This window comes from Paenibacillus allorhizosphaerae (assembly GCF_042659105.1).
In the GTDB taxonomy this organism is placed as follows: Bacteria; Bacillota; Bacilli; order Paenibacillales; family NBRC-103111; genus Paenibacillus_G; species Paenibacillus_G allorhizosphaerae.
The window spans coordinates 115,343-173,013 of the sequence record NZ_JBHSRV010000009.1 but is presented as its reverse complement, the minus strand read 5'-3'; the positions used below and the strand labels follow the sequence as shown (position 1 = coordinate 173,013).

Annotated in this window: 57 protein-coding genes and 1 pseudogene (1 of these 58 cut by a window edge); 44 read left to right on the top strand and 14 right to left on the bottom strand. The window is 49.7% G+C overall.

The annotated features are described in order from the left end of the window. The first annotated feature begins 110 nt into the window (after positions 1 to 110). From ACFQI7_RS27100 to ACFQI7_RS27085, 4 genes are read left to right on the top strand one after another with little or no spacing between them, the layout of a single operon-like run. A complete protein-coding gene (locus ACFQI7_RS27100) occupies positions 111 to 1,226 on the top strand; it encodes a LacI family DNA-binding transcriptional regulator (RefSeq protein ID WP_218100677.1) in 1,116 nt (371 codons plus the stop codon). Between the two features lie 48 nt (positions 1,227 to 1,274). Further along, on the top strand, positions 1,275 to 2,435 hold the full coding sequence (locus ACFQI7_RS27095; protein WP_218100678.1) for a Gfo/Idh/MocA family protein: 1,161 nt from the start codon (positions 1,275 to 1,277) through the stop codon (positions 2,433 to 2,435). Between the two features lie 23 nt (positions 2,436 to 2,458). Beyond that, positions 2,459 to 3,187: a ThuA domain-containing protein gene (locus ACFQI7_RS27090; protein WP_218100679.1), complete on the top strand. Its 729-nt coding sequence runs from the start codon at positions 2,459 to 2,461 to the stop codon at positions 3,185 to 3,187. A 26-nt stretch (positions 3,188 to 3,213) separates the two neighbouring features. Continuing rightward, positions 3,214 to 4,317 carry a Gfo/Idh/MocA family protein gene (locus ACFQI7_RS27085; RefSeq protein WP_218100680.1) on the top strand — a complete coding sequence of 368 codons (1,104 nt, stop codon included), beginning with the start codon at positions 3,214 to 3,216 and terminating at the stop codon, positions 4,315 to 4,317. Positions 4,318 to 4,389: 72 nt separating this feature from the next. Here ACFQI7_RS27085 and sspI read toward each other — a convergent pair whose 3' ends face one another. Next, the gene (sspI, locus tag ACFQI7_RS27080) at positions 4,390 to 4,593 is read right to left on the bottom strand and encodes a small acid-soluble spore protein SspI (protein WP_218100681.1); all 204 of its coding nucleotides are present in this window, start codon (positions 4,591 to 4,593) and stop codon (positions 4,390 to 4,392) included. 187 nt (positions 4,594 to 4,780) lie between these two features. Here sspI and ACFQI7_RS27075 point away from each other — a divergent pair, with 187 nt between their 5' ends. The 3 genes from ACFQI7_RS27075 (at position 4,781) to ACFQI7_RS27065 (ending at position 7,476) form a co-directional block, all read left to right on the top strand. After that, positions 4,781 to 5,440, top strand: a complete 660-nt coding sequence (locus ACFQI7_RS27075) for a potassium channel family protein (RefSeq protein ID WP_218100682.1) — start codon at positions 4,781 to 4,783, stop codon at positions 5,438 to 5,440. 29 nt (positions 5,441 to 5,469) lie between these two features. Further along, positions 5,470 to 6,288, top strand: coding sequence for a TrmH family RNA methyltransferase (locus ACFQI7_RS27070; protein ID WP_218100683.1), 819 nt, complete (start codon positions 5,470 to 5,472; stop codon positions 6,286 to 6,288). Between the two features lie 930 nt (positions 6,289 to 7,218). Then, positions 7,219 to 7,476, top strand: coding sequence for a transposase (locus ACFQI7_RS27065; protein WP_377517913.1), 258 nt, complete (start codon positions 7,219 to 7,221; stop codon positions 7,474 to 7,476). A 207-nt stretch (positions 7,477 to 7,683) separates the two neighbouring features. Here the strand turns inward: ACFQI7_RS27065 and ACFQI7_RS27060 are convergent, their stop codons facing one another. The 6 genes from ACFQI7_RS27060 to ACFQI7_RS27035 form a co-directional block, all read right to left on the bottom strand. Continuing rightward, entirely contained in the window at positions 7,684 to 7,881 is a 198-nt protein-coding gene (locus ACFQI7_RS27060; protein WP_268966841.1) for a multicopper oxidase domain-containing protein, read from the bottom strand. Between the two features lie 659 nt (positions 7,882 to 8,540). Further along, the gene (locus ACFQI7_RS27055; RefSeq protein ID WP_218100684.1) at positions 8,541 to 9,638 is read right to left on the bottom strand and encodes a glycosyltransferase family 4 protein; all 1,098 of its coding nucleotides are present in this window, start codon (positions 9,636 to 9,638) and stop codon (positions 8,541 to 8,543) included. 47 nt (positions 9,639 to 9,685) lie between these two features. Further along, positions 9,686 to 10,783 (bottom strand): glycosyltransferase family 4 protein, encoded by a 1,098-nt coding sequence (locus tag ACFQI7_RS27050; RefSeq protein ID WP_230415239.1) that lies wholly within the window; start codon positions 10,781 to 10,783, stop codon positions 9,686 to 9,688. 41 nt (positions 10,784 to 10,824) lie between these two features. Next, positions 10,825 to 11,940 (bottom strand): glycosyltransferase family 4 protein, encoded by a 1,116-nt coding sequence (locus ACFQI7_RS27045; RefSeq protein WP_218100685.1) that lies wholly within the window; start codon positions 11,938 to 11,940, stop codon positions 10,825 to 10,827. Positions 11,941 to 11,964: 24 nt separating this feature from the next. Further along, complete coding sequence (locus tag ACFQI7_RS27040; protein WP_218100686.1) at positions 11,965 to 13,062, bottom strand: glycosyltransferase family 4 protein; 1,098 nt, start codon at positions 13,060 to 13,062, stop codon at positions 11,965 to 11,967. Between the two features lie 169 nt (positions 13,063 to 13,231). Then, a complete protein-coding gene (locus ACFQI7_RS27035; protein WP_218100687.1) occupies positions 13,232 to 13,531 on the bottom strand; it encodes a hypothetical protein in 300 nt (99 codons plus the stop codon). A gap of 297 nt (positions 13,532 to 13,828) precedes the next feature. Here ACFQI7_RS27035 and ACFQI7_RS27030 point away from each other — a divergent pair, with 297 nt between their 5' ends. Next, on the top strand, positions 13,829 to 14,527 hold the full coding sequence (locus ACFQI7_RS27030; protein ID WP_218100688.1) for a DapH/DapD/GlmU-related protein: 699 nt from the start codon (positions 13,829 to 13,831) through the stop codon (positions 14,525 to 14,527). 22 nt (positions 14,528 to 14,549) lie between these two features. Continuing rightward, positions 14,550 to 15,656, top strand: coding sequence for a DegT/DnrJ/EryC1/StrS family aminotransferase (locus ACFQI7_RS27025; RefSeq protein WP_218100689.1), 1,107 nt, complete (start codon positions 14,550 to 14,552; stop codon positions 15,654 to 15,656). A 73-nt stretch (positions 15,657 to 15,729) separates the two neighbouring features. Here the strand turns inward: ACFQI7_RS27025 and ACFQI7_RS27020 are convergent, their stop codons facing one another. The 3 genes from ACFQI7_RS27020 to ACFQI7_RS27010 are packed head-to-tail and all read right to left on the bottom strand — an operon-like array spanning position 15,730 to position 18,765. Next, positions 15,730 to 16,752, bottom strand: coding sequence for a glycosyltransferase family 4 protein (locus ACFQI7_RS27020; protein ID WP_218100690.1), 1,023 nt, complete (start codon positions 16,750 to 16,752; stop codon positions 15,730 to 15,732). Between the two features lie 41 nt (positions 16,753 to 16,793). Next, entirely contained in the window at positions 16,794 to 17,807 is a 1,014-nt protein-coding gene (locus ACFQI7_RS27015; RefSeq protein WP_377517909.1) for a glycosyltransferase family 4 protein, read from the bottom strand. Between the two features lie 4 nt (positions 17,808 to 17,811). Further along, positions 17,812 to 18,765: an NAD-dependent epimerase/dehydratase family protein gene (locus tag ACFQI7_RS27010; protein ID WP_218100692.1), complete on the bottom strand. Its 954-nt coding sequence runs from the start codon at positions 18,763 to 18,765 to the stop codon at positions 17,812 to 17,814. A 251-nt stretch (positions 18,766 to 19,016) separates the two neighbouring features. On the opposite strand from ACFQI7_RS27010, the gene ACFQI7_RS27005 reads away from it, so the two are divergent. The 13 genes and pseudogenes from ACFQI7_RS27005 (at position 19,017) to ACFQI7_RS26945 (ending at position 30,379) form a co-directional block, all read left to right on the top strand. Continuing rightward, positions 19,017 to 20,018, top strand: coding sequence for an NAD(P)-binding domain-containing protein (locus ACFQI7_RS27005; protein WP_218100693.1), 1,002 nt, complete (start codon positions 19,017 to 19,019; stop codon positions 20,016 to 20,018). 24 nt (positions 20,019 to 20,042) lie between these two features. After that, positions 20,043 to 21,014, top strand: a complete 972-nt coding sequence (locus ACFQI7_RS27000) for an NAD-dependent epimerase/dehydratase family protein (protein ID WP_230415241.1) — start codon at positions 20,043 to 20,045, stop codon at positions 21,012 to 21,014. Positions 21,015 to 21,057: 43 nt separating this feature from the next. Continuing rightward, on the top strand, positions 21,058 to 22,056 hold the full coding sequence (locus ACFQI7_RS26995; RefSeq protein WP_230415266.1) for a glycosyltransferase family 4 protein: 999 nt from the start codon (positions 21,058 to 21,060) through the stop codon (positions 22,054 to 22,056). A 41-nt stretch (positions 22,057 to 22,097) separates the two neighbouring features. After that, a complete protein-coding gene (locus ACFQI7_RS26990) occupies positions 22,098 to 23,192 on the top strand; it encodes a glycosyltransferase family 4 protein (RefSeq protein WP_218100695.1) in 1,095 nt (364 codons plus the stop codon). A gap of 15 nt (positions 23,193 to 23,207) precedes the next feature. Next, positions 23,208 to 24,212, top strand: coding sequence for a glycosyltransferase family 4 protein (locus ACFQI7_RS26985; RefSeq protein ID WP_218100696.1), 1,005 nt, complete (start codon positions 23,208 to 23,210; stop codon positions 24,210 to 24,212). Between the two features lie 30 nt (positions 24,213 to 24,242). Beyond that, positions 24,243 to 25,157: a Gfo/Idh/MocA family protein gene (locus tag ACFQI7_RS26980; RefSeq protein WP_218100697.1), complete on the top strand. Its 915-nt coding sequence runs from the start codon at positions 24,243 to 24,245 to the stop codon at positions 25,155 to 25,157. A gap of 25 nt (positions 25,158 to 25,182) precedes the next feature. Continuing rightward, the gene (locus tag ACFQI7_RS26975; RefSeq protein WP_218100698.1) at positions 25,183 to 26,451 is read left to right on the top strand and encodes a nucleotide sugar dehydrogenase; all 1,269 of its coding nucleotides are present in this window, start codon (positions 25,183 to 25,185) and stop codon (positions 26,449 to 26,451) included. A gap of 92 nt (positions 26,452 to 26,543) precedes the next feature. Then, positions 26,544 to 26,660 (top strand): annotated as a pseudogene (locus ACFQI7_RS26970) (cupin domain-containing protein); the annotation flags it as partial. A 151-nt stretch (positions 26,661 to 26,811) separates the two neighbouring features. Then, positions 26,812 to 27,123 (top strand): PadR family transcriptional regulator, encoded by a 312-nt coding sequence (locus ACFQI7_RS26965; RefSeq protein WP_218100699.1) that lies wholly within the window; start codon positions 26,812 to 26,814, stop codon positions 27,121 to 27,123. 16 nt (positions 27,124 to 27,139) lie between these two features. Beyond that, positions 27,140 to 27,772: a DUF2812 domain-containing protein gene (locus tag ACFQI7_RS26960; RefSeq protein WP_218100700.1), complete on the top strand. Its 633-nt coding sequence runs from the start codon at positions 27,140 to 27,142 to the stop codon at positions 27,770 to 27,772. 137 nt (positions 27,773 to 27,909) lie between these two features. Then, entirely contained in the window at positions 27,910 to 28,713 is an 804-nt protein-coding gene (locus ACFQI7_RS26955) for a MerR family transcriptional regulator (protein ID WP_218100701.1), read from the top strand. Further along, positions 28,710 to 29,717 carry a hypothetical protein gene (locus ACFQI7_RS26950; RefSeq protein WP_218100702.1) on the top strand — a complete coding sequence of 336 codons (1,008 nt, stop codon included), beginning with the start codon at positions 28,710 to 28,712 and terminating at the stop codon, positions 29,715 to 29,717. Before ACFQI7_RS26955 ends, ACFQI7_RS26950 begins: the two co-directional genes overlap by 4 nt. 44 nt (positions 29,718 to 29,761) lie before the next feature. Beyond that, positions 29,762 to 30,379 (top strand): VC0807 family protein, encoded by a 618-nt coding sequence (locus ACFQI7_RS26945; RefSeq protein WP_218100703.1) that lies wholly within the window; start codon positions 29,762 to 29,764, stop codon positions 30,377 to 30,379. A 27-nt stretch (positions 30,380 to 30,406) separates the two neighbouring features. Here the strand turns inward: ACFQI7_RS26945 and ACFQI7_RS26940 are convergent, their stop codons facing one another. Then, complete coding sequence (locus ACFQI7_RS26940; RefSeq protein ID WP_218100704.1) at positions 30,407 to 30,865, bottom strand: hypothetical protein; 459 nt, start codon at positions 30,863 to 30,865, stop codon at positions 30,407 to 30,409. Then, positions 30,865 to 31,653, bottom strand: coding sequence for a hypothetical protein (locus ACFQI7_RS26935; protein ID WP_218100705.1), 789 nt, complete (start codon positions 31,651 to 31,653; stop codon positions 30,865 to 30,867). Before ACFQI7_RS26935 ends, ACFQI7_RS26940 begins: the two co-directional genes overlap by 1 nt. A 154-nt stretch (positions 31,654 to 31,807) precedes the next feature. On the opposite strand from ACFQI7_RS26935, the gene ACFQI7_RS26930 reads away from it, so the two are divergent. The 14 genes from ACFQI7_RS26930 to ACFQI7_RS26865 all read left to right on the top strand — a co-directional run bounded on the left by ACFQI7_RS26930 (position 31,808) and on the right by ACFQI7_RS26865 (position 46,117). After that, positions 31,808 to 33,355 (top strand): FAD-dependent oxidoreductase, encoded by a 1,548-nt coding sequence (locus ACFQI7_RS26930; protein ID WP_218100706.1) that lies wholly within the window; start codon positions 31,808 to 31,810, stop codon positions 33,353 to 33,355. Positions 33,356 to 33,528: 173 nt separating this feature from the next. Next, the gene (locus ACFQI7_RS26925) at positions 33,529 to 34,680 is read left to right on the top strand and encodes a type III polyketide synthase (protein WP_218100707.1); all 1,152 of its coding nucleotides are present in this window, start codon (positions 33,529 to 33,531) and stop codon (positions 34,678 to 34,680) included. Continuing rightward, positions 34,673 to 35,404: a methyltransferase domain-containing protein gene (locus ACFQI7_RS26920; RefSeq protein ID WP_218100708.1), complete on the top strand. Its 732-nt coding sequence runs from the start codon at positions 34,673 to 34,675 to the stop codon at positions 35,402 to 35,404. Before ACFQI7_RS26925 ends, ACFQI7_RS26920 begins: the two co-directional genes overlap by 8 nt. 5 nt (positions 35,405 to 35,409) lie before the next feature. Beyond that, complete coding sequence (locus ACFQI7_RS26915) at positions 35,410 to 36,564, top strand: NAD(P)/FAD-dependent oxidoreductase (protein WP_218100709.1); 1,155 nt, start codon at positions 35,410 to 35,412, stop codon at positions 36,562 to 36,564. Between the two features lie 31 nt (positions 36,565 to 36,595). Continuing rightward, a complete protein-coding gene (locus ACFQI7_RS26910; protein WP_218100710.1) occupies positions 36,596 to 38,731 on the top strand; it encodes an MMPL family transporter in 2,136 nt (711 codons plus the stop codon). A 108-nt stretch (positions 38,732 to 38,839) separates the two neighbouring features. After that, positions 38,840 to 39,037, top strand: coding sequence for a hypothetical protein (locus ACFQI7_RS26905; protein WP_230415245.1), 198 nt, complete (start codon positions 38,840 to 38,842; stop codon positions 39,035 to 39,037). After that, a complete protein-coding gene (locus ACFQI7_RS26900) occupies positions 39,007 to 39,300 on the top strand; it encodes a GNAT family N-acetyltransferase (protein WP_230415247.1) in 294 nt (97 codons plus the stop codon). Before ACFQI7_RS26905 ends, ACFQI7_RS26900 begins: the two co-directional genes overlap by 31 nt. A gap of 12 nt (positions 39,301 to 39,312) precedes the next feature. Continuing rightward, the gene (locus tag ACFQI7_RS26895; RefSeq protein WP_218100711.1) at positions 39,313 to 40,098 is read left to right on the top strand and encodes a class I SAM-dependent methyltransferase; all 786 of its coding nucleotides are present in this window, start codon (positions 39,313 to 39,315) and stop codon (positions 40,096 to 40,098) included. A gap of 200 nt (positions 40,099 to 40,298) precedes the next feature. Continuing rightward, positions 40,299 to 41,933: a nickel ABC transporter substrate-binding protein gene (gene nikA / locus ACFQI7_RS26890; RefSeq protein ID WP_230415249.1), complete on the top strand. Its 1,635-nt coding sequence runs from the start codon at positions 40,299 to 40,301 to the stop codon at positions 41,931 to 41,933. Positions 41,934 to 41,949: 16 nt separating this feature from the next. Continuing rightward, complete coding sequence (gene nikB, locus ACFQI7_RS26885) at positions 41,950 to 42,888, top strand: nickel ABC transporter permease (RefSeq protein ID WP_218100817.1); 939 nt, start codon at positions 41,950 to 41,952, stop codon at positions 42,886 to 42,888. Between the two features lies 1 nt (position 42,889). Next, positions 42,890 to 43,735 carry a nickel ABC transporter permease subunit NikC gene (gene nikC, locus ACFQI7_RS26880; protein ID WP_218100712.1) on the top strand — a complete coding sequence of 282 codons (846 nt, stop codon included), beginning with the start codon at positions 42,890 to 42,892 and terminating at the stop codon, positions 43,733 to 43,735. After that, the gene (locus ACFQI7_RS26875) at positions 43,736 to 44,533 is read left to right on the top strand and encodes an ABC transporter ATP-binding protein (RefSeq protein ID WP_218100713.1); all 798 of its coding nucleotides are present in this window, start codon (positions 43,736 to 43,738) and stop codon (positions 44,531 to 44,533) included. 29 nt (positions 44,534 to 44,562) lie between these two features. Then, positions 44,563 to 45,384 carry an ATP-binding cassette domain-containing protein gene (locus tag ACFQI7_RS26870; RefSeq protein WP_218100714.1) on the top strand — a complete coding sequence of 274 codons (822 nt, stop codon included), beginning with the start codon at positions 44,563 to 44,565 and terminating at the stop codon, positions 45,382 to 45,384. Positions 45,385 to 45,433: 49 nt separating this feature from the next. Continuing rightward, the gene (locus ACFQI7_RS26865) at positions 45,434 to 46,117 is read left to right on the top strand and encodes a class I SAM-dependent methyltransferase (protein WP_218100715.1); all 684 of its coding nucleotides are present in this window, start codon (positions 45,434 to 45,436) and stop codon (positions 46,115 to 46,117) included. 161 nt (positions 46,118 to 46,278) lie between these two features. On the opposite strand, the gene ACFQI7_RS26860 is transcribed toward ACFQI7_RS26865, so the two are convergent. Together ACFQI7_RS26860 and ACFQI7_RS26855 are read right to left on the bottom strand one after the other, a co-directional pair. Continuing rightward, entirely contained in the window at positions 46,279 to 47,061 is a 783-nt protein-coding gene (locus ACFQI7_RS26860; protein ID WP_218100716.1) for an SDR family NAD(P)-dependent oxidoreductase, read from the bottom strand. A 128-nt stretch (positions 47,062 to 47,189) separates the two neighbouring features. Continuing rightward, positions 47,190 to 48,176 (bottom strand): SPL family radical SAM protein, encoded by a 987-nt coding sequence (locus tag ACFQI7_RS26855; RefSeq protein ID WP_218100717.1) that lies wholly within the window; start codon positions 48,174 to 48,176, stop codon positions 47,190 to 47,192. Positions 48,177 to 49,062: 886 nt separating this feature from the next. Between ACFQI7_RS26855 and ACFQI7_RS26850 the strand changes: the two genes are divergently transcribed. The 8 genes from ACFQI7_RS26850 to ACFQI7_RS26815 form a co-directional block, all read left to right on the top strand. Further along, on the top strand, positions 49,063 to 49,764 hold the full coding sequence (locus ACFQI7_RS26850) for an MgtC/SapB family protein (protein ID WP_218100818.1): 702 nt from the start codon (positions 49,063 to 49,065) through the stop codon (positions 49,762 to 49,764). Positions 49,765 to 49,888: 124 nt separating this feature from the next. Continuing rightward, complete coding sequence (locus ACFQI7_RS26845) at positions 49,889 to 50,650, top strand: DeoR/GlpR family DNA-binding transcription regulator (protein ID WP_218100718.1); 762 nt, start codon at positions 49,889 to 49,891, stop codon at positions 50,648 to 50,650. Between the two features lie 80 nt (positions 50,651 to 50,730). After that, positions 50,731 to 51,825 (top strand): zinc-binding dehydrogenase, encoded by a 1,095-nt coding sequence (locus ACFQI7_RS26840; RefSeq protein ID WP_218100719.1) that lies wholly within the window; start codon positions 50,731 to 50,733, stop codon positions 51,823 to 51,825. 338 nt (positions 51,826 to 52,163) lie between these two features. Further along, complete coding sequence (locus tag ACFQI7_RS26835) at positions 52,164 to 53,042, top strand: carbohydrate ABC transporter permease (protein ID WP_218100720.1); 879 nt, start codon at positions 52,164 to 52,166, stop codon at positions 53,040 to 53,042. 173 nt (positions 53,043 to 53,215) lie between these two features. After that, a complete protein-coding gene (locus tag ACFQI7_RS26830; RefSeq protein ID WP_377517930.1) occupies positions 53,216 to 53,956 on the top strand; it encodes a carbohydrate ABC transporter permease in 741 nt (246 codons plus the stop codon). 29 nt (positions 53,957 to 53,985) lie between these two features. After that, positions 53,986 to 55,269: an ABC transporter substrate-binding protein gene (locus tag ACFQI7_RS26825; protein ID WP_218100721.1), complete on the top strand. Its 1,284-nt coding sequence runs from the start codon at positions 53,986 to 53,988 to the stop codon at positions 55,267 to 55,269. Positions 55,270 to 55,634: 365 nt separating this feature from the next. Continuing rightward, positions 55,635 to 56,402 (top strand): glycerophosphodiester phosphodiesterase family protein, encoded by a 768-nt coding sequence (locus tag ACFQI7_RS26820; RefSeq protein ID WP_218100722.1) that lies wholly within the window; start codon positions 55,635 to 55,637, stop codon positions 56,400 to 56,402. Between the two features lie 471 nt (positions 56,403 to 56,873). Further along, positions 56,874 to 57,671, top strand: the 5' portion of a protein-coding gene (locus tag ACFQI7_RS26815) for an ABC transporter substrate-binding protein (RefSeq protein ID WP_218100723.1). 507 nt of this gene lie beyond the right edge of the window; the window shows 798 of its 1,305 coding nt (coding positions 1-798); it begins with the start codon at positions 56,874 to 56,876; its stop codon lies off the right edge, out of view.

Below are 57,671 nucleotides of genomic sequence, written 5' to 3'. Positions count from 1 at the left end.
TGGCAAGACGAAAACAATTGGAGCATCATGGCGAATGCGCCAGACCCGAAATGATGACACGGGCAATTGACACATGTTGTGGCTCATGAGATAATGAACGCGCGTACATAATGGACACAGCAGCAAAATATAATCATGTAGACGAGGAGGCGGAAAGCATCGTAACCCGAAAGGAAGTCGCTGAGTTAGCGGGGGTATCCGAGGCGACCGTTTCTCGTGTCATGAGCGGCGTAGGTCCGATCAAAGCGGAAACGAAGCAGCGGGTACTCGAGGCAGCACAGAGCTTGAATTATCATCCGAACGCGATCGCTCAGAGCTTCGCCCGCCGCCGCAGCGGCAATTTGGGCGTAGTGCTTCCTTACGTGCCGAAAGTACATATTTTTTCGACTTATTATTTCTCGGAAGTGTTAAGCGGGATCGGCGAGCAGGTGAAGGAGATGGGGTATGACATGCTCCTTATGTTTCGGACTCCCGGCGTAGAAAGCGATTACATGCGTATTTTCCGCTCGCAAAAAGTAGATGCTTGCATCATTCTCGGGGCAACGGATACGCCGGGGGAGCGCGCGGAGCTGAGAACGATGGCGGAAGCGGGACTGCCGTTTGGCCTGGTCAATCAGCATTTCAGCGGCGAGCGGTTCCTTGAGATCGATGCCGACCATACGGAGGGCAGTTACAGCGCAGTAAAGCATTTGATCGCCAGAGGATACCGGCGCATTGCGTTTTTGAACGGCTCACCGCAGTATTCGAACAGCGGCGACCGTCTTCGCGGCTATGTGCAAGCGATGCGGGAAGCCGGGTTATTGCCGGGAGTGGAGGCACACCCCGCCGATGCAGAAGCCATCCCGCCGCATTGGTACTACGAAGGCAACTACAGCCGTACAAGCGGATACAAGGCGGCTGCCGAAATGGTCAGGAACCGGGATCGGATCGATGCCGTGTTCGCCTCGAACGACCGGATGGCGATCGGCCTGATGCAAGGACTCCGGGAGCACGGAATCGTACCGGGACGGGATATCGCTATCGTCGGCTACGATGACTCGGACGCCGCCCGCGTGACGGATCCGCCGCTTACAAGCGTCGCGGTTCCATTCTACGAGATGGGAAGGTTGGCGGCGGAGAAAGTGCTTACCCGGGCAGCCGGCGGCAGCGGTGCCGACGAACAGGAGCCGCCCGTATCCATGAAGCTTGATACGAAGCTGGTCATAAGACAATCGTGTGAACGGTAACGCCGGGCCCGCTGCGGCTCAGGTTAATCCACGAGGAGGCGAGAGCAGTTGGAACAAGTTCGTTTGGGCATGATCGGCTATAAATTTATGGGCAAGGCGCACAGCCATGCGTACCGCGATTTGCCGATGTTTTTTCCAAAGACGGCCAAACCGGTCATGAAGGCGATTTGCGGGCGTGACGCGCAAGGGGTACAACAGGCGGCGAAGCAGTTCGGATGGGAAAGCTGGAATACGGACTGGCGGGAGCTTGTGCAGCGCGACGATATCGATCTGATCGATATCAATGCGCCGAGCGACGCGCACAAGGAAATCGCGCTTGCGGCTGCGGCGGCGGGCAAGCATGTCTTCTGCGAGAAGCCGCTCGCGCTGACGCTGGCCGATTCTCGCGAAATGCTGCAGGCGGTCGAAGTCGCGGGCGTCAAGCATATGGTCGGCTTCAATTATCGGTTTGCACCGGCGGTTCAGCTGGCGAAGAAGCTGATCACGGAAGGCCGCCTAGGCCAAATCTATCATTTCCGCGCCTGGTTTTTGCAGGATTGGATCGTCGATCCGGCGTTCCCGCTTGTTTGGCGGCTGCAGAAAGAAATTGCCGGCTCCGGTTCTCACGGCGATTTGGGGGCGCATCTGATCGACTTGGCGCATTTCCTCGTCGGCGGCATGACCGAGGTGATCGGGATGAACGAAACGTTCATCAAGGAACGTCCGCTGCCTTCTTCGATGACCGGGCTGAGTGCCAAAGGCAGCAACGATGCGCCCAAAGGTCCCGTTACAGTCGACGACGCTACGCTGTTCATGGCCCGCTTCGAGAGCGGGGCGCTCGGCAGCTTCGAAGCGACGCGTTTCGCGCCTGGACATCGCTGCACGAACGCATTCGAGATTAACGGCAGTAAGGGCAGCGTGAAATTCGACTTTGAACGGATGAACGAGCTGCAGGTTTATTTTACGGACGACGCGGACGATGTGCAGGGCTTTCGGCGCGTGCTGGCGACGGACCCGTCTCATGCGTATGCCGACGCCTGGTGGCCGCCGGGCCATACGATCGGCTACGAGCACACATTCATCCACGAGACGGTCGAGCTGATGCAAGCGATTGCGGAAGGTCGCCAGCCGGTGCCGAATTTCGCGGACGGCGTCAAATGCCAGCAGGTGCTGGAAGCGGTCGATTGGTCGATTGAACAGCGCCGCTGGGTACGGATCGAAGAACTATAAGCGAAGCGAGGAGCGTGAGCCGGATGAAGCAAGCGTTGATTGTATGGGGAGGATGGCTCGGCCATGAGCCGAAGGAAGTGGCCGACATTTTCAATGAAGTGCTCGGGGAGCAAGGCTTCGAGGTCGAAGTGTCCGATACGCTGGATGTGTTCAACGATAAGGAGAAGCTGCTGGCGCTCGATCTGATCGTGCCCGTATGGACGATGGGTAAAATTTCCAAAGAGCAGGCAGGCAACGTTTCGGTTGCCGTCCAGAGCGGGGTAGGCATCGCCGGTTGTCACGGGGGCATGTGTGACGCGTTCCGGGATAATGTCGACTGGCAGTTTATGACGGGCGGCCAATGGGTGGCGCATCCGGGGAATGACGGCGTCGAGTATAAAGTAAACGTTAAGTACAGCTCCAGTTCGCTGCTCGAGGGGATCGAAGATTTCGATGCGAAAAGCGAGCAGTACTATCTCCATGTCGATCCCGCTGTCGAAGTGCTGGCAACGACGCGGTTTCCGGTCGTACAGGGACCGCATTCCCTCAATAAAGCGGTCGATATGCCGGTCGTCTGGACGAAGCGATGGGGCGTGGGACGCGTATTTTATTGTTCGCTCGGGCATAAGGCAAACATCGTGGAAATGCCGCCGGTGAAAGAGATCATGCGGCGCGGCTTCGTATGGTGCGCGGAAGGCAGAGCAATGGCGGAAGCCGCCAAGCAAAAGCAAGCGGCGAATTCGGCATATACGGGAATGGGCGACAGCCAATAAACGAATCGGGAGAGGGAGACCTTACGATGGAAAAAATCAAAGTGGGTATCGTCGGCTGCGGCAAAATCAGCGGCGCTTACTTTAAAAATTTGAAAACGTACGCCGCGGTTGAGGTGGCGGCCTGCTCCGATCTCGACCTTGCCCGCGCCGCGGCCAGCGCTGAGGAATACGGCATTCCGAAAGCGTGCTCGGTCGCGGAGTTGCTTGCCGATCCGGCTATTGATCTCGTCATCAATCTCACGATTCCGGCCGCGCATGCGGACGTATGCATCCAGGCGCTCGAAGCCGGCAAGCATGTGTACGTCGAGAAGCCGCTTGCCGTGACGCGGGAGGAAGGTCAGGCGATTTTGGCGAAAGCGGCGGAGAAACAGCTGCTCGTCGGCAGCGCTCCGGACACGTTCCTTGGCGGCGGCATCCAAACGTGCATCAAGCTGATCGACGACGGCTGGATCGGCACGCCGGTGGCCGCGACTGCTTTCATGATGGGCCGGGGGCATGAGCATTGGCATCCGGACCCGGAGTTTTACTACGCTAAAGGCGGCGGCCCAATGTTCGATATGGGCCCGTATTATTTGACGGCGCTGATCGCGATGCTCGGCCCGATTTCGCGTATCACCGGATCGGCGAAAGTTACTTTCCCGGAACGGACGATCACAAGCGAGAAGAAGTACGGCAAGACGATACAGGTGGATACCCCGACGCATGTGGCGGGCATTATGGATTTTCACAGCGGGGTGATCGGCACGATTATCACCTCCTTTGACGTCTTCGGTGGAGCTCAGCTTCCGCGTATCGAAGTATACGGGAGCTTGGGTACGCTCAGCGTACCGGACCCGAACACGTTCGGAGGACCTGTCATGCTGAAGCGGCATGACGCCAAAGAGTGGAAGGAAATTCCGCTCACCCACGGTTATACCGATAACAGCCGCGGGCTGGGCGTACTGGATATGGCTTACGCGATTCGCGGCGGACGGATCAACCGGACCTGCGGCCAGCTCGCTTATCATGTGCTCGAAGCGATGCACGCTTTCCACGATGCGTCGGACGAGGGCAAGCATTATGCGATGAAGAGCATTTGCGAGCGTCCGGCACCGATGTCGCAAGGATTGGTGCGCAGCATACTCGATTGAACCGCAAAAAAGCGCAGGGCACGGGGATAATGCCTTGCGCTTTTTTCTTTGTGCAATGCAGACGCAGACCGTCTAAGCCAAATGCTCTTTCAACGTCGTGACCATCTGGTCCTGCATACCGGCTTCGCTATGCTTCCAAATGATTTCAAAAAGAACGCCGAGACCGGGGAGCACGCGCTCTTCCCCGTCAATAGAGTCCTCAATCACGTCTTGAAGTTCATCGTTATTTTTATCCTGCATGCGTTGAATAATGGCTTGTCTCAAGTTAAGGTTCATGATCGGCCCTCGCTTTATGTTGGTTCGTCTACCTTGATCGCGGCAGTTTACTCCTTTATTATGCTCGGATTCCCATTTTTTCATGCTTCTTTTTTCGCATCTTACACGTCACGACGGGGGCGCTGCCGTAATTTTGTGCTTGATCGATACGACTGCTATAATAGAACCCGAAAGGGGATGAGCGGCTGTGAAAAAACAATTTGCAGTCATCGGCCTGGGCCGGTTCGGTTTCAGCGTGGCCAAAACGTTAGCGGACTTCGACTTCGAGGTGCTGGCTATCGACAGCAACGAACAGCGTACGCAAGAGGCATCGAACGTCGTTACGCACGTGGTACAGGCGGATTCGACCGATGAGGAGGCGCTGCGCGCCCTTGGATTGCGCAACTTCGACGTGGTGGTTGTCGCCATCGGGCAGGACATTCAGGCGAGCATCCTGACGACGATTATCGTGAAGGAGATCGGCGTGCCGAAGGTCGTCGTGAAAGCGCAGAACGAATTGCACGGCAAAGTGCTCAAAAAAGTGGGCGCCGACAAGGTCATCTACCCCGAGCGCGACATGGGGATGCGGGTAGCGCATCATCTCGTTTCGTCCAACATTATCGACTACATCGAATTGTCCGATGATTACAGCATTGTAGAAATCGCCGCAGCGCCTGCGATGATCGGCAAAAACTTGCGCCAGCTCGATATTCGCGCCAAATTCGGCTGCAACGTCATGGCCGTAAAGAACGGGGATAAAATGAATATCGCTCCGCATGCGGAGGATTTGATAAAGGAAGGCGACGTTCTTGTGGTCGTCGGGAAAAACACGGATTTGCAGCATTTTGAAGTTGCCTTTGCCGATTAATCGGAACGGAATAGGAGTAGCGGAATTTTATGGAAAAGTTAGGGAAAGAACAGGCGGCGCTCTCTTCCGTACAAAACGATCGCGTGAAGCAGTGGACGCAGCTGCTGGATCGGAAAGGTCGGGACAAGCAGGGACGGTTTCTGATCGAGGGCATTCACCTGGCCGAAGAGGCACTTCGCAGCGACGTCCCGCCGGAAGTGCTGATTTATTCGGCGGAACGCGCGGAAGCATCCTTGCGCTTGCGGAAAGAAGCGGCGGCGCTCGGCATCGAATGCGTGGCGGTAACGGAATCGGTGCTAGCGAAGTGCACCGATACGGAAACGCCGCAGCCGGTGTTCTGCGTCGTGCCGAAGCTGCCGTGGCGGCCGGCCGATTTGCTCGCCGCCAGCGAGAAGGGCGGGCTGGTTGCCGTCATTGACGGGATGCAGGACCCCGGCAATCTTGGCACAATCATTCGGAGCGCCGACGCCGTAGGAGCATCCGGTATTTTGCTCGGCAAAGGAACGGTCGACCTGTATAATCCGAAGACCGTCCGTTCCACGATGGGCTCGTTGTTTCATCTGCCGATCGTGCAGGGCGATTTGCAAGAGTGGCTTCCGCAGGCGGCAAGCCGCGGCGTGAATGTCGTATCTACCCGCTTGGAAGAAGCGGTCAGCATATATGAATACGACTTTCGGCAGCCGACATGGTTCGTGATCGGCAACGAAGGGCAGGGCGTGTCTGCAACCGTGCAGCAGCTGGCGCGGCATCATGTACGGATTCCGATGCAGGGCAGCGCTGAGTCGCTCAACGCCGCGATGGCTGCGACGGTCGTGTTGTTCGAGGCGATGCGGCAGCGGGGGAATTAGGGAGCGCAGTTAAAGCCAATGTCAGTTATAACTTAAATTGAGACTGATTTTAAGATAGTTTGAGACTGTTTATAACATCAAAATGAGACAACCTGATGGCAGCAAATCCCTTATCGTACAATGATTTGCTGCCATTTGGTTTATGTTAGGTCAATATAGATCATGCACAAAAAGCTTACTTCTAGGCCAAGGAGGGTAACTATGGAGTTTGTAGTAAATTCTTATATCGGAGCTGGAAAGGTATTGCTTGGAATGACCCCAAATGATAGTTCAAGAAGCCCTAGGAGTCTCCCCTATAAAAAGATTTCGTAAATCTAAAGATGACGAGCTTGAAACAGATTCTTACCAGTGGTGTTTTGTGTATTATAAAAAAACCAGGTATATGTGACGCGATTGAATTTCACCTTCCTGCTTCAGTAGTTTTTAATGGGCATAACCTTCTTGGAAAATCGTACGCGGAGGCAAGGGAGATTTTAAGTAAGTTAGATAACACGTTGCAATTTGATGAATCTGGTCTTACTTCCATAAAATAGGGCTTTGCAGTATACGCTCCATTTGCAGAAGAGGATCCATCAGAGCCTGTAGAAGGGGTAATTGTATTCGAGGAAGGTTACTACGATTAACTATTAGATTTATCAATAATTTTGTATAAAAAGTAAAATCGTTTGAGTACGTCCGGCACGGTACCCAGTGTCTGATCGACAACAGGGAAATGGCGACAGGCCAGATCCTTGCGCCGACGGTGGGTGACTCCCGCTCGGGGCGGGATTTCGTCAAGCATCTGAGTGTCTGCTTGCGCAGGATCCGGACGGGGAGTGAATACCCGTCACCGACCAACTCGATATTCAACTCTCCGAAAGTGTTGTCCGTCTCATCGCGAGACATTGCGGAATCGACGAGTCTGAACTGGGCACCAAGTACAAGGAAGGTGTGCTGAAATCAAAGGCGTCCCGTTCTGCATTTCTCACGAAACGCACCCATCGCATCCGGTTTGTCTACACCAAGCATTGCTCGTGGCTCAACCCGATTGAAATCTGGTTCAGTACTCTGGTACGGCGACTGATCCGGCGAGGCAACTTTACGTCGAAGCAGGACTTAAGGGAACAACTACTCTCTTTTAAACGCTACTTCAATGACACATGGCTACACGTTAAGTGGACGTACGCCGGCAAGATTTTGCAACGCTAATTGTTTGATAATTTATGCATCACTGTATTAGCGGCTAGACCGTAAAAATGCCGTAATCGCGATTGGAACGGTTACTGCGGCTGTCTTGGAAAAGGCTGTTGTCCGGGGAGTCACAGCCGCCCGACAATAATCATTTTTTGTGGTTTGCCGGTCAGTGCGCGGCCCGGACAGGGAACATCCCGTCCGGGCTAGGACTTTTCGGTCGAATCATTTTTTGCGGGGGAGTCCCTTGCCGTGAACAACCTTAAGCGGCCGCATCATATCGTAATCTTCGTGCTCTAGAATATGGCAATGCAAACGTAGTTGCCCGTATAGGGTACGAAATATAGCGTTGATTTTTGTAACAAATCCCGGCGGTACCCGAACAACATCTTTATTCCCGCGTTCGTTAGGTGATGGAGGAATTGCAGGACCAGTGTAGTGTAGCGTATTTTTTTCGTCTTGTTATAGTAATTCACATCGAACGGTCTGCGGCTGAGAATTTGGAAATGAACCAGATGTGTGTGCATAGAATGCGTGTTAGTTTCCGGGTTAACGAAGTTCCATACTTCAATGGAACCCGACTTTGGCCGCTGCGTAGCCAGCCAATCCTTTGCCGTTTAACAACTGAACCTGCCTCCCGAATTTATCGGGGGATGAGTTTAGCTCGAGATACGTTAAATTTGCCAATGCTATCTTTGATAATGTAACGAATCCCACGGTCCTGCACGGCACCATGGAATGTCGCTCTTGGAAGCACGCGGGGTTGATTAACCCTTCACCGTTCTATGGTCAGTCCCTTCCCTGCTGTCATCTTAGAATCGACGTAGCACTACCACCAGGCTGCAATGAAAATGAAATACATCAAATTCCGCAGCCACTTTTTTCAGGAAGATCCATTTGACGGAGTCGCGTTTGGACGGCGAAACGCTCTGCTGTTCGAGACATATATCGGTTTGAATCTGAGGTTGGATCGATCGAAATGGCAAATATCGCCTCCATACCAATGTCCATTAATGCCGAGTCAAGGGGTGCATCTACCCACCATAAGGCAGGTGCAGAACTTTCATTTAGACCCACCTTCTTCACAACTGTTTGTAGACACTGATGAGCATTTGTGCGACTTTGTCATAGTTATGGGTTTGTTCCACATAGCTGCGGCCGGCCGACCCGAGTTTTGGCCAGTCCTCCGGCCGGTTTAATAAATCCTTCAATACCTCATAGACGGTATCGGGGTTAGCGCTGACGATCGGGAAACCGGGAGGGAAAGTGCTGTGAAGATCGTCACGGATATAACATATGACGGGCTTTCCCATCGCCATTGCTTCCATGCTTAAATTCGCGTACGTTCCAACGGTCAGTTGGTCGATAATAATGGTCGATTTTTGAAAAATCTGTTTTGCCTGTTCGCGCGGGACGTTTTCAACCAAACGAAATTGAAATTTTCGGCCTTCTCTCTTTAACCGTTCTACAGCCTGCAGCACAAACTCCGTGCCTTTCACCCTGCGGTGCGACGGCGCATGGACAACTACCGGCTCGGCATAGGGAGATGGATACTCGGGAGTAAATTCACGGGCGTCGATCGCATAAGGGATGATGTGCACTTTTTTAAAATACGGTTCGACTTGAGGCAATAATTCATGATCGTTGATGATGGCATGATCGATGTAGGCAGAATTAAGCTCTAGATTCTCCCTAATCCTTTCTTCTGTCCAGGGCTCCCTTACTTGAACATATGGATTGTTATATTTTCTTGCTATCGACGGCATACGCGCTTCGTCTCCGTTAAAATGAGCCACCAGCTTTTTTCCTAAGCCCTTCAGAATTTTCAAATCTCTCTTATCAGGCGCAAAAAAAGTTGAACCGAAATGAAAATGGAAGATGCCGTATGTTTCTAACGCTTCCTCCAAATAGGCATCCCGAATCTTTACTCTAAGATCCATGGGATATAGATCCAAATTCAAACAAACATCAGACAGGTAGGCGTAAACGTCTTTATAAAAGCTGCAAGAGGTTGCATGTACGCCACGAGAACGCAATGCACGAGCCAAAGTGCTAGTTCCGATGCCGTGTGGAGAGAGATGGACTTTCTCTTTGATTGTGTCATATTTTTGGTTTGGATTTTCGAATGGTTTAATGGACACGTAATTGCTTATAATTTCCTGTCTTGATAGCCTATTCATTATTTTAATTCCCTCTTTTCATGCTGTAGTTGATAACCCTTACCTACTTAAAGCTGTTTGTAAACATCGATCAGCTTTTGGGCGACTTTTCCATAGCTATGATGTTGCTCAACATACGATCGGCCGGCCATTCCAAGTCTATGCCAATCCTCAGGGCGATTTAGTAAATCCTTTAAAACCTCATATATGGTATCCGGATTAGCGCTTACGATCGGTAATCCGGGCGGGAATGTATTGCGAAGGTCGTCACGGATATAACATATGACGGGCTTTCCCATCGCCATGGCCTCCATGCTTAAATTTGCATAAGTACCAATTCGAAGTTGGTCGATGACGATAGCGGACTGCCGATATAATTGCATTACCTCGGTATGAGGTAAATTTTCCAGCAGCTTAAATTGAAGTTTGTGTCCTTCTTTTCTCAAACGTTCAACTGCGGCTACTACGAATTCTGTCCCCTTGATCTCTCGATGCGAGGGTGCATGGACGACTAATGGCTGGGAATCCGGTGCCGGGTAAACCGGCTTCATTTGTTGTACATCGATAGCGTAAGGCACAACGTGGACGTGTTTGTAATAAGGCTTGACGTATGGCATTAGTTCATAATCATTGATGATTGCATGGTCGATAGAGGAGGAAAGTAACCTCATATTAGCGTGGACTTTTTCTTCCGGCCAAGTTTCTTTTACCACAACATAGGGGTTGTTAAAGCTCCTCGCCACCGACAATAACCGTGCATCAGAACCGTTATGGTGGACAATCAACTTTTTACCCCTGTTTTTTAGAAGCTTCAAATCCCTTTTATCAGGCTCAAAAAAAGTTGAACCAAAATGAAAATGGAAGATGTCGTATATTTCCAATGCTTCCTCAAAATAGGCATCCCGAATCTTCGCTCTAAGCTCCATGGGATATAGATCCAAATTCAAACAAACATCAGATAGGTACGAGTAAACGTCTTTATAAAAACTGCAAGAGGTTGCATGTACGCCGCTAGAACGTAATGCATGGGCCAAAGTGCTGGCTCCGATGCCGTGAGGAGAGAGAAGGACTTTCTCTTTGATTGTGTCATACGTTTGTTTTGGATTTTCGAACGGTATGATGGACACGTAATTCCTTATCATTTCCTGTCTTGACAGCTTATCCATTGTTTTAATTCCTCTTTTCAGTAAAAATAACCCTTACCTGCTTAAAGTTGTTTGTAAACATCGATCAGCTTTTGGGCGACTTTCCCATAACTATGATTTTGCTCAACATAGGATCGGCCGGCCATTCCAAGCCTGTGCCAATCCTCAGGGCGATTTAGTAAATCCTTTAAAACCTCATATATGGTATCCGGATTAGCGCTTACGATCGGTAATCCAGACGGGAATGTGCTGCGAAGATCGTCACGGACATAACATATGACGGGCTTTCCCATCGCCATAGCCTCCATGCTTAAGTTTGCGTAAGTTCCAATGGACAGTTGATCGATGACAATAGTAGACTTTTGATAAATTTGTTTTGCCTGTTCGCGCGGCACTTTTTCAACCAACTGGAATTGAAATTTGTGACCCTCCTTTTGTAAACGTTCGACGGCTTTCAGTACAAATTCAGTACCTTTAACCTCCCGATTCGAAGGTGCATGAACGACTGTAGGCTCGACATCGGGTGATGGGTACTTAGGAGTAAATTGATTGGCATGGATCGCATAAGGAACAATGTGAACTTTTTTAAAATACGGATCGACATGAGGCATTAATTCGTGATCACAAATGATCGCATGATCGACATAGGCGGAAAGAACGTTTAGGTGCTCCCGAATCCTTTCTTCTGTCCATCCCCAAGCCCCATCTTGTATATATCGATTGTTAAAATTTCTGGCGACCGACGGTAACCGCGCTTCAACACCGGTCAAGTGGGCCACAACTTTTTTTCCTTTGCTTGCATAAATTTGTAAATCCCTTTTATCAGGATCAAAAAAAGTTAAACCAAAACGAAAATGGAAGATGTCGTATGTTTCCAATGCTTCCTCAAAATAGGCATCCCGAATCTTCACTCTAAGATCCATCGGATATTGATCTAAATTCAAACAAACATCAGATAGGTAGGAGTAAGCGTCTTTATAAAAACTGCAAGAGGTTGCATATATGCCACGAGAACGTAATGCATGAGCCAGTGTGCTAATACCGATGCCGTGAGGAGAGAGAAGGACTTTCTCTCTGATTGTATTTTGTTTAGGGTTTTCGAAGGGTTTAACGGACACGTACTTCTTTATCATTTCCTGTCTTGATAGCCTATCCATTGTTTTAATTCCTCGTTTCATTCTGTAATTAAAACCTTTGCCTGCTTAAAGCTGTTTGTAGACGTGGATCAGCTTTTGCGCGACATTGTCATAGCTATGGGTTTGTTCCACATAGCTGCGGCCGGCCATCCCGAGTTTCGCCCAGTCCTCCGGCCGGTTTAATAAATCTTTCAATACTTCATAGATGGTATCGGGGTTTGCGCTGACGATCGGGAAACCGGGCGGGAAGGTGCTGCGCAGATCGTCCCGAATATAACAAATGACGGGCTTACCAATCGCCATAGCCTCCATGCTCAAATTCGCATAAGTTCCAACCGTCAGTTGGTCGATTATAATGGTCGATTTTTGATAAATTTGTTTCGCCTGTTCGTGCGGGACTTTTTCGACCAAATGAAACTGAAATTTTACGCCTTCTTTCTTTAATCGATCTACGGCCTGCAGCACGAACTCCGTTCCCTTCACCCTGCGGTCCGACGGCGCGTGGACAACTACCGGCTCGGCGGAGGGAGACGGGTACTCAGGCGTAAATTCACGGACATCGATCGCATAAGGGATGATGTGCACTTTCTTAAAATACGGTTCGACTTGAGGCAATAGTTCATGATCGTTGATGATCGCATGATCGGTGTAGGTACAATTAAGCTTCAGATTCTCCCTAATCCTTTCTTCAGTCCAGAACTCCCTTACTTGAACATACGGATTGTTAAATGTTTTTGCTATCGACGGCAAACGTGCTTCATCACCATTAAAGTGAGCTACGATCTTTTTCCCTAAGCTCTTCAGAATTTTCAAATCTCGCTTATCAGGCTCGAAAAAAGTTGAACCGAAATGAAAATGGAAGATGTCGTATGTTTCTAATGCTTCCTCAAAATAGGCATCCCGTATCTTCACTCTAAGATCCATGGGATATAGATCCAAATTCAAAGAAACATCAGAAAGGTAGGAGTATACATTTGTATAAAAGCTGCAAGAGGTTGCATGTACGCCACGAGAACGCAATGCACGAGCCAAAGTGCTAATTCCGATGCCGTGAGAAGAAAGATGGACTTTCTCTCTGATTGTGTCATATTTTTGGTTTGGATTTTCGAAGGGTTTAATGGACACGTAATTCTTAATCATTTCCTGCCTTGATACCCTATCCATTGATTGAATTCCTCCTTAGATTTTGAAAATCTTTTTGCGTTAGGAACATATCTACCTTTAGTTTTTGTGTAGCTATCATTCGGATCCCCCTTTCTTCTGTTCTAACTACCCTTAAACTACCTAGAAACACTAGAAAATTGAGACGCCGGTTCGTACCGGCGTCTGCTTGTCATGTTATAGGTTCGCAGTTAATATCGTCCAAGGCTTGACTTAGCTTGGCTTGCTCCTTGCTGTTAAATTTTTTGTTGAACAAGGTGTATTGAATAAATCCGTCCGCGCCTGTAACATCTTTAATTATAAATTTAGCCTCAAGAAAAGCCCCTAGAACCGGCGATGCGGGACACCCTGTTGGTTCGACAGCTGGATTGTCGAAGTTATCGCTATATCCTATAACGGTGTGGTCCGGCGAAGCAGGGTCAACCGTTATTAGCGCGACGGCTTGCTGTTTCATCGTATTCTTTTTACCCATCTTTTAATCTCCTTTACATCGAAACTCAAAATGTATGATGTTTACTTGCTAGTTAACCGGCTTCATCTCAAAATCGGCGAGACAGCAAGTAAATACCTGCTACTACCGTATGTAACACTATCAATAATTGCTGTAGGTATAGCGACCAATTGAGATAAATTCCGCCTTTACCAGTAGTTTCACAACTATTTTTACTAGAAAGTTCCGCTATGCAGGACAAGAATCCGTACCATAAGGAAGCCAGGTTCATATGATAATTTTGGTTGACGGATTTTATTGATGAAGGGAGAGATAGAAATGATCGATGCTAGTGTCCATTTGCCCTCTTCCCTATGGATCGGCTATAACGTAATAATCGAACACGGTGTAATCATAGGAGAAAATGTCCGCATCGGACATCATTCCGTTTTACTCTCCGGGACGATTGTTGGCGATGGCGTTATGATTGGATGCAATACGGTTTTAGGCTGCCAGCCGTTCAAAAATGCGAGAGTACGGCACGACGTTTCCGAACAGGGATCGCTTGTGATTGGCAATGAAAGCCGAATCGGCAACGGAGTCGTCATCTATGCCGGGTCCACACTCGGGGAAGGCGCAATGATCGGCGATTTGGCAAGTGTTCGGGAGAGGACACACATAGGCCATTCCACTGTGGTGGGAAGAAGCGCTACCGTCGAATGCCGCACAACGATTGGCGACCGATGCTTGATTCAAACCGGAGCCTATATTACAGCTGACATGATCATTGAGGATGACGTATTCATCGGGCCGGAAGTATCTACTTCAAACGATAAATACATGGGCCGAAAGCCATATGAGCTGGCGGGTCCCCATATCAAGGAAAAAGCAAGCATCGGGAATAATGCCACGCTGCTCCCGGGAGTAACCATTGGCCGGGAAGCGATTGTCGGCGCAGGTTCCGTTGTGACCAAGGATGTGCCTGACAATGCAACCGTAGTAGGCGTACCTGCGAAGCTTATGTCGCGGGATCCGTAGATTCGACAGGAGGAAGATAAACGTGAATATCCCATTAATTGATTTGAGGGCTCAATATTTGTCGGTGGATGCCGAGATACAAAACGCTGTGCGAACAGTGCTTCATAGCGGGGCTTATGTCTCCGGCCCGGAGATCCGAAGCTTTGAACAAGAAATGGCACAATTCACGCAATCCCAATACGCAATTTCGACGGCGAACGGAACGGATTCTTTGATATTGGCTTTAGAGGCATGCGGAGTAGGGGCCGGGGATGAAGTAATTACTTCTCCGTATACCTTTTTTGCAACGGCGGAGGCCATTGCAAGAGTAGGGGCGGTTCCGGTTTTTGCTGATATCGATAGAAGGACGTACAATTTGTCGCCGGAGCATGTGGAGCGGAAGGTCACTTCCAGAACGAAGGCGATCATCCCCGTACACATTTTTGGCCAGCCGGCGGAGATGGATGCGTTTCTTGATATCGCCCGGCGCCGCCATTTATATATCATCGAAGATGCGTGCCAAGCGCTGGGCGCCACCTATAAGGGAAGGCCCGTCGGGAGCATAGGTCATATTGGTTGCGTTTCTTTCTTTCCTACCAAAAATTTGGGAGGCTACGGCGACGGCGGGATCGTTCTGACGAACGACGAAGATATGGCACGCAAAGTACGTTTGCTTGCAAGCCACGGCAGCACTCGAAAATACTATCACGATGCGGTGGGCTATAACAGCCGGCTTGACGAGCTGCAGGCCGCTATTTTACGAGTAAAGCTGGGAAAATTGAATGAATGGAACAAATTACGCCGGGAAAAGGCCGAATATTATTCCGGTCAGCTTTTGGCACCGGGCATCGCTCTTCCTCATTCCATTAACGATATCGTCCATGTTTATCATATCTACATGATAGAATTCAAGGAGCGGGAAGCATTATCGTCATATTTAAACGAAGCAGGTATAGCCACCGGCCATTACTATCCGTGTCCGCTGCATCTTCAAAAGGCATTCGTTGACCTCGGCTACAAGAGCGGAGATTTGCCGGCAGCCGAAGCCGCTTCGGAACGGGCGATCGCATTGCCGATGTTTCCGGAGTTGACCATGGAACAGCAGCAGTATATCGTTTCGCGCATTAACAAATTTATAGAATCGCAGTAAGGATTCCGGAAACAGCCAAGGGATACGGTTTGTCAAGCCGTATCCCTTCTTTTCGTTCGGAGGCTGCCGTCTATCACACTTTCTTGCCAACGATTTCGTTATAAACATTCAATAGTGCGGAGGCCGCCTTGTCCATAGAATGGTGCTGCTCTACATAACGCCGGCCTTCCATACCAAGCTTTTGCCACGTATCCGGGCGACTCAGCAGATTCTTCAATGCATCATATATCGTATCCGGGTTGGCGCTTACGATCGGAAGTCCGGGCGGATACTTGCCGAACAGATCGTCGCGAATATAGCAGAGCACAGGCTTGCCCATGGCCATCGCTTCCATACTCAAGTTGGCATATGCGCCAATGAGCAGCTGATCAATGACAATGGCCGAATTTTGATACAGTTGTAACGCTTCCTCATGCGGAAGATTTTCGATTAACTTGAATTGAAACTGAAATCCGTCTTTTTGCAATCGCTCTATGGCGGACAGGACATATTCGGTACCTTTGAGCTCCCGACGCGACGGAGCATGTACAATAAGAGGATTCGGATCGGGTGACGGATACTGGGGTGTGAACCCGCTGGCATCTATGGCTCGAGGGACGACATAAGTTTTTTTGTAATACGGCTCGATATAAGGCAATAATTCATGATCAGGGACAACGGCATAATCGATATAGGAGGATAGGAGCTTTAAATTGTAGCGAATCGTTTGTTCCGGAAAAGAGCGTTTGACGCGAACAAACGGGTTATTGAAGTTTCTGGCTATGGACAGCATTCGTACCTCGGAGCCGCGGTGTTCGACAATCATCTTTTTCCCCATAGCGGCAAGTATCTTTACATCGCTTTTGTCCGGAAAAAATGTTTCTCCGAAGTGGAAATGAAAGAGATCGTACTTTTGTATCGCTTCCTCAAGGAATTTCTTTCGAATTTCGTTTCTTTTGCTTGCCGGGTATTGATCCAAATTCAAACGGATATGGGCCAAGTAATTATAAACATTCGTCGATTTGAAGCTGGCCGACGATGCACTGACGCCTTGGGCACGGAGCGCACGGGCCATCGTGCTGATTCCGATACCGTAGGGAAGGTGCAATACGTTCAAGGACATACCTCCATTCTTGTTTCCAACGAATCATTCCTCCATTAAAGCCGATGATAAATTTCGATAAGGGCTTTCGCTATTTTTTCCATGCCATGGAATTGTTCCACATACTGCCGCCCTTGTAGACCGAGCTTTTCCCAGCGTTCGGGGTGACTCAACAGATCCTTTAATACATTGTAAACCGTATCCGGATTTGCGCTTACAATCGGGAGCTCGGGCGGGAACTTGCGGCGCAGATCCTCGCGAATATAACAAATGACGGGTTTGCCCATCGCCATCGCTTCCAAGCTCAAGTTGGCGAAGGAGCCTATTCGCAATTGATCGATGACAATCGCAGCCTGCGAATATAATCGAAGCGCCTCCGTATGCGGGAGTTTCTCTATGAGCTTGAACCGAAAAGGGAATCCGTTTTTCTTCAAACGCCCTACCGCCGACAGTACATATGCGGTGCCCTTGATCTCCTTATGGGACGGAGCATGGACAACGAGCGGTTCGGCATCGGGCGGCGGGTAGCAGGGGATCAATTCGCTGCAATTAATGGCATACGGTACGACGTGAACTTGTTTATAGTAAGGCTTAACATAAGGCAGCAGCTCATGATCCGGGACAATCGCATGATGGATATAGGCGGAAAGAAGCTTGAGATTCGCAACAATCTTTTGTTCCGGCCATGACCGCTTCACTCGAGCGTACGGGTTGTTAAACCCTTTCGCAATCGATAGCATTCGTGCCTCGGAGCCGCGATGATGAACGATCATTTTTTTTCCTTTATTTTGAAGTAGTTGCAGGTCGCTCTTGTCGGGAAAGAACGTCTCCCCGAAATGAAAATGAAAGATGTCGTATTTATCCATCAATTCATGCAGAAACGCTTTTCGTAATTCGTTTCTTTTGTCCTCCGGGTATTCGTCGAAATGCATGCTCATATCGGCCATATAAGCATAGTGATGGGTTCGCAAGCTGCAGGAAACGGCCTCAACTCCCTGGGCGCGCAATGCCCGGCTCAGAGTGCTGATGCCGATTCCATAGGGAAGGTGTACTACTCTCAAATTTCTCACACCTTCAATATTTATTTTTAAGCCATTTGATGGTCTCGCTTACGCCCTGCTCAAAATTCCAATCGAAATTCATTCCGATCGCTTTGATTTTGGAGTTGTCGATTTCAAAGTTTTTGATATCGCCAGGCTTCCACCCTCTGAATTCGACTTGGAGGTCGTTCCGATTCAGCTCGGTTCGAACAAGATCGGCCAATTGTTTGATCGTTATTTTCAATCCTGACGCGCAATTATATATTTCGCCGTTCGTTTCCGGATGGCTGGCCGCGAGCAAGTTCGCTTTCACGACGTCTTTCACATACGTAAACGATCTGGTTTGGCTGCCGTCGCCAAAAATGACGGGTGGCTGATTATTCAAAACCCTTCGAATGAAAATGGAAACGACCCCGCCGTAATCGTTATCTTCTTGTCTCGGGCCGTAGACATGGAAGTACCTGAGAATCGAGACGTCCATCCCGTATAGATGCTTGAATACTTGGCAATATTTTTCGGCCGCCAGCTTGCTTGTGCCATAAAATGAAACAGGGTTCGTCGGATGCTTTTCATCCTCGGGGACATACCTGGCTTCCCCGTATACCGAACCGGTTGAAGCATGCACGATTTTTTTCACTCCATGGGTTCGTGAAGCCTCTAAGACATTGAAGGTGCCTTCGGCGTTCGTTTTCAAGTCTAATCTCGGGTTTTTCATGCAGACGCTATTTTTCGATACAGCTTGGTGAAATACAGCTTCGACGCCTTGAAAATGGCCGGCGATTTCATCGTAGTTCGTGATATCCGCCTTTACAACGGTAAGCAGAGGATGATCTATAAATCCTGCAAGATTCTCCCGTTTACCGCCTGAAAAGTTATCAAGACAGGTCACTTTCACGTTTAATTTCAATAATTGCTCCACCAGATGGCTGCCGATAAATCCGCCTCCACCGGTGACCAATGCCGTCCCGTACGGAAATAGATCGTTCACTCTATCAAACGCTCCTTTTTATCAATTTCATAACCTTTTCATTGTTGCAGATTCCTATATAGATATATTCACTAAAGGCTGCATGAGGTATGGTCCGTTAATCTATTTCCGGAAAAATAGGTATAGCTTAAAAGCCCATTGGCAGTATCAAAAAGCGTCTAATTGCGCCGCTATTTGGTTTATGGTCCATGCCACTCTTCTAAATAGTTCATATACTGTCCTAAATAAATCCATAGGAGAGAAAGCTTCCAATGGATTTGCGCAGCGAGGTGATGCTTTTGAAAGAAATCATTGACCATTGCATCAAGAAAGCGAAGGAGAGCAATAAACGCTCAGCCGCTATGATCGGAACAACATCCAAACCTAATAATCCTCCGTTCGTTATAGGGCCATTGAAAGAGTCGGAAAGCGTCATAGGGAGCAGTTTTATAATCAAAGATCCTAAATATGTTCGAGAGATATGTCAGTATGCGGATGGGCTGGTAGACTATTTTTTTATCGACGTGGAAGCAAAGCAGACGCACATCGATCTTTTGGCGGAAGCCAAATTATATGTGAAAAAAAGCAAGATGAAAACGTTCAAAGGAAACGACATTACCGCTCTTGCCTGCGACCTGCTGGTAAGCGAAATCGTGCCGGATCTTAGAGGGAAAAAGGTTTCTATTATCGGCGCAGGAAATATTGGTTCCAAAGTAGCGCTGAAGCTGGTCGAACGAGGGGCGGATGTTTACATCACTCGAAGGGACAATAAGGGCGAGATTATTGCTTCGGCTATCAATATCATGAAGACCCGCTTTACAGCCGGAACGGTTTATAGCGAAACCGACCCAGCCTTGTCCGCAAGAAATGCCGATGTACTCATCGGATTGACGCAAGGGTATCCGGTGATTGACGGCGGGATGGTATCATCGCTGGCCAGCCAAGCATTGATCATCGACGGCGGCGTCGGCACGGTTACGGAAGAAGCGATATGGTGTGCCAAACAATCGGGATTGAATATTTTTCGGTTGGACATACGGATTGCTTTTCCTTACGTCATGGAAAGCATTTTGTCAGCTGAGCATTTTTTACATCATATCGCCGGGACTTCCACCGTGGATGGCAAAACTTACGTAGCCGGGGGCATCGTAGGGGTAAAGGGGGATATTGTCGTAGATCAAATCGATTCCCCCAAGATGATTATTGGCGTAGCCGACGGGAAAGGCGGCATTCTCCAGTATTACAACAGCAAAGTGTTTGAAGACGAGCATTAGGAGGCTATTTCAAGGAGTGATTACATGATCAAAGATATGATCCAGGGAGAAAATATTTTTGTTACCGGCGGTGCCGGTTTTATTGGATCGACGGTTGTCGGGAGTTTAATTAATCATAATAAAGTAACGGTTTACGATAACTTCACCAGAAACGCATTGAAGGAGAAGCCTTATTATAATCATCCTAATTTAACGGTTGTTCAAGGGGATATTCTTGATCCGGAAGCGGTCAAACGATCCATGCAGAATTCGACCTACATCATTCATGCAGCCGCCATAGCGGGGATTGATTCGGTAATCAAAAGCCCGGTGACGACGATGAGAGTGAATATGGTAGGTTCAAATAACGTGCTTGCGGCCGCGGCCTCTCTCCAAAACTGCAAAAGGGTCGTTTGCTTCAGCACGAGTGAAGTATTTGGTCAAATGGCATTTCGATCCACCGAGACAAGTCCGGCGGTTATGGGGGCAGTGGGAGAAGCCCGATGGACTTATGCCGTCAGCAAACTGGCGGAAGAGCATCTAGCGTATGCATTTTATAAAGAACAGGGTCTTCCTACGGTAACCGTCAGACCGTTTAACGTATATGGGCCGGGCCAAGTCGGGGAAGGAGCGATTCGCACCTTTATAATGCGCGCATTGAGAAATGAAAATCTTCAGATCCACGGGGATGGAACGCAAATCCGGGCATGGTGTTACATCGACGATATGGTCGAAGGGATTGTTTGCACGATGATTCGGGATGAAGCGGTGGGCCAATCTTTTAACATCGGCAATCAAAGGACGGTTATTACCGTGTATGGGTTGGCCAGCACCATCATACGCGTATTGCGCTCAAAATCGGAAATTGAATTTGTCGAAGCGGACTCGGCCGATATCGAACTCCGAATACCGAACGTCGAAAAGGCGAAAAAATTGCTCGGATTCGAGGCGAAAGTCGATTTGGAGGAAGGGATTGACGCGACCGCGCAATATTTTCGGGGGAAAATAAGCGGATGAAGAGCAGTATTCGATGCTAGCTTAAGGAGGAATAGGCTTGAAAGTGCTGCTTTCCCCCCATGGAATCGGGATCGGTACGCTGGCACAAGCACTGCGCGCCCACGGCGTCGATGCGACAGCATGCAGTTATAGCAGGGACGTTTACTCCTATTTATCCGACATTTGCTTGAAATTAAACGAACATCCCTATAAAGAGAGGGAAGCGATCAGAAAAGCTTTTTTCCATGAGGCAATGAACAAATACGACATTTTCCATTTTCATTTTGGCGAAACGTTCTTTACCGATAAAAGCGATTTAAAGCTTCTTAAAGATAGGGGCAAAAAGCTGATTGTTCACCACAACGGATCCGATGCGCGCTTATTATCCGTTGCGAGAAGCTTTCATAATCCGTATGTTCTGGTGAAACAAAATTGGCCGGAAGAAAGGGTCCATGCGAATATGAGGCTTCTTTCCGCCTATATCGGTCATGCGATCATTAACGACAATGAATTGATGCCTTATGTGAAACCGTACTATCAACATATTCACGTCGTCCCTTACGCTATCAATGTTCGCCCGATCGTCCCGCATTACCCTTCTCCTGAAGCTAAGCCTCTTATTGTGCATGCGCCGTCGCATCGAGAAATCAAGGGAACGGAATATGTGCTGGCGGCCATCGACCGTTTGAAAAGAAAAGGATATCCATTTCGGTTCAAGCTGCTGGAAAATTTGCCGCATCATCAGGTCGTGCATTTGTATAAACAAGCCGCCATTGTGATTGATCAGCTGCGGATCGGAACTTATGCGAATCTAAGCATCGAAGCGATGGCCATGGGAAAACCCGTCATTTGCTATATTCGCGACGATCTTCGCGGCACATTCCCTCGCGGACTACCCATTGTGAGCGCGAATCCGGATACGATATTCGAGGTGTTAAAGGATCTCTTAAACCGGCCTTCCGACTGGAGGAAACTGGGCGAAGAAGGCCGGAGCTATGTCGAACAGACCCATAGCTATGAGAAAGTAGCTCAGAAGCTGATCCCGATCTATGAGCAGCTCTAGAGGGGGGAGCATCCAGTGACCGAAAGGAGAAACGCTGAATTATGCATCCTATTTCCAGGCAGGCGATCCTAAAGAAGTACGTTCGTGTGACGCCGTTCGACAATTCGGGACAACAATATTATGCGATCAAGGGCAAAGTGCTGCTTTCCCCGCACGGCATCGGAATTGCAACGCTAGCCCGGGCGTTAAGGGCTCATGGCGTACATGCAACATCCTGCAGTCTTAATAACGACGTATATTCGTATCTATCCGATATTTGCTTGAACTTAAACGAATATCCCAAGGCGGTCAGAGTCGCCGTTCGGAATGCTTTTCTTGAAGATGCAATGGAAAAGTACGATATTTTCCAGTTTCGATTCGGCGCATCGTTCACTGCGGATAAAAGAGATTTGAAGCTGTTTGCAGCCAAAGGGAAAAAGATGGTTGTTCATCACTGCGGCGATGAAGCCCGCGTACTGTCGGTAGCGAGAAGCTTTAACAATCCTTATGCCGAGGGCAGAGAAGCTTGGACGGAAGAAAGAATCCGGAGTAGTATTAAGCAGCTCTCCACTTATATCGATCACGTAATCATTAACGATCATGAACTGCTGCCCCATGTCGAGCCTTATTATAAAAAAGTTCACATCGTCCCTTATGCGATAGATGTTCAATCGTTCAGGCCGGAATACCCCGCATCGAAATCCGAGCCTGTCGTGGTTCACGCGCCTTCGCACCGGAAAGTGAAAGGAACGGATTTTGTATTGGATGCCGTGGAACGATTGAAAAAAGAAGGTCTGAAATTTCGGTTCAAGCTGGTGGAAAAGGTGCCGCATGAGCAGGCTATGAAAATATACCAGCATTCCACGATCGTAATTGATCAACTTACCGTTGGAACTTACGCGAACTTGAGCATGGAAGCTATGGCGATGGGAAAGCCCGTCATTTCTTATATTCGGGATGACCTTCGAACCACATTCCCGCCGGGACTGCCGATCGTCAGCGCGAATCCGGGTACGATCTATGAGGTGTTAAAGGATCTTTTGAAGCGGCCATCCGACTGGGTGAGGCTCGGGATGGAAGGTCGGCGTTATGTTGAACAACATCATAATTTTGAAAAAGTGGCTAACATGCTGATCGACGTTTATAAGCAGCTGTAGGAAGGGGGCGACATCATGAAGGTTCTTCATCTGCCCTATGGCGGACAAATGGTAACCTTATGCTCCGCTCTGCGGGAGATCGGTGTGGAGGCGGCTTCCTGCCATTATTACAAATCCAATTTCAATTTCAAGCCGGATTTGTGCCTTCATCTGCAGCAGGTTCCGCCAACCAAGCACGTAATGATAAGAACGGAATTTTTTAACCGGGCGGTTCAAGAATTTGATGTTTTTCATTTTCATTTCGGCCAGACGTTCCTTCCGGATCATAGCGACTTGGAGTATTTGAAAAAGATGGGGAAAAAAGTGGTCGTCCAACATCGCGGTTCCGACGTACGAAGACTTTCCATCGCCCGCCAATACGGAAATCCTTACGTTCAGGTGAAATATCCCGACGAGAAAGCAATCGTTTCCGAGCTGCGGAAGCTTTCCGCTTTCATAGACCATGCCATCGTAGCGGATCATGAGCTATTACCTTACGTCCGGGAATTTTACAAACAGATCCATATCATCCGCCAGGCCATCGATCTTCGAAGGTTCGAACCGTCTTATCCGTCCGCTGCGGCGAAAGCGCCCCTTATTGTGCACGCCCCATCCCATTCGTTTATCAAAGGAACCCAATTTGTGCGGGAAGCGGTCCGAAAGCTGGAGAAGCGAGGATACGCTGCCAAGCTTCAAATTCTTCACCGAGTTTCGCATGAAGAAGCCGTTCAAATATATAAACGTTCGGACATGATCATAGATCAGCTGCGTATAGGTTCATTCGGGATATTCAGCCTTGAAGGGATGGCTTTAGGTAAACCTGTCGTATGCTACATCCGTGACGGGCTGCTCGACACGTATCCGAAAGAGCTGCCCATCATCAACGCCAATCCGGATAACCTGTACGATCAGCTTAAAAGGTTGGTCGGCCACCCCGAGAGATTGCCTGAACTTGGTTTACAGGGAAGAGCTTACGTTGAAATGCATCATGATTCATTAAAAATCGCAAAGCAGCTGGCCGAACTGTATCGGCAGTTATAACCCAATTTTTTTGAAGGGAGTGAATGTCACTTGAAAGTAGGAGTTGTCGGGACGGGTTCCATGGGGAAAAATCATGCACGCGTTTATTCCTCTTTACACGATTATTGTCAATTGGCAGGAGTTTTTGACACGGATTACAAGCGCGCATGCGATGTAGCCGAACAGTCCGGAGGCGAAGCCTTCCGTTCGCTTCAAGACCTCCTCAAGAAGGTTGATGCCGTATCCGTCGTCGTTCCAACCCCAGCGCATTTTCAAGTGGGTCTGGCATGTGTGAATCAATCGGTCCATGTCTTCATGGAAAAACCGATTACCGAAACCGTGGCGCAAGCCAAAAAATTGATTGTGAGCGCGAGCGATAACGAAGTCGTTCTTCAAGTAGGACATATCGAACTATTCAATCCGACGGTCGCCGTCTTGAAAGATCTTATAAAAAACGAGGAAGTCGTGTCTATAGAAATGCACCGGTTGAGTCCGCTGGAGCAGCGCATGATCCATGCGGACGTTGTGAGCGACCTGATGATTCACGATATCTATATTTTATTTGAACTGCTCGGAAATCGGGTGAAGCAATATTTTGCGTTAGGCAAGCAGGTTGACAGCCGCATCAAGCATGCTGAAGCGCTGCTCAAGCTTGAATCCGGTACGGTTGCCGGGATAACGGCGAGTCATCTGTACAATGAGAAGGTTCGCACGATTCGTGTCGTTACTAGTAGCTGCATTATTGTTGCCGATTTATTGAACAGGACGGTTCGCAAATCTAGCCTATGGAAACCAGGCGATTCCGAGTCCGTAGCCGTACCGGATGCCGATCCCTTAAAGCTGGGATTGATTCATTTTATCGAAAGCATTCATAACAAACAAAAACCGAAAGTGACGGGAGAGGATGGTCTTGCCGCGCTTTCCTTGGTAAACAAAATCCGCCGGAAAATTTCAGCGTCACTCTAAATGAAATGGAGGAAGGAGTTCAGCTATGCGCTTCAATTCAGCAGCAATTATCGGATTGGGTTATGTGGGATTGCCGCTCGCCAAGCTATTGGTGGAAAACGGCTTGCATGTTGTGGGAGTCGATTTGGACCCTTCTAAAATAAATAAATTGCATGCCGGGAGCAGCTACATTTCGGATCTGAACGATCAGGAGATTGAGTGGTTAATGACCGGGGGGAAATTTGAGGCTGTTATGGATTATTCCAAGATCGCCCATGTCCAATCGGTGATCATATGTGTTCCTACGCCTGTTACGGAGCACGGGGCCCCCGATCTGAAATACGTCGAGCTGGCCGGTCAGCACATCGAACAAATTCCGCTCAATGGGCAGCTGATCGTCCTTGAAAGCTCTACGTATCCCGGGACGACGGAAGAAGTGCTGCTCCCGATTCTGCAAAAAAACGGGAAGCGGGTCGGGGAGCATTTTTATTTATCCTACTCGCCAGAGCGGATTAATCCCGGCGATAAACGGTTCGGTCTCACCGAGATGCCGAAAATTGTCAGCGGCGTCACGAATACGTGTCTTCAAAAAATTACAGAGCTGTATTCCCCTATCTATCAAAAAGTGATTCCCGTTTCTTCTCCACGCGCAGCTGAAATGGCGAAAGTGATGGAGAATAGCCAACGCTTCATTAACATTTCTTTTATGAATGAAATCGTCAAGTTTTGCGAAAAGATGAACATCGACGTTTGGGAAGTGATCGATGCGGCTAACAGCAAGCCTTACGGCAACTTACATTTTTACCCAGGGCCGGGGATCGGCGGACATTGCATTCCGGTCGATCCGTTGTATTTACAATGGAAAGCCGATAGCGTGGGAGCCGATCTGGAATTTATAAAAATCGCGAAAAAAGTAAATGATTCGATGCCGGACTATATCGTAAGCCGTTTAAGCCGATTGTTCGCCGATTCGAACTGGCAAGGAAAATCAATCCTCGTGCTAGGCGTCACGTATAAGAAGGATGTAAACGATCTGCGCGAATCAAGCGCGCTTCGCATCATGTCGTTACTCGTAGAGAAGGGTGCTGACATTCGTTATCATGACCCGATCGTCCCAAGCATAACGGTGGACGGATGTCCGTTTGATAGCGTGGAGCTGACCAGGGAGCAGTTGAAATCTGCAGATTGCGTATTGATATTGATGGATCACTCCGGGCTTCCGATGGAGTTTATCGTCTCAAACGCGCGGTTGGTTTTTGACACGAAACACGCCACTGGCAAATACAGAACTTTGAATCATATCGTTACATTATAAAGTTGTATGCATTAAGGAGTCTGCTAATCGCCGTAGGCTCCTCTCTTTGTTAGCGTGGTTTTTCACAGTTGTATATATTTTTGTAAACACCTAATGTAAAACATTGGCACGGGGCTACAAAAGATAGCTGGTTTGTTCATTTAGCACTTACACCAGGGCAAACAGATTGGTTAGAACCCGTGACCGATGAAGAATATATGAAACTCTAATAAATGAAAATTAACACTCAAAACGGCATCCGAATATTTCGGCATTTTGCCGTTTTTTTGTGTTGCAATATACAGTCCTGTTGTATATAGTATAACTATACAGTTAAACGATATATAGTTTCGCGATATACGTTTTCACAGGAGGAGAAACATGGAACGAGACAAACATTTGCCGTTGACCGAAACCGTTTATTACATTTTGCTGGCCTTGGTCGAGCCGGCGCACGGTTATCTAATCATGCAGAAGGTCGAAGAACTGAGCGGCGGGCAAGTTCGAATGGCCGCGGGCACGCTGTATGGCGCGATTGAGAATCTGATGAAGCAAAAGTTCATTCAGCCTGTGGCTAGCGAGGACAGCCGGCGCAAGGTGTATGCCATTACCGACAAAGGCTTGGATATTTTGCGCATGGACCTGGAGCGCATGAAGCACATGATTAACGTAACGACAGACCGATTGAGCTGAAAGGGAGGAACCCGGCATGAAAAAATACAAGTTTTTTACTAACTTCGACGAAGAAGAAAACTGGCTGATCGCTATGGCCAGACAGGGTTACCGATTCGCAAAAAAGACGTCGTTCGGCTATGAATTCGAATTGGCCGAACCCGAGGATGCAACGATAAAGATAGATTATCGCACGTTTAAAAAGCAGGACGATTTCGAAGATTACCGTGCTTTATTTGAGGACAGCGGATGGGCGCATCTCGCGGGAACGAAAAGCTCGGGCTATCAATATTTCAAGAAAGCGGGCAAAGAGGGTAGTGAAGACATTTTCTCCGATGTCGACTCCAAAGCCGGCCGTTATAAGCGGCTGTCGGATATGTGGGCTACGCTCGCTTGCTGTTTCATCCCCATCATGGCAGCGCTGATTTCCACGGACACCATCGAACCGGGCGTGCTGCTTGATCCGAAGTCGCTATATTTTACTCCGGGATTGTGGGAATTACATGGAGGGGCGTTCTGGAGAGCCTTTCTTTTCGAAACGCCATTCGCTCTGTTTAGAGGCTTCTTGTGGCTTTTCTTTCCGGCTGTCATTTTGATCTATCTGTATTTCGCGGTGAAGGCAAATAAACAATATAAGAAAACGCAAGAAGATAAAATCATCCGCAATTAGGTGAGAGTTACAAATAATAATGGGCATCCGTACTCTGCAGACGGGGATGTCCATTTTTTTATGGAGGCGGGAAGAAAAAAGTGTTTGCTCGTGACGTTACGTAACATACTACAATGAAAACGAAAGAGGTGAGCGCAATGAACAGCGAAAATGAACAATTTTTCACGGTGGGGGAACTTGCGCGAAAGGGCGGCGTGACGGTTCGTACCATGCAGTATTACGACTCATGCGGGCTCTTGGTCCCGAGCGGATACACCGACGGCGGACGGCGCATGTACAGCAAACGGGACATCATTCGGCTGCAGCAGATTCTTTTTCTCAAATCGATGGGCTTCTCCTTGGAGGAGATAAGCCAGAAACTATTGCCAGCGGATTCGGCCGCCGAGCTGTCCCAGGTGTTCAGACAGCAAAGAACGATATTAGTCGAACAGATCGCCCATATTCAACAAACGGTCGACCAAATGGATCAGCTGATTGAGGAAATCGAAACAGGCAGCGAAATCGGCATCGAACGGCTTCTTTTAATCACAAAAGCGTCCAGATCGGATAATCCGTACTTCTTTTTGAGCCGGAGTATGTCTAAGGAACAGACGGAGTATTTCATTCAACGCTTTGACGAGAACGGCGCGGCCGAATTCAATAAAGGTTTGCAAGCTTTGTCGGCGAAACTGGTTGACCTGTACCGGCGCAAAGAACAGCCGGAAAGCGTGGAAGGCCAGCAATTGGCAGAGATGTGGTGGAAGCTTGTGATGCTGATAACCAAAGGAGACTTGTCGTTGCTGCATGATATGTACGGGCTGGTGATCAACGAAAGCAGCTGGCCGCCGGATGCCGCCGATTTGAAAGAAGCCACGTTGTCATTTTTAAGAGAAGCCGTTCTTACGTATTTACGAAATAACAACATTACATTGCCCAAGAGTAAAGGAGAACGTAGTCAATGAATCGTAAAGGGGTTAACTATGACGTAGGTGTTGAAACAAGCGGCTTTATGTCACGTCCCACGTTCGATATAGGGGTCGTCAGCCGCGAGATTGCGATTATTAAAAATGACCTGAAGTGCAATGCGATCAGGATCTCGGGTACCGATCCCGGGCGTCTGATAACGGCAGCGGAAATTGCGCTCATACAAGGGCTTGAAGTATGGCTGTCGCCGCATCTTCATGACAAAGAAGAAGAAGAGACGCTGCAGTACACTGTAGCTTGCGCCGAGAGCGCCGAAGCGCTGCGCCGGCGTTACCCCAAACTGGTGTTTATACTAGGCTGTGAGTTAAGCCTATTCATGCAGGGGATACTGGCCGGCGACACGATCTTTGAACGAGTCAGCGGTCCGGACTTTATGGAAAGCATTCGGACAGGCGCGCACAACAAACCGCTGCAAGCCTTTCTTGCCAAAGCCAGCAAGGATGTCCGGAAGGTGTTTCGGGGAGAAGTCACTTACGCTTCGGCGCCGCTCGAAACGGTGGACTGGAGTTTGTTCGACTACGTCGGTCTTGATTATTACCGGGATATTCGCAATCAAGCTTCCTATGCCGGCAAGCTTAAGTCTTATGCAGAATGGCAGAAGCCTGTGGTTATTACCGAATTCGGCTGCTGTACGTATCAAGGGGCGGAGCAAGCCGGAGGAAGAGGGTGGATGATTGTGGATCGGACGATTCAGCCCCGGAAGCGCCTCAACGCGGAATATGTAAGGGACGAGGCACTGCAAGCGAAAGAACTTGTCGAGCAATTAACGGTTCTCGATGATGCAGGTGTTGAGGGGGCATTCGTCTATACGTTTGTCTCTCCGGTACTGGTTCACGATCAAGATCCTCTGCACGATCTGGACATGGCAAGCTACGGCTTGGTCAAGAGTTATGGGGACGGGCGAGGGACGCGGTATTCCGATATGACTTGGGAACCTAAACAGTCCTTCGACGCGGTATCCCGCTATTATGCAAAGCGATAACCTCCCGGTAATGCTTAACGAAAAAGAGAAGGAAGTGAAATGAAATGATGCAGAGAGCAGAAATGAAGCAGCATTCCCGGCAGACGTTGAAAAAGGGTATCCCGAGTCTGGTTGTGAACTGGCTTATTCCACTCGTTTTGTATTCCTTGCTGCGCGGTATCGTGGCGACCGACACCGCTGCGCTTGCCATTTCCGGAGCCGTTCCGGCGCTCTGGGTTATCGTGCAAATGCTCGGCGTCCGCCAAATCGATTGGATCGGACTGTTGGGGGCAGCGAGCTTTGGCGCAGCTTGCCTCATATCGGTGTTGTCCGGCGGGGGATCGATGCCGCTTAAGCTTTATCATCCGGTTGTTGCTTGTTTGATCGGAGTAGTTGCCTTGGCATCTGTGGCAATTCAAAAGCCTTTAGCACTAATCTTATTTCGTTCGCTCAAAGCGGGCGACCCCGAGCGATTCAATAAGCTGGTCGTTCGCCGCAAATTTTCGCATGCTACGTCGGTATTCGGTAGCCTGTTTATCATGGACGGGATTGTGCACGTCATCATCGCATTTTCGTTATCGACAGGCATGTTCCTGATTTGGTCGCGCATCGTTACCCTGGTCATGTTGGCCGTATTAGTCTTGGCCGTCCGATATATTCTTTGGCAAAAAAAGTACGATTGAATGTACGTCTGAGCGTTGAAGGCAGTATTATTTCGTTTTGGCTAAACCGATTGCCTTATGATCCCATAAAATGTCTGCGACGAGAGAAGCCTGTTCTTCCTTGCAAGTTACGACCAGAACGACTTCTCCCTTCCTCCCTTTTTTAATCTGGCTTTGATTTCGGTGACGCTTAGCGAAGTAAATGATCCCGCTGATCAATACACCTGTCAAAAAGCCGACAAGCGCCCCGATCAACCCCCAGATCACTGGCCCCCATGTCCATACAAATCCTTTGGAAGCCCCGACGGTGGCGAACATAAAGGCTAAGATCATGCCTTTATCGATAAACGACATTCCATCGGCACGGTGTATGCTGTCCAGCAAGCGGGGTTCTTTTTTTCGCAAATCAAGCGGTACTGCATAGATCCCGGTTATGCCGTTGGCCTCAAGTTCCGTAATTACGATTTCAAGAAATTGCGAGTATTCGAACGTGGCGAAAATCTGCATTATTCCACTTGTTCCCCTATGGCTAGAATGGTGCCTTCCGGCTGGTATTGTTGCAATAAATATTGCTTTAGCGAGTCATCGAATAATTTATTGTTTTCTATCGTATTAGCGTATGCGTCGTAAATCGTAAAGAAATAAAAAGAAGGCATATACAGGACCCACTGCATGTCCAAAACTTTGGAGGACGAATCAATATCCCCTAAAATTAAATGGTGAATGGCAAGAACAATATTGGATTGCGATACGATGATAATCGTGCTGATCAAGATGAACACAGCCAATACAATGCGGTGCAGATATAGTTGGCCTACGCTAGGTATGCCCATGGACCATACAAATGCAAGCCATGGCTTGCGTTTATCGAGATAATTGACCTCAAGCGAACCGATATTGAACTGGTTGTAGGGGCCATTTTCTCTTTGCGCAAGAAGGTACACCTTGTTCATGTCCACTGCTGTTCGATAACTGTCCCAGATCGCAAACAAGTACACGGGAATGTAGAGTGCCATGAATCGGGGATCCAATTGCTCCCTAGCCATTTGAAACTGGCCGTTAAACGAATACACCAGGGCTGAATTTAAATGGATTTTCTGATTAATGAACACTTCCCATAAGATAAGGGCATAACCGCGAAGATATTTATTCAAAAGTAAATGACCGAAACCAGGAAAGGCCATGGACCATGCGCTTATTGTATAAGGGTTTCGTTTATGCAGCTGAGTGGTCCCGAGTAAGCTTACATGGGCTTTATACCGCCGATTACCAATCGGATTTCGGAAATTTTCCAATCCCAATTCCACCTTAAAGCGCATTTTATGATTATATTCTGAGTTATGTATGGAATAATTATACAAGCATCGTTAGCTTGCCCCAAAGCATCATACCGAATGGAACGAGACCGAATCGGACATATTATGTTTAAAAATGGAAGCAGGGATCGTCATGCATGACAACCAATTTCCCCGAGTCACCCTTCCGCAGTTTCCGGAATCGTTATGGATTGCCACTTCGCGTATTCCGAATTTTCCAAAGCTGACTCATGATATCCGTGTAGACGCAGCCATCGTCGGCGCCGGCATCTCGGGCATCACAACCGCTTATCTGCTGTCCAAACGCGGGCTCAAAGTCGCGCTGATTGAAGCGGGCAACGTACTTGGCGGCACCACGGGGCATACGACGGCAAAAATTACGGCTCAGCATGATCTCATTTATGACGAGTTCATTTCGCATTTTGGCAAAGAGCAAACAAGGCTGTACTTCGATGCCAACCAAGAGGCGCTGCAGTTCATTAAGCAAACCGTCTCCGAGCATCGGATCTCCTGCGATTTGACAGAGGAGGATGCTTACATCTATACCAATGCGGAAGACTATGTGAAGAAGATCGCTTCGGAATTCTCTTCTTATGAAGCATTGGGAATACCGGGAGCTTATATGGATCAAGCGCCTTTACCTTTTCCAACGAAAGCCGCCGTCGTTATGAAAAACCAGGCTCAATTCAATCCGATGCCGTATTTGACGCATTTGTTGGAACAAGCGACACAGCACGGGTGCCAAGTATATGAACAAACGACGGCCGTAAGCGTGGAAAAAGGAAGCCCGGCAACCGTAATTACGAATGAAGGGCAGCGCATCACCTGCAATTACGCGATCGCGTGCACGCACTTTCCTTTCGTCGACGGCGGCGGATTTTACTTTGCCAAAATGCACGCCAAAAGAGCCTATATCTTAGCTGCAAAGACCGCAGAAGAGTTTCCGGGCGGCATGTTCATTAGCGCCGAGGAGCCCAAACGATCGCTCCGATCCGCGACGGTGAACGGCGAAAAAATGGTTCTCATCGCAGGCGAAAGCCACAAGACGGGGCAAGGCATATGCACATTCCAGCATTATGAGGCGCTGCAACGGTTCGGAGAGGAACAGCTGGGAATAAAAGAAATCCGTTACCGATGGTCGGCACAAGACTTGGTTACGCTCGACAAGCTTCCGTATATCGGCCCCATCACTTCGGATGACCCCAACATTCTCGTAGCGACGGGTTACAAAAAGTGGGGCATGACGACGGGAACGGCAGCGGCGCTGCTCATCGACAAGCTGGTTACCGGAAGCGAGAGCCCGTACCGGGAGCTGTTTAACCCTTCAAGATTCCACGCCGATCCGAGCTTAAAAACACTCATCGTCCAAAATGCGGATGTGGTGAATCATCTCGTGTCAGGCAAGCTGGAAATGGTCTTCAAGAAGCCGGAGGAGCTGGGAACCGGTGAAGGGGCGGTCGTCCGAGTCAACGGAAAAAGAGCCGGCGCCTACCGCGATCAAGAAGGCGCATTGCATATCGTAGATACGACGTGCACGCATATGGGATGCGAAGTCGAATGGAACGACGGAGAACGAACTTGGGACTGCCCGTGCCATGGCTCGAGATTTTCATACAAAGGGGAAGTGTTGGAGGGGCCGGCTAAAAAGCCTTTAGCCGTGCTGGAAGCAGTGGAACGATAATCTTCTTGGCTTTGCCGAAGAGCAGCTCTGCGTACGATGTACGATGGGGCTGCTCTTTATTGTATGCAATCACGGGTTCCCATCATATTTGGTTGAACCTGTGAATACATATGTTTAAAGCAAGGGTGCTTGTCTGACCGATAACGAATTGCGCGAGAGGATGAATATAGAAGATGAATGAGGCCGATCCAATCATTGCGATTCTGGGAATAGGCACAGCCGTGCCGGATTATCGTCTTGATCAAGCCGATACCGCCAGAAGATTAGCCGAAGGATTAGTTGATCATCCCGATTCCGCCAGATGGGCCAAACGAATATTCAAGCAATGCGGAGTGGACGTCCGTTACACTTGCGAACCGAATCTGTTGGAGTCTGCCGAACAATGCCGCTACTTTCCGGGGAAATCCGCGAAGCTTGTGCCTTCCACTGCGGAACGAATGGCAGTATATAAAAGAGAATCCGTACCGCTTGGGCTGAAGGCTGCGAGACGAGCGTTGTCGGAGGGCAACGTCGACTTGTCCGAAATCACGCATCTGATCACGGTGAGCTGCACCGGGCAATTCCTTCCGGGGATGGATGCCGCCTTGGTCCGGCAGCTGGGATTGGCTGCGACCGTCAATCGGATCCCACTCACTTTTCTAGGATGCGCTGCCGGATTAAAGGCCGTCGGCCTGGCGCAGCAAATCGTCGGGAGTCATCCTTCCGACAAAGTATTAATTGTATGCGTGGAACTGTGCACGCTTCACATTCAACCTTCCACTACGCGCGAAGCTTTATTCGGCGCTTCTTTTTTCGGCGACGGCGCTTCCGCTTGCATTGTAGGTGCTTCAGGACCTGAGCATCGCGGTATTTTTCAATTAGGCAAACCGTATTCCATGCTGCTGCCGGGCGGCGCCGAGGAGATGGTGTGGGAGGTAGGCAATAACGGCTTTGATCTTTATTTGTCCACCAGCATTCCGAAGCTGATAGGCCAGTTCATCGCGGAGCCGTTAGAGCAATTCGTCGATGGCGGCGAGAAGCCGAAGCTGTGGGCGATTCATCCCGGCGGCAAAGGCATTATAGATACGTTGGAGGACATGTTCGGGCTCGCGGAGGAACAAACCCGCTCCTGCCGCACGGTGCTGCGCGATTACGGCAACATGTCTTCCGCCACCATATTATTCGTGCTGGATGAAATGAGGCGCGAGCTGACAAGCCGCGGCTCCGGACGGGCAAGCGGCGTAGCGCTGGCGTTCGGGCCGGGACTGACGTGCGAGCTCATCCAGATCGATTATGTCCCGACCGTCCCATTGCAAGCGCTTGTTCGGGATGAAGCTTATGTTTAAAAGCTTCAAGCAGCGGGCGTCAACGAAGGAGCTGATGGACGACTTTACGACGGGGGGACCGGAGCTGCGGACCGCGCTGCGGCATCTTCGACGGTTGAACCGGATTTTCGGCGCCGCTGCGCCTACGCTGTACGGCGTGCAGCGTTTGTGGATCGAAGCGGACAAGCCGCGCCGCTTCTCCATCTTGGACATTGGAGCGGGGGCCGGCGATGTCAATGCTCACATTTTGCGATGGGCGGATAGGAACGGGGTCGATCTGAGAATCACGCTCGCCGATATCACGGAAGAAGCTTGCGAAGAGGCGAGGCTGCTGTTTCGGAACGAGCCGCGGGTGCATGTGATGCGAAGCGATTTGTTCGAGCTTGCGGAAGGCTGTGCGGATGTCGTCACCGGGACGCAATTCGTACATCATTTTGCTGCTCGCGAGCTGTCCGGGGTCGTTGAAAGCATGCTGAAGGCGTCCCGATGGGGTGTCGTCATCAATGATATCCATCGACACTGGATTCCTTGGGCTGCGGTATGGATGACGACAAGGATGATCTCAAGCAACAAATATATATTAAACGACGGGCCGTTGTCTGTAGCGAAAGGGTTTCGTGCGGAGGATTGGAAACGTCTCGGGGAAGCTTTGGGATGTTCCGATCTGTTTTACGCCTGGAGACCGTTGTTTCGCTATGTGGCGGTGGTCCGAAAAAGCGGTCTCAATACCGTTCATCGGAGTTGAATAGGATGAATGACAACCGGGAAGTCGCGATTATAGGCGCAGGAATCGCCGGCAGCAGCTTGGCCAAAGCTTTAGCGGATCGGGGCTGGGATACCGTTTTATTCGACCGGAAGCCGTTTCCGCGGCATAAAGTATGCGGCGAATTTCTTTCCCCCGAATCGCAGCTTATGCTGCAGCTGCTTGGCTTGGATGGACCGGTGGCATCGCTGCAGCCGAGCCGGATACATCGGACGCGCCTGGTCCTCGGCGGCGGGGACGCGATCGAAATTCCTCTCCCCGGTACCGCGCTGGGCGTAAGTCGTTATTTGCTCGATTCCGCTCTCCTTAGTGCGGCGATCGACGCCGGTGTGCATGTGCAAGCCGCAACTGCGGTTACGTCCGTATGTCCCAATGAAAGCGGGTATACGATTGAGACGAAGCAGGGGGACGTTCGAAACGCATACCATGTACGGGCGGTTATCGCCGCGTGGGGCGCGAATGGGCGTGCCGGACTTTCTTCAGCTCAACGTCAACGACCAAACAGCGAAGCGGACCCTACGTATATCGGGGTGAAATCTCATTTTAGCGGGATCGATATGGAGCCGGTTGTGGAGCTCTATTTTTTTGAGGGAGGCTATGTAGGCGTTTCCCCCATAGAAGGCGGACTCGTCAATGTCGCGGCGCTGCTGGAACGAAAATCGTTTCGGAACAACGAAAAAACGATTGCGGGGTGGATCGATGCCGCACGCCGCAGGAACGCGAAGCTGGATCGGAGGTTGGCGAATGCCGTCCCGGTCCCCGGTACTCAAGCGGCCGTCGCTCCGGTAGATTTAAGCCGCAAGCCGCTTGCGTGGGGTTCGCTTCCCCATGTGGGAGACGCCGCGCTTATGATCCCGCCGCTGTGCGGAGACGGGATGTCGATGGCGCTGCGTTCGGCTTTATTGTGCGCGCCGCTCGCAGACCGCTATTTAAGCGGGAAAATTTCGCTCGCCCGTTGGCAGCACGAATACGTACGGTCCATCCGGCGGGAATTTCACGGTCCGATGCAGTGGGGAAGACTGCTTCACTCGCTGCTCGGCATGCCAATGGCGCCTCGTCTTCTGTTAGGCGCTGTCCGGCTCGTTCCGGGACTAGCCTACGAATTGATGAAAGCGACAAGATTAAAACCGATCGATTCCTAACGCTTACATCCGTGCAATGAGGAGCATAGTTATGGATGTTCAAAAGCTTGCCGTCATGTCCATTCGATACCCCAAAACCATCATCCTGATTTGGACGATGTTTCTCATCTTCTTCGGATTTTACGCCCCCAAGCTGCCCGCCGTTCTCATGGATCACGGCCTCATGCCGGACGGAGCCTATGTTCAGGTGGAGCGCATATTGTCCTCCGATTTCCACGTTCCCAAGGACCCTGTTATCGTGATGTTCGAAAAGCAGCACGCCGTATCCCGCGAACAATTCCGGCAGTACATTCAGCAAACGTTGATCCGGCTGCAAGGAATCGACGGACTCAGCCACATCGTCTCACCGCTGGAAAGGGAAGGGATGCTGAAAGGGAATGCCGCCTATGCGCTGCTTGCTTTTACGCAATCGCCCCATGAAATGAAACCCGTCATCGACGAAATGCAAAGGCGCTTGCCCCATCATACCTCGATTTCCGCGAAACTGACGGGCAAATCGGTCGTTCAGGCGGATGTGAACCGGGCCAGCCAAACGGATCTGGGAAAAGCGGAACGGCTCGGCATTCCGGCCGCCTTCCTTATCCTGTGCCTTGCTTTCGGAGGAATCGTGGCTGCGGCAATTCCCGTTATCATCGGGGTGATCGGCGTTGCCGGCACGATGGGATTGATCTATTGGCTGGGGCAAACGATGGAAATATCCAACTTTGTTCTGAATGTCATCCCCATGGTGGGACTCGCTTTAAGCATCGATTTTGCCTTGATGCTGGTCAGCCGGTTTCAAGAGGAGCTGAAGCGGGAGAAAGCGCCGCAAGCGCTGATGACGACCATGCAAACCGCAGGCAGAGCGGTATTATTTTCAGCGGTCTGCGTCCTTTTCGGCTTAATGGGCATCTTGTTCATTCCGCTTCCTATGTTCACCTCGATCGCTATAGGCGCGATGACGGTGTTGACGGTCTCCGTATTACTAACATTCACGCTCGCTCCTGCTCTATTGTTTCTTCTGTCGCCTATCTTGAAAGCGGAGAGCCCAAAACGGCTCGTTGCTGCCGGAAATGGCCGTTTCTGGTACGCCATGTCAGCCTATGTGATGAAAAGGCCGGTCCGCTTGGGGCTGCTCGCTTCCTTGCTGCTCGGACTCTGTTTGGTGCCATTAAGCCAAATGAAATTGGCAATTCCCGATGCTGCCTCCTTACCGCCGCACTATTCTTCCCGAATGGCGTTCGAAGCCTATCAAAACCATTTCGTTTCCCGAACAAGTTCGGACGTAGTTATCGTCGTTCAAGGAAAATCGCATGGCTTGAAAAAAGAAGATTGGCTTCATGCTTACGCGCTTAGTCAACGATTGGAGAACGATCCGGCGGTACAAAGAGTGGACTCTGTTTTTTCGAGGTTGCGCATGCAGCCCGAATCGCTGTTTTTCCTATATCAAAAACCGGCATTAAAAGCGAACTACGAGCCGATTCTTCAATCCTTTGTTAAAGACAACCGCATGCTGTTGCGCGTGACACTGGACGGAGAGCCCTCCTCTCAAGAAGTGATGCGTTGGCTCAGGCATTGGGAGCAGGAAGGAGAGTCTTCCCATCTTCCTTTCTTGTTAGGCGGTGAAGCGAAGTACCAGCAGGAAGTGTTCGACAGCATTTTTCAAAACATCAAGTACGTACTCTTATTCATTTTCATCTCCAATTATGCGGTGCTGTTCTTCGCCTTCCAATCTGTTCTCATGCCCATCAAAATGATTGCGATGAATTTGCTTAGCCTCGGGGCATCTTTCGGGATTCTGGTGTGGATCTTTCAGGAAGGGCGCTTCGGAATCGAGCCTGGCAGCATTGCGATCATGATTCCCGTATTTATTTTCGGGCTCGTTTTTGGCATCAGCATGGATTACGGGGTGTTCCTCGTATCGCGAATTTTTGAGGCCTACCAGCGGACAAAAGATAATAGCCGAGCCATACTGGCAGGTCTGACCACGGTCAGCAGGCTCATTAATTCGGCGGCTGCGATTATGATTGCGGTCACGGTGCCCTTCGCCTTCGGAGAAGTGGCCGGGGTCAAGCAGCTTGGGATCGGCATAGCGTCAGCGATTTTGATCGATGCCACGATCGTTCGGATGATGCTCGTACCGTCTTTGATGAAATTGCTCGGCAAATGGAATTGGTGGCGTCCGTAAAGCTTTGGGTGAAATTGGTTTACATTTCCGATCGTCTTGTGTTACTTTTAATAGGAATGTAACACTCGCAGCCTTCAACCAAGGCGATAGAAAGTGGGGGGAGCAGGAGTGAGCGTGCCTTTGAGCGACTACGTGATTAGAGAGATTGAGCTGGACGAGCTGCCCGCAGCCATCGATTTCGTGATGGACATTGTAAGGGAAGTATTTCCGATGCTACGGCAGCCTTACTCGCAGCATTCGATAAGGAAGGAGCCATTGCGGCTACGGCGGCTTTTTTGCCCTACGATGACCGGATCGCTGAAATAAAAGGAACCTATGCGGCAAGGACGACCGCGGAATTGGTGAAATGCTACGTAAAGCCGGAGCTGCGGCGTCTTGGATTGGGCACCGCCTTGGTCCACAGGCTGCTTCCGATCGCCCGGGACAAAGGGTATGAGATCATGTATTTGCATACACACCGTTTTTTGCCTGGAGCCGTCGGGTTCTGGGAAAAGCAAGGATTTACGTTCCGGCTGGAGCCGTTTGACCGTTACGAAACGGTGCATATGGACAAGTATTTGGCGGAATGAGGGTGGGAATCGGTGTCTAGCCATAACCTGAAAGAAAGAATTACAGAGGATTGGAACTGGCGGTCTCAGGAGTACACGGGGCGAAGCGATATGTACTTGCAATCGGAGAAGCAGCAGCGCCTGTGGCAACAAACATTGCACGGTTTGATTTCATCACAAGGGGAAAGGACGCTCGATATTCTCGACGTCGGTACGGGTCCCGGGTTTCTTGCGCTGCAATTTGCGCGAATGGGCCATCAAGTCACGGGTCTCGACCTGTCGCTGAGCATGCTGGAGATCGCTTCCGAGAAGGCGGCGCAGCGGCAATTAAACTGTACGTTCCTTCAGGGCGATGCCGAAGCGCTTCCGTTTGCGGATTGTTCTTTCGATATTGTGGCTAACCGGCATTTGCTCTGGACGCTGCCCCATCCGGGAAGAGCCATCCGGGAATGGATGCGCGTGCTGAAGCCGGGCGGACGGCTGCTCATTATGGACGGAGATTGGACGAGCCGTCATTTGTCCCGAAAACAGAAGCTGCGCATAGCGATGGGCCATACGCTGACGTTTTTCACCAAAGGGAAGATCCCGTGGAAAGGAAAAGGGCGGGGGTACGACGACATGGCGCACCTGCTTCCTTTTAGCGGGGTGGACCCGGGCAAGGTCATTGCTTTGATGGAAGCGGCGGGACTGGAAGAGATCAAGGAATATGATGTGCAGCATTTGCTGGCGGCCGACGCGGAATCGTTCCCGCTAGCTTATCGTTGGAGTTTTATCGACAGCCACCGGAGATTTATTGTAGCCGGCAGCAAGCCTGAATAGAGAAGCATACACAAAACAAGAATGCTCGGCCATGAGATGGTCGGGCGTTTTTCGCTTATCTTTACAATTCTGAATTTTTTTATTTATTTTCCAAGCAATGTGTGCTACATTTTATTAAAATCATAACACGATTTTTGTAAATTATGCCAATACCATGTATCGCTTTCTTGTATTCCATTTGTCGAGGTGATCTTTCGATTATGTTTGCTTCATCCAAGCGTTTGTTCCAATGTTCCAATATGCTTACGGTCATGCTCAGCGTGACGCTCCTGCTTTCCGCCTGCACGGAGAAGCCTTCTTCGGACGCAGCCACGGACAACGGCAAATCAACCGAAGCGGGGGCGAAGACGATCCGATTCTCTGCGGCGGGCGATATCGGTCCGCTGAACCCGCATATGTATGCGCCGAACCAAATGTTCGCGCAGAATATGGTGTACGAATCGCTCGTGAAATATGTAGACGGCAAAGTTGTTCCGCATCTGGCGGAAAAGTGGGAAGTGTCCGGCGACGGCAAAGTGTACACGTTCTTTCTGCGCAAAGACGTCAAGTTTTCCGACGGAACCCCCTTTAACGCGGATAACGTCGTCAAAAACGTGAAAGCCGTTCTGCTGAACAAACAGCGTCACAGCTGGCTTGAGCTGGTGAATCAGCTCAAAGATGCGGTAAAAGTGGACGAGTATACCGTAAAAATTACATTGGCCAACCCTTATTATCCGATGCTGCAGGAGTTAGCCTTAATCCGGCCGATCCGCTTCTTGGGCGAAGCGGGCTTCCCGGTGAGCGGCAATACGTCTGAAGGCATTAAAGCGCCGATCGGCACCGGGCCTTGGGTGCTGTCGGATTACAAGATTAATGAATACGCGGAATTTAGCAGAAATCCAAACTACTGGGGCGAAAATCCGAAAGCGGATAAAATCCGCGTAGCCGTCATTCCGGACGGCGAGTCTCGAGTGCTGGCGTTCGAGAAAAAAGATATCGATGTGATATACGGCGACGGAAGCATCAGCCTGGATTCGTTTAAATATTTGAAGGAATCGGGCAAGTACGAAACGGCCATCTCCGAGCCGCTCTTTACCAAATCGATCGCGCTGAATACGAATAAAGGACCGCTCAAAGATATTAACGTCAGAAAGGCGATCGAGCATGCATTTAATAAAAAAGCGGTCATCAACAATGTGTTCTACGGCACGGACAAGCTGGCCGATACGCTGTTTCCGCCGAACTTTCCTTATTCCAGCGTCAAGCTGACGCCTTACGCGTACGATGTGAGAAAAGCGGAGAAGCTGTTGAACGATGCCGGCTGGGTGCGGCCCGCAAAGAAAGAGTTCAGGGAAAAAGACGGCATCCCGCTGGAACTGGAGCTCAGCTTCGACAGCGTGAACAATGTACATAAGGCGATCGCGGAAGTGCTTCAAGGCGATTTGAGGAAAATCGGCATCAACGTGAAGCTGATCGGCGAAGAAAGCCAGCTGTTCGGACAGCGTCAAACCAACGGCAACTTCCATATGATCTTCAGCGATACGTTCGGCATCCCGTACGACCCGCATGCCATGGTTTCGTCGATGCGCGTTCCGTCGCACGCCGACTATCAGGCGCAAGCCGGCTTGCCGATGAAAAAGGAGCTCGACCAAAAAATCGAGGCCGCACTGCTCAGCACGGACGAAAAGAGGCGGCAAGAGCTGTATAACTATATTCTTACTACACTGCATGACCAGGCGGTGTACCTGCCGATTTCATACGGTACAAACCTGACCGTTTACCATAAGAACATTAAAGGCGTAAAGTTCGGACAAATGAATAGCGAGATTCCCTTCGAGAAAATGGATAAGGAATAGGAGTTTAAAGGGGATGATGACCTGGCTCATCACAAAGCGAGTAATTAGCGTCCTACCGATTTTGTTCGGTGTTTCCGTTATTACGTTCCTGTGCGTTCGTCTGCTTCCCGTCGATCCGGCCGAAGCGTACCTGCGGTTGTCCAAAATTCCGATATCGGACGAAGCGGTTGCGCTCGTCCGCACCGAGCTTGGGCTCGATCGTCCGCTGTACGTTCAATACTTGAACTGGCTGGGCGGCGCGCTGCGGCTCGATTTCGGCACCTCGTATATCAGCAAAAAACCGGTATGGGATGAAATGATGACCTATCTTCCGGCGACGCTGCAGTTGACTTTTTCATCGATTGCGCTCGCCTTTGTCATCAGCTTGCCGATCGGCATCTTGTCGGCGCTATACAAAGACCGGTTGTTCGATCACTTCAGTCGGACCCTCTCGTTTATCGGAGCGGCGACGCCGAGCTTTTGTCTCGGTTTCCTATTGATCTACTTTTTTTCATTAAAATTAGGGTATTTTCCCGTATCGGGGAGAGGCGGTTTGCTGCATCTGGTGCTGCCGTCCCTTACCCTTGCTCTAGCATCGGTTGCGGTGTATACGCGAATGCTTCGAGGCAGTACGCTGGACGAGCTGCACCAGCCGTATGTGCTCTATGCAAGGGCGAGAGGCATCCGCGAGAGCCTCGTCATCGGCAAGCACGTATTAAAAAATGCGATCACCCCGCTCATTACGACGATGGGGATGCACATCGGCCACAAATTAAGCGGTTCGATCATCGTGGAAAACGTGTTTGCCTGGCCGGGCATCGGCCGTCATTTCGTCAATGCTCTGTTCGGCAGGGATTATCCGGTTATTTTATGTTACGTGCTGCTGGTCACGACGATCATTATCGTTTGCAACCTGCTGATCGATATTTTTCATATGATCATCGACCCCCGGGTGCGCCGGAAAGGAGCGGATTAGCATGAATTCCGCCGTGTGGAAAAAGCTGATCCGCAATAAGCTGACATTGCTCAGCTGCATGATGCTTGCCGTAATGCTGGTTCTTGCCGTATTTGCTCCGTGGCTCACGCCGCATGATCCGAATTACATTGCGCTGGAGCATAAGCTGGAAGGGCCGTCTTCGACCTTTTGGCTGGGGACCGACCATCTGGGCAGAGATATTTTGTCACGGCTCATCTATGGGACCAAAATTTCGCTCGGCATCGCATTTATCGTGATGGTATTAATTATTTTCGTCAGCGTCGTGGTCGGAACGATATCCGGTTACAGCGGCGGGATCATCGACCGCGTGTTTATGCGTTTTTGCGATTTGTTAATGGCGTTCCCGAGCCTCATTCTTTCGCTTGCGATGCTCGGAATTCTCGGGCCAGGCCTCGCGAATGTCGTATTTGCCATGGTGATGTCGTACTGGGTTTGGTACGCGCGCTGGATCCGCGGCATGGTCATTACGGCAAAGCAGAAAAATTTCATTCTGGCCGCCAAAATTGCCGGGACGCCGAGCTACAAGATCATTTTGATGCATATTGTTCCGAACATATTGCCTCCTACACTGGTGTTGGCCACTTTAAATCTCGGGAGCATGATTCTGAGCATCTCCGGACTCTCCTTCCTGGGACTGGGTATTCAGCCTCCGATGCCCGAATGGGGCGCAATGCTGACTGACAGTAAGCAATTTCTCAAAAGTAATCCGATGCTGATGCTGTATCCCGGTGTATGCATTCTTCTCGTGGTCATGGCCTTTAATTTTATCGGAGACGCTTTGAGGGATGCGTTCGATCCGCGTCAGGAGAGGATGGAGGTCAAGTAAATGGACAAGCACATACTGCGTGTAGATCATTTACATATTAGTGTCTCTACCCCTCAAGGGAAGAAGAAGATCGTGAACGACGTCAGTTTTGATTTGAAAAAAGGGGAAATCCTCGGTCTTGTCGGAGCGAGCGGCAGCGGCAAAACGATGACCTGTCTGGCGATCATGGGTCTGCTTCAGGAGTCGGCCTTCATTGAACATGGGGCGATTCACCTTGAATCGCAAAATCTGCTTAAATTGCAAGCGAGTCGAATGAGAAGCGTTCGAGGCAAGGAGATCGCGGTCATTATGCAAAATCCGATGAGCGCTTTTAACCCTACGATTACGATCGGCCATCATGTTATCGAGACGCTTCGTACCCATCGGCCGTTTTCACGGAAGGAAGCCCGAGAGCTGGCCGCGACGTATCTCGCGAGAACAGGGCTCCCTCACCCGGACCAATTGATGGGGCAGTATCCGTTTCAATTGAGCGGGGGGATGCTGCAGCGAGTGATGATCGCCATCGCGATGTCGCTGCAGCCGGCCGTATTGATCGCGGACGAGCCTACCACCGCTTTGGATACGACGCATCAAGTCCAATTGCTGGAGCAAATGCACCGCCTATGTGAAGAGCAGGAAACCGCGATGCTGCTCGTCTCGCATGATCTTGGCGTTATCGCTTATATGGCGGACGAGGTGATGGTCATGAATCAAGGAAGCATTGTCGAAAAAGCGCCGGTCGCCGAGCTGTTTGACCGTCCGCAGCATCCGTATACCCGGATGCTGCTGCAAGCCAGACCCGGTATTCAGCTCGTATAAAGTCCGGCTTCCAAAAGGAGGAGGTTCGTATGCTTGAATTAATCAATATCAATAAAAGCTATACGATCGGCGGATCTACCTTCTTTCGTAAGCAAACCATGAAAGTCGCCGACGATATTTGCCTGACGTTGGAACAAGGCATGTGTCTGGGGCTGGTCGGAGAAAGCGGCTCCGGCAAAAGCACGCTCGGCAAGATGATTCTCGGCCTGGAGCAGCCCGATGGCGGAGAAATATGGTTTGAAGGCAAAAATTTGCTGACATTGAATAAAAAGGAACGCCTGCGGATGCGCCGGCACATTCAAACCGTCTTTCAAGATTGCTACAGCTCGCTGAATCCCCGATGGCCTGTTTACGAATCGATCCGGGAGCCGCTTGCCAATTTTGAGAAGCTCAGCGCGAGTGAAGAAAAGAGAACGATCCAGGAGCTGCTGGTCGCGGTTGGCTTAAAGCCTGAGGATATGACCCAATTTCCTCATCAATTTAGCGGCGGACAGCTGCAAAGAATCAGTATCGCCCGGGCGATCGCGCTGAGGCCTAGGCTGGTCGTGCTGGATGAGGCCGTCAGCAGCCTTGATGTGCTGATTCAGCATCAAATCTTGCAGCTGCTGATGGAGTTGAAACAGCAATTCAAGCTATCCTACTTGTTTATCTCGCACGATATCATGGCGGTTCGGTCGATATCCGATCCATTGGCCGTGATGTCCAATGGGCGAATTGTCGAAACGCTGAGCGTGAAGGAGCCGCTTTCCTCCATGAAGCATCCGGCATCGAGACAGCTCGTGGCTTCCATTCTGCCCAGTCACCCTAGAGATCGACATGCGTCCAAGCTCGTTTCTTCTTCTGCAGGTTAGTCGATCATTTGATTTTAATGTGTAAAAACGATGATAAGGAGTGGAAACTATGATCACGAATGAGCAAAGTTATGACGTATGGTGGAATAATGCGGAAGGCGAATCCGTCATGGAAGAGGGGCATTTGAAAGGCTGGCAGCAGCTCATTTCAACCATGAAAGAAGAGGATTTATCGAATTGTTCTGTTCTGGACTTCGGCTGCAATCGAGGCGGGTTCTTGCGGCTGCTTCATCAAGCCAAGCCGTTCAAGGAAGCGGTCGGCATTGATTTGGGATGGGAATCGGTCGCCATCGCCAATGAACGAAAAGGCAATCTGCCGATCGACTACGTTGTCTCCGGATCGCCGGAGCAGCTCGAAAAGAAGTTCGACTTGGCCTTTTGTTTATCCGTCATTTATTTGATCGACGATTTGAAGACGCACGCATGGAAATTGAGCCGAGCGTTAAAGCCCGGCGGCGTATACTACGCAACCTACAACGATTTATCGTCCAACCCCAGCAAAGACTATTTTAAGGAAGAGATCGAGAAGTACAGCCACTTGAAGGCCAATATTCATTCCCTTGACGATATTGCTTCGGCTTTTATGAACGAGGGGTTCCAAGTGGAAATCAAGCGCAGAATCCCAACGGATTTCATTGCCATCTCTGCACAGGAAAAATATTTTCGAACGCTTAGCGATGAATTGATGTCGGCATATGAAAGCTCGTACATTTTCCGATTCACGCGGCCGTAGGCAACGGTTGCATGTTTATAGGCCCGACATACAAGGCGGGAAATTAAGTTCGCAGACAGCCGAGCCGTATCCGTATTGCCCGGTACCGGGTGATACCGTGAATGAACGGAGACGGCACCAACTGCACATGGCCGTTCCGTTCATAACAGGAGTTCGCCTCGTCACAGGGCGGCGCCTTTGCCGCCGTCGACGTTGACCGCCGTTCCCGTTACATAGGAAGCGGCCGGCGAAGCGAGAAACGCAATGACGTTGGCCGCCTCTTCCGTGTCCCCGATGCGCCCGAGCGGGATTTGATGACGCGGAAGGCTCGCGTATTGTTGCCAGGATAGCTCCGGCGCGTCCTGCTTCCATTTTCGCTCGATTTGATCGCTTCGAATCGTACCGATGCATACGGCGTTGACGCGTATTTGATCGGCAGCGAGATCCCGGCTCATCGCTTTCGTCAGCGCCAATCCGGCGGCCCGGCTCACGCTGGTCGGCAGCGAAGAAGCCGGGGGCGTCTTTGCCGCGGAGGTCACGATATTGACGATGGCTCCTCCGCCGGCTTGACGAAGGTAGGGCAGCGCGGCGCGGGAAACGCGAATCGCTCCGTGCAGCTTCAAATCCAGATCGTCCGACCACATGTTATCGGTGACGTTCTGGAACGGTCCGGCTGCGGAGGTTCCTGCATTGTTGATTACAATATCCAGCCTGCCGAAATGCGCTGCGGTTGAAGCTGCAATCCGCTCGCAATCGTCCGGAGACGTCACATCCGCCTGCAGAGGGAGTACCCGGGCACCGGTCTGCTCCATAATGATAGAAGCCGCCTTCTGCAAATGCTCCTCACTTCGCGCGCAGATTGCTATGGACGCCCCTTCTTTCGCCAGCGTCAAGGCGGTTCCCAGCCCAATGCCTTTGCTGCCTCCCGTAATCAAAGCCACTTTTCCCGTTAATCCAAGCTCCACCGTAAATTCCTCCTTTGTCCGATTCGCATGAAAACAAAAAAAGGCTGTTCTAAAAGAAAGCCTTCGGAAGATGGAATGCCATGATGTTCGACTTCATGATAACAGCGCAAGGAACGATCCGTCAAATGCTATGGGGTTGGGGAATCCATCGTGTTCGGTGCGGACAGATCGCCCTCAAATGAAAAAGATAATTGCACCGGCATTTCCTCGCATGAAGAGGTAGACGAGATAGGCGTTACCCGTTTGTACGGTTCATAGGAAGCTAGCTTGTATCGTTCCAGCAGCACGTTTAATTTGGCGCGAATCGTGTCTCGATATAGGGACGAAGCATAACCCGAACCTTGATATATCGCGGCATACCGCTTGGCCAGATGAGGATAATGCTGCTGCAGCGTCGCGAAAAACCAGCTCTTTACTTCCGAGGTGCTCAGTCGCAAAACGGAGCCCATCACAAAATTCGCTCCGGAGCGGGAAGCCTTGTCAATGACAGCCTCCAAATCTTGTTCGTTGTCGGTGATATAAGGCAATATGGGCGCCATGAATACCCCGGTTTCGATTCCCCGGTCGGTCAGTCGAGCAATCGTATCGAACCGGGAATGGGGAGACGGCGTCATCGGCTCGAAATCCCGCAATATTTTGGCGTTCAACGTATTGATGCTTATATTGACGGAGCTTCCCTTCATGGCTTGAAGGAGATCGACGTCCTTCAAGATGAGCGGAGACCGCGTCGTAATGCTGACCGGGATTCCATAGCTTGCCAGCACTTCGAGACATTGGCGCGTAAGGTTCGCACGCTTCTCCACAGGCTGATACGGGTCCGTTGCCGTGCCGATCGCGACCCGGCCGAGCTTGCGTCTGCCGTCCTTCGAGCGCAGCATCTTGATGATTTGTTTTTCCAGCGCTAGCTTGGCGTTTGCTTTATAGAAAATATGATGCTGGAACGTATCGTCCGTGTTTTGACCCAAAAAGGCATGCGTAGAACGGGCATAACAAAAGCTGCATCCGTGCTGGCAGCCGCGATACGGATTAATGGACCAATCGAAAGGCATGGACGGCGCTTTGACGGAATTGAGCATATGTTTGGCTTGAATCGGTTCGAATTGCGTTTTATTCATAACATCGAACCCTCCCGGTATGCGAATATATGTTCTATTATAAGGCGGAACATTTGTTCTTACAAATGGTAATTGTTTCAACGCGATTCTATCTCTTACGCCGTACGGTTATGAAGGCGCGCAAAGGATTCGTATCCGGTACTATTTTTATTGCTTGTAGGCAATTTACGATTGACGCAATGGCTTCATAACAGAGCGAGCGGCGCGCTGCGTTAATTTAAGGCAGCAGGAACAGGCGAAAAACCAATGTGCTCAACAAAAGCCAAAACAATTGGGGCGGTTTGCTTAACTCCAAAAATAGTGCGACCGATGAACTATATTATGAAGCAGGCAGCCGGCAGCGCCTGTTTTTTTTGCATGCGCGTCTAGTTACCGCAATAGTTTGCGAGACTCAAAAGTTACACATAGTAGAAGCGGCGTTCGCCAGACGCACAAGTTTTGTGGTGCGGTCAAGCGAGGTCATGTTGGGGTTCGTGTCCTGGCTTGCATCAGGATACGTACTAAATGTTCATATAAGTTTATTTTATTTCGTAAATGAACACGATTATATAGGACCCATTACACCCTTTGTGACGGAAGAAGAGGCGAATTTCCTAGATTTTTATGCAGGAGGACTGTGTTTAACGAGGCTGATTTGTTGAGTTAAAAAGGGGATAAAAACAATTCAAACCGCAACAATGCGTTGAAATGTTCATATGAATATGTTAGTATGCTGAAATGAACAATAAACCGCGCAAAAACGAATATAAATGTAATGGTATCCATCTTTTTCAAGCAATTGCAAAGAATGTTTGAACGAATCAACGAATGATTCACAGGGAGAGTGGAAAGTTTGGTTGAGAGTGTGTGGCACATTGGCGACTGGGATTTGACGCTGCGTTTGCTTATGTCCGCGTTGCTGGGAGGATTGATCGGCTTGGAGCGTGAGTGGCACAACCACGCAGCCGGCTTTCGTACGCATATATTAGTATGCTTGGGTTCTACTTCCATTATGCTTCTGTCCATATACGGATTCGAGGCGTTCGTTCATGAACCGAATGTACGCGTCGACCCGGCACGGCTTGCGGCCCAGGTCATCAGCGGAATCGGTTTTCTTGGAGCAGGGGCGATTCTTCGCACCGGATCGACGGTTTCGGGGCTGACGACGGCAGCCTCGGTGTGGGTGGTTGCTGCGATCGGCTTATCCATTGGCGCCGGTTTCTTCTATCCCGCTTTGTTGACAACCCTGCTTGTATTGATCAGCTTGTTTGCCTTGAACAAGTGGGAAAAAGTGATCATGCGCAAAAGACGCAATCATGAACTTATGATTAAAATCCCCGATAAGCCCGGTACGCTTGGCCAAATTGCAAGCACATTAGAGGAACTCGGTTTCCAAATAAAAAATATACAAATGAAGCCGTCGGACGAGGTATGGGTATATAGCGCCGAAACGGCGGTGTTGGAATTGAAGATCACGATCCGCTCCCACCAGCCCCGGAAGCTCGCGGACGCTTTGGAGAAAGTCGCGACGCTTTCCAATGTCCTTTGGATCGAATCCTCCGCGCAGATTCAAGAACTCTCCACAGGACAATATGCGATGAAGCAATAGGATGTATTTTCCATTGACACTGACATGATAGCGCGGTAATCTAAAAGCGCATAAACAAGCATCAATGAGCATAAATGCACAAACATTTTGGTTGCTATCGCTTTGATGTGGAGGAGTGAGTGTCTTGCTAGCTGCGGAGAGAAAGTTGAGAATCGTAGAGTACGTTAGGCAGTATCAGTCCGCTTCGGTTGGAGCGCTAGCCCAAGAATTCGGTGTTCATGAAGCGACCATCCGCAGGGACTTGTCTGAAGTAGAGCAGGAGGGCTTGCTTAAACGTACGCACGGCGGGGTGATTGTGGAGCGTTTAACCCATAATGAACCTTCCTTTAATGAAAGAACCAATGTCAAGCTCGAGCAGAAGATGCGTATTGGTAAAATGGCTGCCAGCCTGGTGGAAGACGGCGATCACATCATTATCGATTCCGGAACGACCACGCTGCACATCGCCAGAAATCTGGTCCATCACTCCAATGTCACCGTTGTTACGAATGATATCAATGTAGCGGCGGAGCTGAGGGATGCCCCGGGCGTGAAAGTTACGGTAACCGGAGGCGAGCTGTACCCGTCAAGCTATATGCTGAACGGTATGTTCACCGACCATGCCTTGCGTTCGCTGCATGTGACGAAAGCGTTTCTCGGTATTCCGGCCATCCATCCGAAGCATGGGCTGATGCATCCGGAGGCACAACTGGTTCAAGCCAAGCAAGGGATGATTGCGGCGGCCCAGGAAGTGATCATTGTTGCGGACGATACGAAGATCGGCAAAGTCTCTTTATACACGGTCGCTCCAAACAGTGCCATTCAAACGTTGATTACGGGCGGAGAGGTACCGGAATACGACATTAAGCCGTTTCGGGATTTGGGCGTCAATGTAATTACCGCATAACTCCAGGTGAATTTTTCCTGGCCGTTACACGGTCCGGAAATTCATATATAGTCACTTTTTGCAATGGAGGTGTTACCGTAATGGCTGCCAAGACTACAGAAACCGTACATTCACACACACTGCGCTTGACTCAGCCGCATGTCATTCAATCCTATGATATCGAACGGGAAGTGCGAAAAGGTTTTGTTGTCGTTGAACCGACACTGGCAAGCATTTGCCACGCTGATCTTCGCTATTTCGGAGGGCTTAGAAAGCCGGAAGTGTTGGCCAAAAAATTGCCAATGGCACTGCTTCACGAAGGTATCGGAACCGTGGTCGGTGGTAACGGCGTGCATTTAACCGAAGGGGAAAGAGTTGTGATCGTTCCTTATTTGCCCGGGTATCTCTTGAACGATATGCAACCGGAGCAATGCTGCCCGGCGTGCCGTGGCGAGATCGCAGACAATTATTGTTCCCACGGCGGGTTCCTGGGAAGCGGTACGGATGGAATCGCACAGAGACGTATAGTGCTGCCCGAACCATGCGTAATTCCGATTCCGGAAGCGGTTTCTAACGAAATTGCGGTACTGGCGGAACTGTGCAGCGTATCTTACCGGGCGCTCAGAGCCGTTGCACCGTTGCTTGACAAAGCGCGGGTTGCTGTATTCGGCGATGGACCTGTGGGATATTTGACCGCCGCGATGCTGCACCATGCTTTTAGAATCGACCGCGACCGGTTGACTGTTTTTGGAGCTGTCCGAGAGAAACTGGATGAATTCACTTTTGCAACAACCGAAATGGTACAAACCTATGATTTTCAAGCCGGTGAACAGGTTGATGTCGTAGTGGAGTGCACGGGTGGACGCTTTAGCGAAAGCGCGATTAACCAAGGAATCGATATTCTCAAGCGCGGCGGACATCTCATTGCGATGGGAGTCAGCGAGGACCTTGTGCCAATCAACACACGCGATGTATTGGAAAAAGGAATTACGATTCACGGAAGCAGTCGGAGCTCCGCTTCAGATTTTCACGAAGTGCTCCGGGTAATGGAGAATACGGACTGCCAGGACACGTTAAAACGACTGGTGCCGGACGAATTTATAGGGGTAAGCAAAGCAGAAGACCTCGCTGGCGCAATGGATTCTGCTCTGGCTCACCGGGATTGGAAAAAAACATATCTCGACTTTCACTGGTGACGCAGTGGGAGTCTGTGAGAAAGTATACTACACAAATGACTTGCAGTAAATCGGCGATATGGAAAATTTAGTATTTATCAGGTTTCTGAAAACGCATCCATGAATAACGATTTCCAAAAGTATAAGACTCTGTAAGGGAGTGCAAGTTAATAGGGAGGAATACACTTGGGAAACGAAGCGGTTCTCGTTCGCAAGCAGTATGTCCGATCACGGCAGAAGAAACTTGTAACCGACCGGAACGCTTGCAAGATGAGGCGTGCGAAGGACGCTTTTTCCGTCGATCGGAAGATCATTCTTCCGTTATTCTTACGAGCTGACGAGGAAAAGAGGGCAGCAGCATGAATAAAAAGAAAATCTGGGAAACAGTCCGTCCTTACTTTATGATCGCGCCGGCGATGATCGGCATCATTTTATTTGTTATCTACCCGGTTCTCTATTTAGTTAAATTAAGCTTTTATAAATATAATTTGCTGAATAAAGACAAAAGCAAGTTTGTGGGGCTGGACAATTTCAAAGAAATTTTCTCTCGTGAGGATTTCTACGATTCTTTGTTCACTACCGTTATTTATACGGTTGGTGTCGTGTTCCTGACCTTGGCTATATCCATTCTCATAGCCGTATGGTTGAAAAAAAAGACGCGGTTCAACGATATTATACAAGCCGGTATTTTTACGCCGCACATCATTTCGATCGTGTCCGTATCGCTAGTATGGATGTGGCTCATGGAGCCGAGTCACGGCATACTCAATTTTTTGCTAAAAGCAGTGGGGCTGCCGGCCATGCCTTGGCTGCAAAGCTCCAGCACCTCCTTGCTTTCCGTCATTATCGTATCGGTGTGGCAAGGAATCGGATATTATACGCTCATTATCGTAGCTGCGCTCCACGGCGTGAATCCGCAGATTTATGAGGCGGCCGAACTCGATAATGCGAACAAATTCGATGTATTTTTCAGAATTACATTACCGCTCATTTCGCCGCAGTTGTTTTTTATTCTGATCATTATGACGATCGGTTCATTCAAAGTATTCGATACCGTCAAAATCATGACCGGCGGCGGTCCGAACGGTTCAACGACCACGCTCGTTTACTACATTTATGAATTCAGATCAAACAGCATCGGCTATGCTTCCGCCACTGGGGTGGTACTGATGGGCATCATTGCAATTTTAACTTTTGTTTACTTTAAAGTGCTGTCCAAGAAAGTTCATTATCAATAATGGTTCGGATGTTCATGCGACAAGGAGGTGCCTAACCAGTGATTGTGCAACAAGAAAAAGGAGTAGGCGGGAAGCATTCGAACAACGGCCGTGCTGCGTATCTATTCAAATCCATTGTCGGCTTTTTGCTGAAAGCCCTCACATTACTCGTGTTTGTTTTCCCGTTTTTATGGATGATCTCGACATCTTTGCAAACGCTTGAGGAGACGTTGGCTTTTCCGCCGACGTTGATTCCTTCGGTTCCCCAGTGGGGCAACTTTGTCAAAGCGATGAGCGCCGGCCCGTTTTTAACGTACGCTAAAAACTCCGTTATTATCACGTTCTCCATCATTATTTTGCAATGTGCGGTAATGATCCCGGCAGCGTATGCTTTTGCCAAGTACAAGTTTAAAGGCAATGAGCTGTTCTTCAGTCTGGTATTGCTGGCCTTTATGATTCCGGGACAGGTGACGTTTATCCCAGTGTATCTGATGCTGGCGGATGCTGGACTGATCAAGTCGCTATTGCCGCAGATCATACCGTTCATGTCCAACGCTTTTGGTATTTTTTTGCTGCGCCAATATTTTATGCAAATTCCGCAAGAGCTTATTGAAGCGGCCCGGCTGGATAACGCAAGCGAGCTCAGGATCATGCGGAGCATTATGATTCCTATGTCGATTCCGGCACTTGCAACCGTCGCGCTGTTCAGCTTTGTCAGCCATTGGAACGACTACTTCTGGCCGCTTGTCATGACGGATTCGGCGGCGGTTCGCCCGCTTACGATGGGGATCGCCATGTTAAGGGAGACGGAAGGAATCAGCAACTGGCATATTATTATGGCAGGCAACGTGGTACTCGTGCTTCCGATCCTGATCGTTTATCTGTTTGCCTCTAAACAAATCGTTAAGGCGTTCGTATACTCCGGCATTAAATAATAAACTTAACAACAAAGGGGATATTGTCAATGAATAAGAGGATTCCAGCTATCGTAATGGCAACCGCACTGACAACCGGTCTTCTTGCAGGATGCGGGGGGAACCAGCCTGAGCAAACGGGCAACCCTTCCACGGCAGGCGGTAAAACTACCCTGCAATTCTGGCACTCGCTGGGAGGCAAGAACGGCGAATACCTCAACGGTATGATCCAACGCTTTAATCAATCGCAAGATAAAATCGAAGTGGTCGGCACGTTCCAAGGCTCATACGATGAGACGGTGACCAAGCTTCAACAAGCGGTCGCAGCCAAAACGGCACCGGACGTAACGATGCTGGAACGCGCCTATGTTCAAATGTTTGCGGAGTCCGAGGTGCTCGAGGACATGGCGCCGTATATGAAAAAATCCCAGATGACGGTCGATGATTTCCCTCAGGGATTGATGGGACATTCGACTTTTGATAAGAAAGTGGTCTCCCTGCCGTTTAACCGCTCCACTCCGATTTTGCACGTCAACAAGACGATGCTGGACGAGAAAGGGCTTGCCATTCCGAAAACGTGGGAAGAGCTGAAAAAAGTAGCGAATGCGTTAGTCGTTAAGGAAAACGGAGAATTTCAACGTTACGGCTTTAGTATGCCTTATGACACATGGTATCCGATTGCTATGATTTCCCAAGCCAAGGGCAAGTTTTTTAACGATAACGGCACTTCGCTCGGATTTAGCAGCGAAGGCGTAAAAACGTTCAAATTCCTCAAAGAATTACAAAATTCAGGCGCCATGTACTACCCGCCGGCACAAGATTCGGGGAATATCGTGAACCAGATGTTTACTAGCGGCAAAATCGGCATGATGTATCAATCGACCGGCGTCATCGGAAGCTTGCTGGATAACGTGAAATTTGAATATGTAACGGCATACCTGCCGATGGATCAAGTGTATGCGACGCCGACCGGCGGAGCGAATCTCGCGATGATGACCGGTTCCAAGAACAAAGATGCGGCGTGGGAATTTATTAACTGGATTATGACCGATTCCAAAGGCGGCCTGCAGTTTATACTTGATTCCGGGTATCTTCCGTTTACGAAGAAAATGGCCGAATCCCAGCCAATGAAAGATTTGTGGGCGAAACAGCCGAACCGTAAAGTGGCCTATGATCAGTTGCAATACGCTGTCGATACGAACAAGCATGTAGGCTGGCCGCAGGTGATGCAGGAGTTCTTCAAGGCGATTCAAGCCATCATGTACGACAACAAGGATATCGATAGTACGCTGGATACCTTCAAGAAAGAAACGGAGCGTATTCTCAAAAAATAAGTTACACTATACCGGTAAGCAGGAAAGAGCCTCAGAGAACAGACACAATCCGGCCATAATGGAGGTAATCGTCTGTTTCGCTAGGCTCTTTCTTTATAAGATCAGAAAGTATAAATTTGAACCGGAGGTTTAGGTTTCTGATCTTTCAAGAAAAACTACCTCTAAAAACGGTCTGGCTACTTTGAAGTACTCCGATAGGAGTTTTTCTTAAGAGTAAAGAAAGTTTAACTTCATTAAAGCGCTAAAGCGCGTATTAAACTTTCTGCTCGCAAGAAAAGCTTCCACTAAAACACGAATGTATCTTCCTCGAAAGGGCTTCGATCAGAAGCTTTTCTTAATACAAATATAGAAAGGGATGCCAATCCATGATAACCCGCCTTCAACCTAATAATGAAATCATTGTATCCGGACATCGAGGATGGAAGTCCGCCTATCCGGAAAATACGCTTCTTTCTTTTCAAAAAGCGCTGGAACTTGGGGTCGATATGCTGGAGTTTGATCTTCGTTTTTCCAAAGACAAAGTCGTTATGGTCATTCACGATGAAACGGTAGATCGAACTAGCAACGGTTCCGGCAAAGTAAGCGATTATACGTTATCCGAGCTGAAGCAGCTCGATGCCGGCGGATGGTTCGGCAAAATATTCGAAGGGTTAAAAATTCCAACCTTCGAGGAGCTTTGCGAGCTGCTGTCCGCTTATCCGGACGTTCTGCTCAATGTGGAAATCAAACCGAGCGCGGATGCCAGGGAGGTCACGGATGCCGCGGTCGCCATGCTCGACCGGTACGGGTATCTGACAAGGTGCGTGTTCACGTGCTTCGATGCGGCGGTACTTGCTTACATGTATGATACTTACCAATTAAAAACGCAGGGATTTCCCGGAGAGCTGATGGCGAACTATGTCCCTGGTGCTGACGGTACGACTTCCAAAATGTGGGCGGTCGGAATCAGCATGAAGCTGTTGACGCCGCAGCTTGTAGAGGAGTACGAGAAGCAGGGAATTCTTCCTTGGTGCTATTGTCCAGACACGGACAAGCAGGTGTTCTATGCGCTCGGAAGCGGCTCCCTGCTCATGACCGTCAACAATCCGCTGCCGGTGTTAAAAATCCGCGAGCAAGTCGAGCGGATGGGATAGCATGAATAGCAGGAAGCCGGAGGCTCCTGCTTTATTTTTTTGGACGTATGACAATATTGAATATATATGGCAAAATTGGATATAAATTGAGCAATTTACGAGATATAATTTTCAGAACCAAATGTCTTATACTGAATTCGTTCCAACCATTATGATGTGAAGGAGGGATATCGCGAATGAGGAAACGTGCGCTTGCTTCATCCGGACGACAACATGGAACTCCGCTTAGATGCCGTATTTTTTATCATATTTAAGAAAGCGCTTACTTTTCCTTGGTGCCACGCCTGCCATTACTCCGAATCAGTCGCATCAACGTTCTTACACAGCGATAACATTATGTTTGCATACAGCCTTCATTTCATTGGTTCCCGCTTTTCTTATTTTGTCAGCACGGTACAACAGATGGTTTCCACTGCAATCCGCCTTTCATCATTCGATGTAACTCGAAATGACCACATTGGAGGAGTATGAATGAAACGCAGGGTAACTTTTGGTTTGACCGCAGCGATGTTCACCGCATTCATCGCCGGTTGCGGAAACAACATCGTGCAGCAAACGACGACGGGAGCAGTAGCGGAGAAGCACGATCCTGTCACCGTCAGAGTCGGCATTTCCGCGAGCAAGCTAACGGAGGAGGAATTCGCGCGATTTTTTGTCGACCCGGTCAAGAAGAAATATCCGTGGATTACCGTGGAGCGGGAACTATACGATAAAGGCAGAAGCTTGTCCCAGTTGGTTGCGGCCGGAGAGACCCCCGACATCGTATGGCATACGAATATCGGCAGCAGCTTGAGCGATTTTATCGATTTGAAACTGGACGTTTCGTTAACCGAACTGATCAAAAAGCATAATCTCGATCTGAACCGGATTGAAACGGAGTCGCTTGATGCCGTCAAAGCGGCTACGCAAAGGGAAGATTTGATCGCCATCCCCTATACAAGGCATTTCAGTGCTACATACTACAGCAAGGAAATATTCGACAAGTTCGGCGTACCCTATCCGACGGATAACATGACATGGGATCAGATGTACGAGCTTGCGAAGAAAGTGACGCGGCTGGACAGCGGCATACAATACCGAGGCTTGGAGCCGAACGTTTCAGAGCGGCCCGCTTCCCAGTTGTCTTTGCCCTATGTTGACCCCAAAACGAAAAAAGGGGTGCTGCAAACCGACCAGTGGAAAAAAGTGATGGAAATGGTCACGAAGATCCATCGCATTCCCGGGAACGAACAAATCGCCAATCATTCGGCCGCAGACAAGCTTTTTGTG

Excerpts from the sequence above, each read along its gene's own strand:
- ACFQI7_RS26870 (WP_218100714.1), top strand. The coding sequence starts at position 44,563 with ATGCTTGAATTAATCAATATCAATAAAAGCTATACGATCGGCGGATCT.
- ACFQI7_RS26955 (WP_218100701.1), top strand. The coding sequence starts at position 27,910 with ATGAACAGCGAAAATGAACAATTTTTCACGGTGGGGGAACTTGCGCGA.
- ACFQI7_RS26950 (WP_218100702.1), top strand. The coding sequence starts at position 28,710 with ATGAATCGTAAAGGGGTTAACTATGACGTAGGTGTTGAAACAAGCGGC.
- sspI (WP_218100681.1), bottom strand. The coding sequence starts at position 4,593 with ATGAACCTTAACTTGAGACAAGCCATTATTCAACGCATGCAGGATAAA.
- ACFQI7_RS27070 (WP_218100683.1), top strand. The coding sequence starts at position 5,470 with ATGGAAAAGTTAGGGAAAGAACAGGCGGCGCTCTCTTCCGTACAAAAC.
- ACFQI7_RS26930 (WP_218100706.1), top strand. The coding sequence starts at position 31,808 with ATGCATGACAACCAATTTCCCCGAGTCACCCTTCCGCAGTTTCCGGAA.
- ACFQI7_RS26865 (WP_218100715.1), top strand. The coding sequence starts at position 45,434 with ATGATCACGAATGAGCAAAGTTATGACGTATGGTGGAATAATGCGGAA.
- ACFQI7_RS27100 (WP_218100677.1), top strand. The coding sequence starts at position 111 with ATGGACACAGCAGCAAAATATAATCATGTAGACGAGGAGGCGGAAAGC.
- ACFQI7_RS26820 (WP_218100722.1), top strand. The coding sequence starts at position 55,635 with ATGATAACCCGCCTTCAACCTAATAATGAAATCATTGTATCCGGACAT.
- ACFQI7_RS27035 (WP_218100687.1), bottom strand. The coding sequence starts at position 13,531 with ATGGGTAAAAAGAATACGATGAAACAGCAAGCCGTCGCGCTAATAACG.
- ACFQI7_RS26840 (WP_218100719.1), top strand. The coding sequence starts at position 50,731 with ATGGCTGCCAAGACTACAGAAACCGTACATTCACACACACTGCGCTTG.
- ACFQI7_RS26875 (WP_218100713.1), top strand. The coding sequence starts at position 43,736 with ATGGACAAGCACATACTGCGTGTAGATCATTTACATATTAGTGTCTCT.
- ACFQI7_RS27030 (WP_218100688.1), top strand. The coding sequence starts at position 13,829 with ATGATCGATGCTAGTGTCCATTTGCCCTCTTCCCTATGGATCGGCTAT.
- nikA (WP_230415249.1), top strand. The coding sequence starts at position 40,299 with ATGTTTGCTTCATCCAAGCGTTTGTTCCAATGTTCCAATATGCTTACG.
- ACFQI7_RS26825 (WP_218100721.1), top strand. The coding sequence starts at position 53,986 with ATGAATAAGAGGATTCCAGCTATCGTAATGGCAACCGCACTGACAACC.
- ACFQI7_RS26945 (WP_218100703.1), top strand. The coding sequence starts at position 29,762 with ATGATGCAGAGAGCAGAAATGAAGCAGCATTCCCGGCAGACGTTGAAA.
- ACFQI7_RS26940 (WP_218100704.1), bottom strand. The coding sequence starts at position 30,865 with ATGCAGATTTTCGCCACGTTCGAATACTCGCAATTTCTTGAAATCGTA.
- ACFQI7_RS27090 (WP_218100679.1), top strand. The coding sequence starts at position 2,459 with ATGAAGCAAGCGTTGATTGTATGGGGAGGATGGCTCGGCCATGAGCCG.
- ACFQI7_RS26855 (WP_218100717.1), bottom strand. The coding sequence starts at position 48,176 with ATGAATAAAACGCAATTCGAACCGATTCAAGCCAAACATATGCTCAAT.
- nikC (WP_218100712.1), top strand. The coding sequence starts at position 42,890 with ATGAATTCCGCCGTGTGGAAAAAGCTGATCCGCAATAAGCTGACATTG.
- ACFQI7_RS26835 (WP_218100720.1), top strand. The coding sequence starts at position 52,164 with ATGAATAAAAAGAAAATCTGGGAAACAGTCCGTCCTTACTTTATGATC.
- ACFQI7_RS27085 (WP_218100680.1), top strand. The coding sequence starts at position 3,214 with ATGGAAAAAATCAAAGTGGGTATCGTCGGCTGCGGCAAAATCAGCGGC.
- ACFQI7_RS26985 (WP_218100696.1), top strand. The coding sequence starts at position 23,208 with ATGAAGGTTCTTCATCTGCCCTATGGCGGACAAATGGTAACCTTATGC.
- ACFQI7_RS26965 (WP_218100699.1), top strand. The coding sequence starts at position 26,812 with ATGGAACGAGACAAACATTTGCCGTTGACCGAAACCGTTTATTACATT.
- ACFQI7_RS26830 (WP_377517930.1), top strand. The coding sequence starts at position 53,216 with ATGATCTCGACATCTTTGCAAACGCTTGAGGAGACGTTGGCTTTTCCG.
- ACFQI7_RS27005 (WP_218100693.1), top strand. The coding sequence starts at position 19,017 with ATGGATTTGCGCAGCGAGGTGATGCTTTTGAAAGAAATCATTGACCAT.
- ACFQI7_RS27045 (WP_218100685.1), bottom strand. The coding sequence starts at position 11,940 with ATGAAACGAGGAATTAAAACAATGGATAGGCTATCAAGACAGGAAATG.
- ACFQI7_RS27040 (WP_218100686.1), bottom strand. The coding sequence starts at position 13,062 with ATGGATAGGGTATCAAGGCAGGAAATGATTAAGAATTACGTGTCCATT.
- ACFQI7_RS26990 (WP_218100695.1), top strand. The coding sequence starts at position 22,098 with ATGCATCCTATTTCCAGGCAGGCGATCCTAAAGAAGTACGTTCGTGTG.
- ACFQI7_RS27055 (WP_218100684.1), bottom strand. The coding sequence starts at position 9,638 with ATGAATAGGCTATCAAGACAGGAAATTATAAGCAATTACGTGTCCATT.
- ACFQI7_RS26975 (WP_218100698.1), top strand. The coding sequence starts at position 25,183 with ATGCGCTTCAATTCAGCAGCAATTATCGGATTGGGTTATGTGGGATTG.
- ACFQI7_RS26960 (WP_218100700.1), top strand. The coding sequence starts at position 27,140 with ATGAAAAAATACAAGTTTTTTACTAACTTCGACGAAGAAGAAAACTGG.
- ACFQI7_RS26850 (WP_218100818.1), top strand. The coding sequence starts at position 49,063 with ATGTCCGCGTTGCTGGGAGGATTGATCGGCTTGGAGCGTGAGTGGCAC.
- nikB (WP_218100817.1), top strand. The coding sequence starts at position 41,950 with ATGACCTGGCTCATCACAAAGCGAGTAATTAGCGTCCTACCGATTTTG.
- ACFQI7_RS26910 (WP_218100710.1), top strand. The coding sequence starts at position 36,596 with ATGGATGTTCAAAAGCTTGCCGTCATGTCCATTCGATACCCCAAAACC.
- ACFQI7_RS26915 (WP_218100709.1), top strand. The coding sequence starts at position 35,410 with ATGAATGACAACCGGGAAGTCGCGATTATAGGCGCAGGAATCGCCGGC.
- ACFQI7_RS27050 (WP_230415239.1), bottom strand. The coding sequence starts at position 10,783 with ATGGATAAGCTGTCAAGACAGGAAATGATAAGGAATTACGTGTCCATC.
- ACFQI7_RS26920 (WP_218100708.1), top strand. The coding sequence starts at position 34,673 with ATGTTTAAAAGCTTCAAGCAGCGGGCGTCAACGAAGGAGCTGATGGAC.
- ACFQI7_RS26925 (WP_218100707.1), top strand. The coding sequence starts at position 33,529 with ATGAATGAGGCCGATCCAATCATTGCGATTCTGGGAATAGGCACAGCC.
- ACFQI7_RS27000 (WP_230415241.1), top strand. The coding sequence starts at position 20,043 with ATGATCAAAGATATGATCCAGGGAGAAAATATTTTTGTTACCGGCGGT.